Here is a 55,956-nt window from a genome sequence, read left to right as displayed (position 1 = left end):
TCGCGGCGGCGATCACCACAGCGCTCGCCTCTACCGCCGCCTGCACGCCGGCCCGGTCGAGCTGACCGAGGTAGACCACGTCGGGTCGCTCGGCGGCGGCTGCCTCCACGAGCGGGCGCAGCTCGCCGTCGCCGGCCACCCGCAGCGTGCCCAGCGAACCCACCGGGTGCCGGCGCCAGGCGTCCAGCAGCAGGTCGACGCCCTTCTCCGGAGAGAGTCGGGCCATGTAGAGGAACCCGTCGCCCAGCGGCGCCGGCCGACCCGGGTCGGGGACGGAGTTCGGCTTCACCACGATGCGTTCGTCCGGAATGCCGTAGTCGCGGAGGTGATCGGCGATGGCCGAGGTGAGCGCGATGTACCGGTCCACCGAGCGCCAGGTGCCCCGGTGCACGGCCAGGGTGGTCGCCATCAGCGCGCTCTGCACCGCCGAGTCGCGGTAGCAGCGGTGCTTGATCGCGGGCACGCCCAACGCCCGACCCTTGCAGTCCTGGCAGATCACGCCGTCGCGGAAGTAGATCCCCGACGAGCAGACCTGCCGGTAGTTGTGCACCGTCTGCACCACCGGCACGCCGTGCCGGTGCGCGGTCCGCACCACCCAGGGCGAGATCAGGGGGTACGGGTTGTGCAGGTGCAGAACGTCCGGTCGGTGCTCGGTGAGCAGGCGGCTCAGGTCGTGCTGGGCGCGGGGCGCCCAGATCGGCGAGATCGGCAGCAGGGCCTTCGCCGACTTCGACATCGACGGGATCTCGTCCGAACTGCGGATGAAGGGCAGCACCTCGACGCCAGCGGCGGTGAGCTGGGCGATCTCCGAGTCGACGATCGTGTTCTCACCGGAGGGCTGGGCTTCCCGGTACCGGTTGTGTGCCACCACGATTCTCACGGAGCTTGCCTCTCGTTCGCGATTGCGGGACTCGCAAGCTCATTCCTCACGCTCACGGGAAAGAAGGCTACCGTTGTGTCGTGCCCGAACTACCGGAGGTTGAGGCGCTCGCGGGTTACCTGCGTCAGCGCGCGGTGGGGCGGCGCGTCGATCGGTTGGAGATCGCCGCGATCAGCGCCCTGAAGACGTACGAGCCGGCACCCACCGAGGTCGCCGGCCGGGCGGTGGTCGACGCCAGTCGGCACGGAAAGTTCCTCGATGTCCTGTTCGAGGGCGGCCTGCACCTGGTGGTGCATTTGGCGCGAGCGGGCTGGCTGCACTACCGGGAGGCGTTCCCCGCCACCACGCCGCTCCGTCCGGGCAAAGGCCCGATCGCGGTGCGGGTACGCCTGGACGACGGTTCCGGCTTCGACCTCACCGAGGCCGGCACCCAGAAGAAGCTGGCCGCGTATCTGGTCACCGACCTCGCGACGGTCCCCGGGGTGGCCAAGCTGGGCCCGGACGCGCTCGCCGCGGATCTGCCCCTCTTCGCCGAGCGGCTGCGGAGCAGGCGGGGGCAGGTCAAGGGGGTGCTGACCGACCAGTCGGTGCTGTCCGGGGTGGGTAACGCGTACTCCGACGAGATTTTGCACGCCGCGAAGCTGTCCCCGTTCGCGATCACCGATCGGCTCACCGACGCCCAACTCGCCACCCTGCACGCCGCCACCCGACAGGTTCTCGGCGACGCTGTCGAGCGGTCCCTCGGTCAGCGGGCCGCGGAGCTGAAGGGCGAGAAGCGCTCCGGGCTGAAGGTGCACGCCCGCACCGGTCTGCCCTGCCCGGTCTGCGGGGACACCGTGCGCGAGGTGTCGTTCGCCGACTCCAGCCTCCAGTACTGCCCGACCTGCCAGACCGGCGGCAAGCCGCTGGCTGACCGTCGGTTGTCTCGTCTCGTACGGTGAGTAATTGCACTTCAGGCCTACGGAGTGGAATCTTCCTCGTTGAGCGGAAGCTCCGGTCCGCCCTTCTCGCCACACGCGCATCCATCGGTATAGTGGCCCGGTCCCCGGCTTCTGAAATGGTGCGGAGCCGGCCAGATCCCGCCAGCACCGGCGGTCGCCAATCTCCTTCGGGGCGACGACCGGTCGGAGCCCGCGTGGGAGACTGGGACGGTGGGCGACCCGGGCCCTCACGCCGAGTGAGCGGCCCGTGTCATGCGGGAGGACATGGGTGAGGTGACGGCAAGCCTCCAGCGCCCGGTAACCAACGAAGGCCGGAGCAGACTCGTGCGGCACGTCGACAGCTTCGAGATCCAGCCGCCGACGCCGCCGTCCCACAACGGCGTCCCTCGGTCGGCGTGGACGAGGGCGCGACGCCGTGTCTCCCGCTGGCACCGCCCCTACATCGCGATCCTGCTGCTGCTCGACTTCGGCGCGGCGGCGTTCGCCAGCTGGATCGCGATCCAGCTCTTCGACCAGGCCGCCTCCGGGTTCTCCGGGACCCAGCAGGACCCGACGTGGTTCCACACCGTCTCCTACCTGCTGCTCCCACTCGGCTGGGTGGTCATCCTCTGGAGCAACCGGGCCTACGACCGGCGCTATCTGGGGCTCGGCCCGGACGAGTTCAAACGGGTGATCCGGGCATCGGTGACGGTGGCCGCGAGCGTCTCCTTCCTCGCCTTCTCCACGGTCACCCAGCTCTCCCGGTTCACCGTGGGCACGGCGCTGGTCGGCGCGACGCTGCTGATCCTGTGGGGCCGTTTCGTCGCCCGGTGGGCGCTGCACTACATCCGGCGGCGGGCCGGCCAGGCCGCCCACCGGATGGTGCTGGTCGGCACCCTGCCCGAGTGCCTGGAGGTCTACGCGGCGGTCACCCGCAGCCCGGCCGCCGGGCTGATGCCCGTCGCCATCCACATCACCGACGGGTACGCGGCGGCCAGAGGCATGCCGACCCCGGTTCCGGTGTACGCCGGACGCGACGTCCTGGCCCTGGTCCGTGAGGTCGGTGGGGACACCATCGCCGTCTGCGGGTCGGCCAGCGCCGAGCCGGGCGAGTTGCGCCGGCTGGCCTGGCAGTTGGAGGGCTCCGGTGTCGACCTGGTGGTCGCCCCGCAGCTCACCGACATCGCCGGCCCCCGGGTGCACATCCGGCCGATCGAGGGTCTGCCGCTGCTGCACGTCGAGGAGCCGACCCTCTCCGGGCCGGCGCTGCTGGCCAAGAACCTGATGGACCGGGTCGCCGCCGGCCTCGGCCTGCTGCTGCTGATCCCGCTCTTCCTGGCCATCGCCGTGGCGATCCGGATCTCCGACCCCGGGCCGGTCTTCTTCCGCCAGCCCCGGGTGGGGCACGAGGGGCGCACGTTCCGGGTGTGGAAGTTCCGGACCATGTACGTCAACGCCGAGGACCGGCTGGCGAGCCTGGTCGATCGGAACGAGACCGACGGCATGCTGTTCAAGATGAAGGAGGACCCTCGGGTCTTCCCGGTCGGCCGCTTCCTGCGGGCCACGTCGCTGGACGAGCTGCCGCAGCTGATCAACGTGCTGTGGGGCGAGATGTCGCTGGTCGGGCCCCGCCCGCTACCGGCCGACGACGGTGACTTCCTGGGTGACGTGCGGCGCCGACTGCTGGTCCGCCCCGGCATGACCGGGCTGTGGCAGGTCTCCGGCCGCTCCGACCTGTCCTGGGACGAGTCGGTCCGACTGGACCTCTACTACGTCGACAACTGGTCGCTCGCGTACGACCTGAGCATCCTGTGGCGCACCGTCGGGGTGGTGCTCGCCCGCAAGGGCGCGTACTAGAGGGTTGGCGCGCAGGCTCGCAGGGGCGAGGATCGCTGCGTGGCTGCCAACCTCTCCGCCGTGGTCGGCGTCGTCTCACTCGTCACCGCGCTGACCGCGGCCCTGCTGGCGGTGCTGCGGCTGCGAGCCCGCCGTGGCATCGCCACCGCCACCCAGCGGGCCACCTACGAGGTGCTGCACACCGCCGGCCTGGCCGCCGAGCCGCTGCGGGCGGGGTTGAGCGAGGCGGACGCGGCGAAGGCCGTACGGCATCTGCGGGCGTTGGTGGGCGCGGTCGGGCTGGCGCTCGCCGACGCCGACCGGCTGCTCGCCCTCGACGGGCGCGGCACGCACCACGGGGAGCAACTGCTCGCGGCGGCCCAGCGGACTGTGGGCAGCGGGCGCTCGACGGTGCTGGGTGAGCAGGAACTGCACTGCGACCGGGTCGACTGCCCGGTCCGCGGGGCGGTGGTCGCACCGTTGCTGGGAGCCGACGGCCGGGTGGTGGGCGCGCTGGTGGCGGTCGCGGACAGCCCGCCACCTCCGGGGTTGGTGCAGGCCACCCTGGAGACGGCGCACTGGGCCGGCAACCAACTCGCCCTGGCCGAGCTGGACTCGTCGCGGGAGCGGCTGGCCCGCGCCGAGATCCGTGCGTTGCGGGCGCAGATCAGCCCGCACTTCATCTACAACGCGCTGACCGCCATCGGCTCGTTCGTCCGCACCGACCCGGAGCGGGCCCGGGAGCTGATCCTGGAGTTCGCGGAGTTCACCAGGTACTCGTTCCGGGCGCACGGGGAGTTCACCACGCTGGCCGAGGAGCTGCGGTCGATCGACCGCTACCTGACCATCGAGCGGGCCCGGTTCGGCGACCGGTTGCAGGTGCGGTTGCAGATCGCCCCGGAGGTGCTGCCGGTGACGTTGCCGTTCCTCTGCCTCCAGCCGCTGGTGGAGAACGCGGTTCGCCACGGGTTGTCCCGCAAGCCGGGCACGGGCATGGTGAGCATCGAGGCCCGGGACGCGGGAGCCGAATGCCACATCACGGTGGAGGACGACGGAGTGGGAATGGATCCGACCACGCTGACCGCCGGCATCGCCGAGCTGGCCCACGGCACCGGCGACCCCGGTGAGGACACGGGCCAGCACGTCGGCCTCTCCAACGTTGACGAGCGGTTGCGCTCGGTCTTCGGGGACCGGTTCGGCCTGGTCGTGGAGACCGGGTTGGGCTCGGGTACGAAGGTGAGCATGCGGGTGCCGAAGTTCCACCCGGGCGTACGGGCAGGGTCGTGAGCGAGCGGACCGGGACGGGGGCGGTTAACGCGACCGGTTTCCTGCGCGTCCTCGCCGTGGACGACGAGCCGCCCGCGCTCGACGAGCTGGCGTACCACCTGCGGGCCGACCCCCGGGTGGCCCGCCTGCACACGGCCGGGGATGCCACCGAGGCGCTGCGGTTGCTGCGTGACGGTGACGTGGACGTGGTCTTCCTGGACATCCGGATGCCGGGCCTGGACGGGATGGAGCTGGCGCGGGTGCTGCGCCGGTTCGCCCGGCCACCGGCGATCGTGTTCGTCACTGCGTACGACGACGGCGCGGTGGACGCCTTCGATCTGGGCGCCACCGACTACGTGCGGAAACCGGTACGCGCCGATCGGCTGGCCGAGTCACTGCGCCGGGTGATCGGCTCACGGGTGGTGCCGTCGCACCCGGCGGCGCTGGCCCGCGCGGAGGAGGACCCGACCATCCCCATCGAGCTGGCCGGCACCACCCGGATGCTGCCCCGCTCGGCGGTGCGCTGGGTGGAGGCGCAGGGTGACTACGCCCGGTTGCACACCGCTGAGGGGTCGCACCTGGTGCGGGTGTCGCTGGCCACGCTCGCGGAACGCTGGGCCGATGCCGGCTTCGTGCGGGTGCACCGGTCGTACCTGGTGCAGTTGAAGTTGATCGCGGAGTTGCGGTTGGTCAACTCCGGCTACGTGGTGGTGATCGACTCGACCGAGCTGCCGGTGAGCCGGCGGCACACCCGGGAGCTGAAGGACAAGCTGGTCAGGGCCGCGAAGCAGGATTGGAGTCGCTGAGCCGGGAATGACAGGAGCCCTACCGTACGTTGTACGCTAGTCCGTACGACTTCCGGGAGGCCTGCCGTGACCGAGACCCCGTTCGACGCCGCATCCGAGTTCGACAGCCAACTCGACCGACTGGTGCAGCTCGGTTACCCCGCCCTCGCCGGGCTGACCGAGAGCGCCTTCCGCGACCTGGTCGCGCCACTGCGGGCCACTGCGGTCGAGAGGGCCGCCGCGCTGCCCGCCCCTACCGACGCCCGGGTGCCGTTCCTGCTGGTCATCACCCGGGACCTGATCGGTGTGCCGGAACGGGTGGGGCTCACCACAGTGGCCGGCAAGCGCAAGCCCGGCGTCATCGACCGGAACTACGCCGAGGACGACCTGTCCCGCTTCGACCCGATCAAGGAGTTGGAGGTGCCGGCCGGTCCGGCGTACCTGCTCTTCGACGTCGACCGGGGCGAGGAGTTCCGCAATCTGGCCCCGGCCACGGCCATGGAGGGGATCACCGCTCAGGGCCGGTTGCCGCTGAGCATCGACGAGGGGCTCGCCTTCATCACACTGCACCCGGCCTCGTTGGCGAGCAACCGGTGCTTCTCGCTGGTCGGCTCCCGCTGCGGCGACAAGCGGGTGCCGGCGCTGTGGATCAGCCAGGGCGCACCCAAGCTCGGCTGGTGCTGGTACGGCAACCCGCACACCTGGCTCGGCTCCGCCTCGGCGCGACCGGAGCGCGTCGGCCTGGACTGACCACCGTGAGCGGTAGGCGCGTCCAGGACGTGCCGTCGGCGGTCAACTGCGCGTGGTCCGCACCGCCAGTCGTCATGTCGTCCCGGCCGTAGAGCCAGGCGTACCCGGGCGCGGCACCGACGCCCCCGTCGCGTCGGTCGTACTCACGGATCTTCTTGAAGTGTCGCCCGCCATCCAGGCCGATCATGGCTGTGGACCTGTTGCCGGAGGGCTCCATGTTCCCCGCCTCGACGAGCAGCAGGGTCCCGTCCGAACCGACGACGAGGAACCGGGTCTCCAACGAGTTGGGCAGGTCGGTGCCCTTGTCCGCCCAGGTTCGGCCACCGTCCGTGGTACGTAGCAACTGCGACGTGCCCTCGACCTCCATCGGCCCGGCACCGGGCGGTGGTGGCGGCGCGATCAACAGGTACGCCTCCTGAACCGCCTCCTGGGCCGCGTTCAGGTCTCCGGTCATCGCATAGAGCTGGACCACCAGGCGCCGAAAACAACTGCCGTACAGCTCGGAGATCACATCACTGTCGGACACCGTCACCCCCTCTCTCATCTATCCCACTCCTGGGCGGGAGAAAGGGTTCCGGGTGGAGGTCGTCCACACCGAGCCTGCGGGATCACCGCACGCCAACCGGCATGGCCTCCCGAGTTATCCACAGGCGTGAGCCGTTCTCCACAGGTTGTTCACAACGCAACCCACTGATCTCCACGGCCGCTCCCTACAGTCAGGACCCATGAACGAACGCCGGGTACTGGTGGTCGAGGACGAACGGACCATCGCCGAGTCCATCGCCGCCCGACTGAGGGCCGAGGGATTCACGGTGGAGATCGCGGCGGACGGGCCCAGCGCGGTCGCGCAGTTCCACGCCGGACAGCCGGATCTCGTCGTCCTCGACGTGATGCTGCCGGGCTTCGACGGACTGGAAGTGTGCCGCCGGATCCAGGCCGACCGGCCGGTGCCGGTGCTGATGCTCACCGCCCGGGACGACGAGACTGACCTGCTCGTGGGGCTGGCGGTCGGCGCGGACGACTACCTCACCAAGCCGTTCTCCATGCGGGAACTCACCGCCCGGGTGCATGTCCTGCTGCGTCGGATGGAGCGGGCCGCCGCCACTCCCGCGCCGCCGGCCATCCGCCTCGGCGACATCGAGATCAACCAGGCCGAACGACGGGTCCGCCGGGCCGGGGCGGACGTGCACCTCACCCCTACCGAATTCGACCTGCTGGTCCACCTCGCGGGACGACCCCGCACGGTGCTCCCCCGGGAACGGCTGCTCGCCGACGTCTGGGGATGGGTCGACGGGAGCGGCACCCGCACCGTGGACAGCCACATCAAGGCTCTGCGCCGCAAGCTCGGCGCCGACCTGATCCGGACCGTCCACGGCGTCGGGTACGCCCTGGAGATGCCCGCGTGATCGGCCGCGCGTTCAACTGGCTGGAACGGGTGCTACCGCGTCCACTGGATCCCGTCCGTTCGATCAAGATGAAGCTCGGCGTCCTGCTGGTCGCGTCCTGGGCTGTCGCCATCGGTTACTTCTGGTACGGCATCGGTTGGCTCCCGCCCGGCACGGCGGTCACCAGCATCTGCATCGCGCTGGTGACCTCGCAGGTGCTCGCCCACGGGATGACGTCGCCGCTGCGCGAGATGACGGCGGCCGCCGGGGCGATGGCCCGCGGCGACTACACGCGTCGGGTGCGCGCCACCTCCCGCGACGAGGTCGGGGAGCTGGCCCAGGCGTTCAACAAGATGGCCGAGGACCTGCACGCCTCCGACCAGCGACGACGCGAGCTGATCGCGAACGTCTCGCACGAGCTGCGTACGCCGATCACCGCGTTGCAGGGCGTGCTGGAGAACATGGTGGACGGGGTCGCCGACCCCGAACCGGCCGCGCTGCGTTCGGCGTTGGCCCAGACCGAACGGCTCGGGCACCTCGTCGCGGACCTGCTCGACCTGTCCCGACTCGACGCCGGGGTGGTGCCGCTGCGGCGAGTACGCATCGACGTGTGGGACTTCCTCGACGAGGCGGTGGATCATGCCACCGCCAGCGCCTCCGGTGCCGGTCTGGACGTGCGCTTCGAGCTCCGGGACCTGCCGACACCGCTGACGGTCCACGCGGACCCGTGGCGGCTGCACCAGGTCTTCGCGAACCTCCTCGACAACGCGGCCCGACACAGCCCACCCGGCGGCACGGTACGGGTGTGCGCCGAGGAACACGGCGACCAGCTCCGCTTCGAGGTGAGCGACGAGGGCCAGGGCATTCCACCGGCGGAGCGTTCCCGGGTGTTCGAGCGGTTCACCCGCGGCGACCGGTCGGCCGGCGGCGGGACCGGGCTCGGCCTGGCCATCGCCCGCTGGGTCGTCGAACTGCACGGCGGTCGGATCGGTGTCCTCGATCCCGCCGGACCGGACCGGGGCGGCCGGCCCGGCTGCCGCATCCAGGTCACCATCCCGTGTGACGGGCCATACCGAGAAGAGGCAGCATGACCAGCCCCGGCAGCACCCCTCTCCAGGCCACCGGGCCGACCGGGCCGGCGCAGGTCGCCCCGACCGTCAGGCCCGGTCCGGCCGCACCGCCGATGCACGGTCGCCCCCAGGCAGCTCCGGCCACGCCGTTCCCGCCCCGGCCACCATCGGCGATCGCGCGGCGCTGGCCGGGACCATCAGGCGACGCGGGTCCGATGGTGCTGGTGGCGTCGGCGGCGGCGGCGGTCGTCGGGGCCTCGGTACTCACGATGGTTCGTCCGGGCCTCGGCTGGCTGGTCGCCGCGTTGGCCGGCACGGCCGCCCTCGGCACCGCCGCCGTCGTCAGGTCCGGGACGTCCTCCCCGGTCGCAACCCCCACCGAGCCAACCGAGCCAGGCACCGCAGCCGGCACCGAACCCGCCCGTCCCGGTGCCACGGGGGCACCGGGGCGGGTGGCACAGGCCGCCTGGGCTGCCGCGACGGTCGCGGTGATCGCCGTCGGCACGTTCCGGGCCGCCGGTTGGCTCTTCGCGCTCTGCCTGATCGCAGCGGTGGGGACCGGGACGCTGGCGGTGACCGGCGGCCGAAGCCCACTGGGAATGCTGGTCGCCGCGACCCTGCCACCCGCTGCGACGGTACGGGCGCTCCCCTGGGCGGTACGCGGAGTGCGCGCCAACCCCTCGGCGGTTCCGGGGATCGGGTTCGGACGCATCGTGACCAGCCTGGCGGTGTCCGCCGTCCTGCTGACGCTGTTCGGGTTGCTCTTCTCCTCCGCCGACGCGGTCTTCGCCAACCTGGTCGGCGGTCTGCTGCCGGACATCGCGCCGGCCGGTGTGATCGGCTGGTTGCTACGGCTGATCCTGATCGGCGGTGGTCTGCTCGGCGGGGCGTACCTGGTCACCCGCCCACCCGACCTGGAGGGTCTGCGACCGGTGTCGTCACGGCCGGCCCACCGGCTGGAGTGGACCCTCCCGCTGGTGTTGCTCGACGCACTCTTCGCCGCGTTCGTGCTGGTCCAGCTGACGGTGTTGTTCGGCGGGGCGGGACACGTGCTGCGGACGGCCGGGCTCACCTACGCCGAGTACGCCCGCGGTGGGTTCTGGCAACTGCTCGCCGTCACCGCACTCACCCTGCTGGTGATCGCTATCGCCGCCCGCCGAGCGCCGAAGGCCACCCGGGGGGACCGGCTGCTGGTCCGCGTACTGCTCGGCACGCTCACCGCGCTCAGCCTGGTGATCGTCGCCTCGGCGCTCTACCGGATGCAGGTCTACGCCGACGCGTACGGTGCCACCCGGCTGCGGCTCGTCGTGTCGACAGTCGAAATCTGGCTCGGGCTGCTCTTCGTCCTGGTCGGGGTTGCCGTGGCGCGGTTGCGGGCCGAATGGCTCCCCCGGCTGGTGGTCGGCACCGCCGTGCTGACGCTGCTCGGGTTGGCCCTGCTCAACCCGGATCGCCTGATCGCCGAGCGGAACGTCGACCGGTACCTGGAGACCGGCCGGTTGGACGTCAGCTACCTGTCCGGGCTGTCGGCGGACGCCGTACCGGCCCTGGACCGGCTGCCCGAGCCGATGCGGTCCTGCGCGCTGGGGCAGATCGCCGTCGAGCTGCCCCGGGACGGCTTCTGGGCGACGAACCTCGGCAGGGAACGCGCCCGGCGGGTTCTCGACACGAAGCCGGTGAGCGCCAGCGTGACCGACTGCCTCGGGTTGCAACGCTGGTGAGCACGAACGCTTGACAATCGCGTACGGCGGGTGAGACTGCCGGGGTGGCCAAGCAACTCCCCGACGTGGGGTCGAGCGGTGCGGTGCCGCCACCCCGGCGGTCCCGGATCGTGCTGGCCGAGATCACCAGGCAGGACACCCGCGCCGAGCGGACCCGCGCCGAGCTGGCCCAGCAGACCCAGGTCGGCGAGGCGCTGGTCCGCGGCCTGGTCCGGGCCCAACTCGCGCTGGCGCTGCGGCTGTCCCTGGTGGTGGCCATCGGGTTGGGCGGGCTGCCCTGGCTGTTCGCGATCGCGCCCTCGCTCGGCCGGACCACTGTCGCCGGCGTCAACCTGCCGTGGCTGCTGCTCGGGGTGGCCTCCTTTCCGTTCCTGATCGCCGTGGGCTGGGCGTACGTGCGGCTGGCCGAGCGCAACGAGCAGGACTTCACCGACCTGGTGCAACGGCCGGAGCGCTGAGTGGGCAACGACTTCGTGGTCCCGGCCATCGTCGCGGTCACCCTGGTCACCGTCGGGATCGGCTTCTACGGGCTGCGGTTGGCCCGGACCACGTCCGACTTCCTGGTGGCGTCCAGGGCGATCAGTCCGACCTGGAACGCCGCCGCCATCGGTGGGGAGTACCTGTCGGCGGCCAGCTTCCTCGGCATCGCGGGGCTGGTCCTCAAGTACGGCGTGGACGTGCTCTGGTACCCGGTCGGGTTCGCCGCCGGGTACCTGGCCCTGCTGCTCTTCGTGGCCGCGCCGTTGCGCCGCTCCGGGGCGTTCACCCTGCCCGACTTCTGCGAGCTGCGGCTGGGCTCGCGTCGACTCCGCATCCTGGCCACCGCCTTCGTGATCTTCATCGGTTGGCTGTACCTGGTGCCGCAGCTCCAGGGCGCCGGGCTGACCCTGGCCACGGTGGCCGGCTCCCCGTACCCTCTCGGAGCCCTGCTGGTGGCGGCCGTGGTCACCGCGAACGTGGCGCTGGGCGGCATGCGCGCGATCACCTTCGTGCAGGCGTTCCAGTACTGGCTCAAGCTGACCGCTCTCGCCGTACCGGTGATCTTTCTGGCTCTGCAGTGGCAGGCCGACGGCCGCCCGGCGGTGACCCCGCCCGACGGGCCGACGTTCCGGGCCGCGACCACCGTCGTGGTCGAGCACCGCGCGGCCCTCACCCTGCCCAACGGTGACATCCGGGAGGTACGCCCCGGCGACGAGTTGACCTTCGCCGCCGGTGATCCGGTGCCGAACGTCTCCGGGGTGGCCACCGATGCCAACGACTGGCTGCTGCCCAGCGCCGCCGGTGACGACGACCGGGGCCTGTTCGCCACGTACTCGCTCATCCTGGCCACCTTCCTGGGCACCATGGGCCTGCCGCACGTGCTGGTGCGCTTCTACACCAATCCGGACGGCGCGGCGGCCCGTCGGACCACCCTGGTCGTGCTGGCGTTGGTCGGCGCGTTCTACCTGCTGCCCACTCTCTACGGGGTCCTCGGCCGGATCTACACCCCACAGTTGCTGCTCAGCGGCCAGACCGACGCGGTGGTGGTGCTGCTACCCGAAGCCGCCCTGGGTGACGGCCTGGCCGGGCGGCTGCTCGCCGCGCTGGTCGCCGCAGGCGCGTTCGCGGCGTTCCTCTCCACCTCGTCCGGTCTGCTGACCAGCGTCGCCGGGGTGATCTCGACCGACGTGCTCGGTCGGGGATCGGTACGCGGGTTCCGGCTGGCCACCGTCATCGCCGGTGGTGTGCCAACGGTGCTGTCGCTGCACGTTTCCGGGCTGGACGTCTCGCAGGTCGTCGGGCTGGCCTTCGCGGTCGCCGCGTCGAGTTTCTGCCCGCTGCTGGTGCTCGGCATCTGGTGGCGCGGGCTGACCGACGTGGGTGCCACCTCCGGCGTGGTGGCCGGCGGCGGCGCGGCGATCGGCGCGGTGCTGGTCACCGTGCTCGGCCCACCGCTGTCCGGCTGGCCGGCCACGCTCATCGCACAACCGGCCGCCTGGACGGTGCCACTGGCCTTCACCGTGATGGTCGCCGTGTCGATGGCGACCCGCCGCCGGGCACCGGCCGACGTAGCCGCCACCATGCTCCGCCTACACACCCCGGAAGCCCTCCGCCTGTAGGCGCGAGCTCGGCCTCGGTCTTGCGCCAAAGCCGGCGCCGATCTTGCAGTTTCGGTGGTGGATACGAGTGTTTATGCACCTTGTGGCGGTGCAGAAAGTGCAAGATCGCGTCGCGGTCCGCCTCGGGGATGATCGCGGGTCCGCCTGTCGCTGGACGGCGGAGCTGGCGGGCGGCGGATAGCGTCTGCTCCATGACTGTTGAGCACCCCGCGCTCGCACTGCGTGGCCTGGCCAAGCGGTTCGACGGCACGATCGCGGTGGCCGGCGTCGACCTGGACGTCCCCGCCGGCTCCTTCTACGGCCTGCTCGGCCCGAACGGCGCCGGCAAGACGACCACGCTGTCGATGGCTGTCGGGCTGTTGCGACCGGACGCCGGCTCGGCCTGGGTGCTCGGGCACGACGTCTGGCAGGACCCGGTCACCGCCAAGCGGCTGCTCGGCGTGATGCCCGACGGGGTCCGGTTGTTCGACCGGCTGACCGGGGCGGAGCTGCTGGCGTACAACGGGTTGTTGCGGGGGATGGACCCGGCGGTGGTCGACCAGCGGGCCGCCGAGCTGCTGGACGTGCTGGCGCTCGGCGACGCCGGTCGCACACTGGTGGTGGACTACTCGGCGGGCATGAAGAAGAAGATCGGGCTGGCCTGCGCACTGCTGCACGGTCCTCGGGTGCTGGTGTTGGACGAGCCGTTCGAGGCTGTCGACCCGGTGTCCGCGGCGCTGATCCGGGACATCCTCACCCGGTACGCGGCCGGTGGCGGCACCGTGGTGTTCTCCAGTCACGTCATGGAGGTCGTCGAGCGGTTGTGCTCGCACGTGGCGATCCTCGCCCAGGGCGTCATCAAACGGGTCGGGACCATCGACGAGGTCCGCGGCGGTCGCTCGTTGGAGCAGATCTTCGTCGAGGTGGTCGGCGGGCGCACCGCGACCGGCGAGGAGCTGTCGTGGCTCTCCCAGTGAGCGCGGACGCCACCCCCGCCGCGCCGCTACGGTCGGTCTCCGCTCGACACTTCGTGCGGCTCAAGCTGCGGGTGATGGGCAACAACTTCCGGGGCCAGGGCTGGCGGATCGCCCTGTTCGTCGGCGGCGCGTTGCTCGGGCTCTGGTTCGCGGCCAGCGGGTTCTTCCTCTTCGCCGCGCCGGGCCTGGCCAGCAACGGCCGGTACGCGGTGCTCGTCGCGGCGGCCGGCGGCGGGCTGCTGGTGCTCGGTTGGCTGCTCCTGCCACTTGTCTTCTTCGGCGTGGACGAGACACTCGATCCGGCCCGGTTCGCGCTGCTGCCACTGCCCCGGCGGACGTTGGTGACCGGCCTGTTCGCGGCGGCTCTGGTCAGCGTGCCGGTGCTTGCGGTGCTCCTCGCGACGTCCGGGCTGGTGCTGACCGCCTGGTCGTTGGGTGGCTGGTCGGCGGGGTTGGTCGCCGCCGTGGGTGTGCTCGCCGGGCTGCTGCTCTGTGTTGCGGCGAGTCGCGCGGTGACCAGCGCCTTCGCGACCATGCTGCGGTCCCGACGGGTCCGGGACCTGGCAGCCGTGCTGTTGGCGGTGACGGCAGCGCTGCTCGGCCCCCTCCAGGTCATCGGCCTCGCCGCGCTACGGGAGGCGGACTGGAGCCGGTTGAGCGGTGTGGCGACCGTGATCGGTTGGACGCCGTTGGGCGCTCCGTGGACGCTCGGCATCGACGTGGCCCAGGGGCGGGTCTGGGCGGCACCGATCAAGTTGCTGATCACTGTGGTGGCGCTCGGCGGTCTGCTGGCCTGGTGGTCCCGGTCGCTCGAGTCGGCGATGGTGGGCGCGGCGAGCGGCGGTAAGGCACCGGTTCGACGCGGGGTCGCGGGTGGCGCGGTCGCCCAACTGTTCCCCCGGGCCGCCGGCTGGGCCCGCCGGGACCGGTTCGGTGCCCTGGTCGCCCGGGAGGCCCGTTACTGGTGGCGGGACGCGCGCCGCCGCGCCAACCTGATCTCGATCGCGGTGGTCGGCATCTTCGTACCCGTCTTCGTCAACGTCACCGGCGGCGACTTCGCTGCCATGGACAGCGGGGGGTTGACGGCGGCTGCCAACGACAGCTCACCGGTCGTGGTCACCATTTCCATGGTTCTCGTGGGTGTGCTCGCCGCCGCCACCCTGGCCAACCAGTTCGGTTTCGACGGCAGCGCGTACGCCGCGAACGTGGTGGCCGGCGTGCCCGGCCGGGTCGAGCTGCGGGCGAGGATGACGGCCTTCTCGCTGTACGTGCTGCCGATGCTGGCGTTCGTGTCGGTGGTGCTGTCGGTGCTGCTCAGTCGACCCGGGTGGATCGGGCTCACCTTCGGCAGCCTGGTCGCCACCTACGGCGTCGGGCTGGCGGTGAACAGCCTGGTCTCGGTGCTCGGGGCGTACTCACTGCCGGAGACCAGCAACCCGTTCGCGATGAACAGCGGCGCGGGCCTCACGAAAGGGCTGCTCACCCTGCTGAGCATGCTCGCCTCGGCGGTCGCCGCGGTGCCGATGGTGGTGGCCGCCGCGCTGCTCGGTGACGCGTGGCTCTGGCTGGCCCTGCCGGTCGGCGGCGCGTACGGGCTGGGCGCGGCGCTGCTGGGCGCGTACCTGGCCGGCGACGTACTGGACCGCCGCCAGCCGGAACTGCTGGCCACTGTCACCCCGCGCCGTTAACCGACGCCGCGGCCAGCCGCCTGGCCAGCGTCGGCGAGAAACCCACGCCAGGCGGCCGGAGCGAAGGTGAGGACCAGGCCGGAGCGATCCTTGCTGTCCCGGACCAGCACGACACCGGGCAGGTTGTCCGCGACCTCAACGCAGGCACCGCCCGTGTCGCCGGACCTGGTCGACGTCCGCCAGCGGGGCGTAGACCCGCGTGGGCTGACGGGCCGACGGTGGCCCTGCCGCGACCCGGCCGGGCCGGTTGGCGGACCCCGGCGCAGACGTGGCGGGCGAACGGCGGGCGCTGGTGAACCCCGCAGCCCAGCGGCCGGATCGGGCCTCGGACCAGGCAGGCGACCGGACGGCGCACCGCACCAGGGACCGGTGTCTCACCGCGAGAGTGATGTCTGTGAGGCATCAATATGACTCACAGACATCACGGTCGTTCGGGCTTTGCCCTCCGCCGAGCGGGCCGCGCCGCGGCCGGGCGACCCCACCGCCCCGGACGGCCGGAGAGCCGAGGTGAGCCGGCCGCACCTGCCGATGCGGCCGCTCTGGCGGTGCCGTGGCTGTGGCGCGCTCTGGCCGTGCCAACCGGCCGACCTGCACGAGCGCTTCCTTGGTTGGGCGAGGGCCCGGGGCGGCACAATGTTTCACGTGAATCATGAGCCGGGTGCCGAGATCCACCACACCGATCCGTTCGCGGTGCCGACCGGGCAACGGTCGCCGGTACGCCGGCTGCGTGGTCGCCTCGCCGCACCGGTGACCCTCTGGACGGCGCCCGGTCCGGCCGGGCTGACCGTCTCGTCCACCCTGGTGGCCGAGGGGGAGCCCGACCGGCTGCTCGGGCTGATCGACCCGGAGTCCGACCTCTGGGCGTCCGCCGAGGAGTCGGGTCGGTTCGCTGTCACGCCGCTCGGCCCGCCACACCGGCAGCTCGCCGACCGGTTCGCCGGTCTCTTCCCCGCCCCGGGCGGGCTCTTCGCCACCGGCGCGTGGAACGAGACACCGTACGGACCGGTTCCGGCGGACGCCGGCGGCTGGGCCGGGTGCCGACTGGACACCGCCCGGGAGTACGGCTGGGGCCTGCTGGTCGAGGCCACCATCGAGGCGGTCGACCTGACCGGGGAGGCCACCCCGCTGCTGCACTACCGGGGTCGCTACCACGAGCTGCCGATCTGAACGACTCCCAACGAGGCGACCGATCACCGCAGTGACCTGAGTCACTTGGCGCAGCCAGCCAACCGCTCGGCGCACTCGCCGACCGGCGTCGATCTCAGCCTTCCCTGCCGGGGAGTGCGCTCTCTACGGTGCGCGAAACTCCTCTGACGCCTGTGAAGGTGGTGATCCACAGATGTCCACGGACACACCCGCTCCGGCCGCTTCCCAGTCGGACAAGTACCTGGCCGTACAACGGTCGGACGAGTTCGCCGGGCTGCGGCGTGCGCTGCGCGGCTTCGTCTTCCCGATGACCGTCGCGTTCTTCCTGTGGTATGCGCTCTACGTCATTCTCTCCGCGTACGCCCGGGACTTCATGGGCACGAAGCTGTTCGGCAGCAACATCAACGTCGCACTGGTCTTCGGCCTGCTCCAGTTCGTCTCCACGTTCCTGATCGCCTGGCTCTACTCCCGGTACGCGGACCGGAAGATCGACCCCATCGCGGACCGGATCCGCGCCGAGATCGGGGAGGTGACCCGTGAAGACGGTTCACGCGGTTGAGTCGTTCCTCGCGGCTGAGGCGGGCAATCACACCGCCCGCAACCTCACCATCACGCTCTTCCTGGTCTTCGTGGCGGTGACCCTGGGCATCACCATCTGGGCCAGCCGGCAGACCAAGACGGCCACCGACTTCTACGCGGGCGGCCGGTCCTTCTCCGGTTTCCAGAACGGCATGGCGATCGGCGGCGACTACATGTCGGCCGCTTCGTTCCTCGGCATCGCCGGCATCATCGCGTTGTACGGCTACGACGGCTTCCTCTACTCGATCGGCTTCCTGGTCGCCTGGCTGGTGGCCCTGCTGCTGGTCGCGGAGCTGCTGCGCAACTCGGGCCGGTACACGATGGCGGACGTGCTGGCCTTCCGGATGCGTCAGCGTCCGGTGCGTACGGCGGCGGCGGTCTCCACCATCACAGTGTCGATCTTCTACCTGCTCGCTCAGATGGTTGGCGCCGGCGCGCTGGTCGCGCTGCTGCTCGGCATCCGGCCCGGGACGACCTTCCTCGGCATGGACGCGGCCACCGCCAAGGTGGCCACCATCATCATGGTCGGCACCCTGATGATCATCTACGTGACCGTGGGTGGCATGAAGGGCACCACCTACGTGCAGATCGTCAAGGCGTTCCTGCTCATGGGCGGCGCGCTGTTGATGACCATCCTGGTGCTGGCGAAGTTCAACTTCAACCTGTCGGAGCTGCTCGGCCAGGCGGCCGCCGCATCCGGTAAGGGCAGCGCGTTCCTCGAACCCGGGCTCCGGTACGGCGTCGAGGTCGCCGGCAACTCGACGCAGACGTTCTACAACAAGGTCGACCTGCTGTCCCTGGGCATCGCCCTGGTGCTCGGCACCGCCGGTCTGCCGCACATCCTGATCCGCTTCTACACGGTGCCGACCGCGAAGGCGGCCCGTAAGAGCGTGCTCTGGGCGATCGGCATCATCGGCACCTTCTACCTGCTCACCCTGGCCCTCGGCTTCGGTGCGGCGGCGCTGGTCGGCAGCCAGGCGATCACGGCACAGGACAAGGCCGGCAACACCGCCGCGCCGCAGTTGGCCGAAGCGCTCGGCATCGACTTCTTCGGCGGCGAACTGGGCGGGGCGGCTCTGCTGGCGATCATCGCGGCGGTCGCCTTCGCCACCATCCTCGCGGTGGTCGCCGGGTTGACGCTGGCCTCCTCGTCCAGCCTGGCGCACGACTTCTACGCGAACGTGCTGAAGAAGGGTGAGGCCTCGGAGCGGCAGGAGGTTCGGGTCGCCCGGATCTCCGCGCTGGGGATCGGCGCGGTGTCGATCGCCCTGTCGATCTACGCGCAGAACCTCAACGTGGCGTTCCTGGTGGCGCTGGCCTTCGCGGTCGCCGCCTCGGGCAACCTGCCGGCGATCCTCTACAGCCTCTTCTGGCGGCGGTTCAACACCTCCGGCGCGGTGTGGGCGATCTACGGCGGGCTGATCTCGGCCGTGCTGCTGGTGTTCTTCTCGCCGGTAGTCTCCGGTGCGGCGACCTCGATGTTCCCGGACCACGACTGGCAGTGGTTCCCGCTGTCCAACCCGGGCATCCTCTCCATCCCGTTCGGTTTCCTCTGCGGGTGGATCGGCACTGTCATCTCCAAGGAGCACGACGAGGACAAGTACGCGGAGCTGGAGGTGCGCGCCCTCACCGGCTCCGGCGCCCACTGATCGCGGCACCTGTCGAGGGGTCCCCTGTTGACGTGCGACGTCAACAGGGGACCCCTTCGGCGAATTCGGCGGTCGGTAGGCTGAGCCGCATGAAGGTTGCTGAGCGCTTTGGTTCCGATCACCGCGTCCTCGTCACCGGAGGAGCTGGCTTCGTCCCGTCACACCTGGTGGACGCCCTGATCGCCCGAGGCTGCACGGTGGTGGCGCTGGACAACTTCGTGACCGGCTCCAAGGAGAACGTCGCCCACCTGCTGGACCGGCCGACCTTCACCCTCGTCGAGGCGGACATCTCCGACGGTCTACCGACCCACCACCCGGCGCTGGCCGAGCGGTTCGACGCGATCCTGCACATGGCCTCTCCGGCCAGCCCCACCGACTTCGCCCAACTGCCGGTGGAGATCCTCCGGGTCGGCTCGGTCGGCACCCTGCACCTGCTGGAGCGCGCGGTCGCCGACGGCGCCCGGTTCCTGATGGCCTCCACCTCCGAGGCGTACGGGGACCCGAAGGAGCACCCGCAGCGGGAGACCTACTGGGGCAACGTCAACCCGATCGGGGTCCGCAGCGTCTACGACGAGGCCAAGCGCTTCTCCGAGGCCGCGACGATGGCGTACCACCGCTACCGCGGGCTCGACGCGGCGATCGTCCGGATCTTCAACACGTACGGCCCTCGGATGCGCCCGGACGACGGCCGCGCCATCCCCACCTTCATCTCCCAGGCGCTGCGCGGCGAGCCGATCACCGTGCACGGCACCGGCAACCAGACCCGGTCGATCTGCTTCGTCGAGGATCTGGTGCGCGGCATCCTGCTGCTGCTCGACTCGACCGAGACGGGCCCGGTCAACTGCGGCACCGAGCACGAGCTGACCATGCGGCAACTCGCCGAGTTGATTGTGTCGCTCTCCGACAGCACCTCGAAGGTGACCTATGTCACCCGCAGCTCGGATGACCCGGAGATGCGCCGACCCGATCTGACGCTCGCTCGCGAACTGCTTGGATACGAGCCGTCGGTCGCGCCCGAAGATGGCCTGCGACGCACGATCGAGTACTTCCGGTCGCGGCTAGGGTAACCGGATTTCCGCGTACCGCCTGCCGCTGAGTGTCGCCTGAAGGCGGCAGTGGCTCCCGCTACGTACCCTGATTCACATGTCCGCGACCTCGTCTGCCGGCGTCCCGCATCCGTACCTGCACCGCAGCGCCGGGCGCGCATCGGTGCCCGGCCCCGATCGGGGCGCCTCCGGGCGTGCCCGTCCGACCGAGGCGCGCTTCTACCCGTCACACGACGAGGAACAGCCCCGCTCCGGCGGCCCGGCGGGGCCGACCGGGCCTGGCGGCCCGGGTGGCACCGGCGGGTCGGGACGGCGCGGCCCACGACCGCGCTGGGGCCGGATCGCCCTGGTGGCCGGGGCCGCGGTGCTGGTACTGGCGCTGCTCGGCAGCGTCGGCGCCTGGTTGTACGCCCGCAACCTCAACAGTGACCTGGCCCGCACCGACCCGTTCGCGGAGATCACCGGTGGTCGGCCCGCCAAGACCGTCGATGGCGCGCTGAACATCCTGCTGGTCGGCAGCGACTCACGGGACCCGGACGCGCCGGTCGACAGCAAGAGTCAGTGGCGCGCCGACACGATCATCGTCATGCACATTCCGGCCGACCACCAGGAGGCCTACCTGGTCTCCATCCCCCGGGACCTGTACGTGCCGATCCCGGAGAGCGCCGGCGCGGACTGCGGCTCCGGTTCGCGCGCGAAGATCAACGCAGCGTTCGCGTTCGGTGGGCTGCCGCTGGCGGTACGCACCGTGGAGTGCTTCACCGACGTTCGGATCGACCACGTGATGGCGATCGACTTCGGCGGCTTCAAGGAGGTCACCGACGCTCTCGGCGGGGTGGACCTGAAGGTGGAGCGCACCATCACCTCGATCCACAAGCCGTACCGGACCTTCACCAAGGGCACCAACCACATGGACGGCGCGGAGGCCCTGGACTGGATCCGGCAGCGCAAGCAGTTCCCGGACGGTGACTTCGCCCGGATGCGGCACCAGCAGGAGTTCCTCCGGGCCCTGATGGACAAGGCGGCCAGCACCGGAACGCTGGCGAACCCGAAGAAGCTGAACGATTTCCTCAAATCGGTGACCGCGGCCGTAACCGTCGACCAGACTTTCTCGGTTACAGACATGGCGCTGCAGTTCCGTAACCTGCGCGGCCAGAACCTCACCTTTGTGACCAGCCCGAACTCGGGCAGCGACACGATCAACGGCGAGTCGGTGGTGGTGTCGGACCGGGAGAAGGCGCTCGCGATGTACCAGGCCATGTCCGCCGACACGATGGCCGACTGGGTCAAGGCGAACCCGCCGAAGAGCAACGCCGGTGGCTGAGCGCGGCCCGGCTGGCACCAGCCGTTCGGGTTATCGAGCGGCGACGATCGACTGAGTCTGCAAAATTCGACGTCCGGATTGACCCGGGATGAACTCGCCAAGTCGATTTGATGTACGTACAGTGGTGCCGCCCCCTCCTGATCACGAGCTGGAGCACGCATGCCGGTTCAGGCCAGTCGTCGCCCTTCCTCCTCCGGGTCCGCCGCCCCCAGCGGTCGGGTCGCTGCGGCCATACCCGCGCAGGCACGCCCCTCGGGAGGCGGGCCGGGCTCGCGTCCGCCGGGTAGCGGCGGTGGCGGCGGTGGCGGCGACCGCCCGGGTGGCGGTGGGTCGAAGAAGCGGACCAAGCGCAAGGACCCGCTCTGGGCCAGGCTGACCGTTGTCTTCGGTGCCGTGCTGATGCTGAGCAGCGGGGTGGCCATCGTCGGCAGCAAGGCGTTGATCGGGCAGGCGACCGGCGGCATCGCGAAGGGCAACCTGCTGGGTGATGCCGGCAAGTCCGACGCCGAGGGCGGCGCGAGCCTGGACGGCCCGATCGACATGCTGCTGCTCGGCGTGGACGCGCGGGAGCGCTGGGCCGCCGACGACGTCCGCTCGGACAGCATCATCGTCCTGCACATTCCGGCCACGCACGACCAGGCGTACCTGATCTCGATCCCCCGGGACACCGAGGCGCAGATCCCGCCGTTCAAGAAGAGCGGCTACGGCGGCGGTTCGGGCAAGATCAACGCCGCGTTCCAGGCCGGTGCCGCAAACGGTGGCGGCTGGGAGGGTGGCGCCCAGCTGATGGCCCAGACGATCAAGCGGCTCACCGGGATCAGCTTCGACGGCGCGGCGATCATCAACTTCGGTGGCTTCAAGAACGTCATCGACACCCTGGGCACGGTGCGGATCTGTGTCAGCCAGGAGGTCAAGTCGCTGCACATGTCGTACGTCGACGGCAAGCCGATGTGGAACGCGGACGCCAAGAAGACCGGCAAGCAGCGGACCCCGGTGGTGCACAAGAAGGGCTGCCAGGAGATGGAGGGTTGGGCCGCGCTCGACTACTCCCGCCAGCGCAAGACCCTCAAGAACGGCGACTACGACCGGCAGGCCAACCAGCAGCAGCTGATCAAGGCGATGGCGAAGAAGGCCACCGAGGGCGGGATGTTGTCCAACCCGGCCAAGATGAACAACCTGATCAAGGCTGCGGGCAAGGCGTTCGTGCTGGACACCGGCGGCGTGCCGATCGAGGACTTCATCTTCACCATGCGCGGGGTCACCGGCAACGAGCTGACCATGCTCAAGACCAACAACGGCACCTTCAACGCCAACAACAACAACACCGAGGGTCTGAACGAAGAGACCCTGGCGATGTTCCAGGCGGTCAAGCAAGACAAACTCGCCGAGTTCGTCTTCACCCACCCCGAGGTGATCTCCACCCGGAAGTGAGGCCGGGAGTCGCGGAAAGCCAGCGACGACCTCCTCACCGCCCGTAGCCTGACGTGAACGGGTTTCACGTATCGGCTGCGGGGAGGCGGTCACGTCCAGGTGGGGACGGAACGCAGCGGGCCGGGCCGAAGCAGCCCCGTCCGCCCGGTCGCCCCGCGCCCGTGGGCCGTGGATCCTGCTCGGCATCGGCCTGGCCCTCGTCCTGCTGGCGGGGCTCGCCGTGGCCGGGCTCAAGACGCTCAGCCACCGCTACGACCGCACGGTGACCAAGGAGCAACTGCTCGACGCCGACGCCCGCACCGAGCGCACCGACCTGGACGGGCCGCTCAACTACCTCCTGGTCGGCTCCGACCGGCGCCCGGGCGAGAGCGGCCCCGACCAGCGCTCGGACACCATCCTCATCGTGCACGTCCCCGCCGGCCAGCGGGAGGCGTACCTGGTCTCCATCCCGCGTGACCTGCTGGTCGCCATCCCGCCCGCGAACGGCTTCGGCGGTGGCCAAGACAAGATCAATGCCGCGTACGAGCACGGCGGCGGCGGCCAGGCCGGCGCCCAACTGCTCTCCGCCACCCTGCACCGGCTCACCGGCATCCGGTTCGACGGTGCCGCGCTGATCGACTTCTCCGGCTTCCGGAAGGTCATCGACCTGCTCGGCGGGGTGGAGATGTGCGTGGACACCGAGGTCCGCTCGATCCACACCAACCGGGTCTTCCCCACCGGCTGCCAGCAGATGGACGGCGCGCAGGCGCTCGACTACGTCCGACAGCGCTACGACCTGCCCGGCGGTGACTACGACCGGCAGCACCACCAGCAGCAGCTGCTCAGGGCGATGTTGGACAGCGCCGGAAGGGCGGACCTGCGGAGCAACCCCGTCAAACTGGACCAGGTGCTCCGGGCGGTCGGTGGCTCGTTGACCGTCGACACCAACGGCGTACCCCTGGAGGACCTGCTCCTCGCGCTGCGCGCGCTGCCGCCCGACGGGATGCGCGGCGTCCAGGTGCCCTCTTCGCCGCAGACCATCGACGAGGTCTCGTACGTGGTGCTGGACAACGGCGGCAACGGGCTGTTCGAGGCGCTGCGCGACACCCGGGTGCCGGCCTGGGCGCAGGCCAACCCCCGCTGGGTGACCCGGTTGTGACGGTGCCGACGGCCCGGTCGGTGTCGAACCGGGCCACGAGGATCTAGTGTTGCTTCCTGTGTTCGGACCCCAGGTTCCCACAGTGCCCGTGACCGAGATCGCCGACGAGACCTACCTGCTGGATGTGCGGGAGGACGACGAGTGGGCGGCCGGCCACGCCCCCACCGCTCACCACCTGCCGATGATGCAGCTGCCGGCCCGGCTGGCCGAGGTGCCCACCGACCGGGAGGTGGCGGTCGTCTGCCGTTCCGGCGGGCGTTCCGCCCAGGTCGTCGCCTACCTGATCAACAACGGTTGGGAGCAGGTGCGCAACGCCGACGGCGGGATGCGCCAGTGGGCTGCGGTCGGCCGACCGGTGGTCGACGCGAACGGGCAGCCCGGCCAGGTCATCTGAGGCCGGCGCAATGGGCGGGCCACTGGTCTTCGCGCATCGCGGCGCCTCGTTCGACCTACCCGAGCACACCCTCGCCGCGTACCTGCGCGCCCTCGACGAGGGCGCCGACGGCCTGGAGTGCGATGTCCGGCTGACCCGGGACGGGCACCTGGTCTGTGTGCACGACCGACGGCTGGACCGCACCAGCAACGGTCGCGGTCTGGTCAGCGCGCGTACGCTCGCCGAACTGGACGCCCTGGACTTCGGCTCGTGGCACCCGGGCGGCGCCCCGGACGGCGACCTGCCGCCTGACGAGTCACACACCCGGCTGCTGACCCTGGCCCGGCTCCTGGACGCGGTGCTCGCCGCCGGGCGGCCGGTCCGACTGCTGGTGGAGACAAAGCACCCGTCCCGCTACGGCTCGAACGTGGAACGGCGGCTGGTCAGCCTGCTGCGCCGGTACGGGCTGGCCGACCCCTCGCCGGATGACCCGGTGCAGGTCACCGTCATGTCGTTCTCCCCGCTGGCGGTCCGTCGGGTGCGCGAGCTGGCCCCGACGCTGCCCACCGTGCTGTTGCTGGAGGTGCTGCCGCGCTGGCTGCGGTTGGGTCGGCTGCCGTTCGGCACCCGGATCGCCGGGCCGGGCATCGGCCTGGTCCGGGCCCGCCCGCAGTTGCTGCCCGCGCTACGGGCGGCCGGCAACCAGGTGTACGTCTGGACGATCAACGAGCCGACCGACCTGGAGCTGGTGCTGGCCGCCGGGGTGGACGGGATCATCACCGACCGGCCCGCTTACGCCCTCGCCCGGCTGGACCGCTGACCCATCGACCGGGCGGGGGTGCCCAAAACCGGGTCGGCGGGGCAGACTCGGCACATGCCGGAGCGTATCGATTTCCCCGCTCTCCTCGCCGGCCACACCGTCGTGATCGAGATGATCAACTCTGGGGACGCGGGCCTGCCGGTCCTCACCCAACTGCTCCGGGTGGCCCAGCCTGCGCTCGGCGCGACCGGGATGGCGTTCGTCGAGTTCGGTCCCACCGGCGGTCGCGTCATCGCCGCGACCGGCGCGGCGGAATGGGCCCTGGGCCGACCACTGGCGGTCGACGACCCGGACACCGTCTGCCTGCTCACCGGACCACGGGTACGCCAGGCGCGGGTGAGTGACCTCAACGGCAAGCTGGCCGGCGAACTGGCCGGCAGCGGTCTGCGCCGGATGGTCGTCTCCCGGGCCGAGATCGGCGGTCACACCGTCGGCAGCCTGCACGCGCTCTACCCGGGCGACGACGAGCCGGGCGCCGAGCAGCAGGGGGTGATCGCCTATCTCGCCTCCTGCGTCGGGCACATGTACGGCGACCAGAGTGGCCTGCCGGTGCACGGCGACGGCCCGGTGGTGGCGGCCCTCGCCGACGGGCTGGCCGTCGTCGACCGGGACGGGCACGTCCGGCTCTGGAACCCGGCCGCCGCCCAGGTCACCGGCCGGACGGTCGAGCAGTCGCTGAGCCGCCCGTTGCCGTTCCCGCTGCCACCCTCCGGGCAGGTTCGGGACCACCGGATGCCGGACGGCCGCTGGCTGCGGATCACCTCCGGCGACCTACCCGGCCCGGGAACGTTACGGGTGGTCACCTTCCGCGACATCACCGACCAGCAGCGCCGCGACCACGACCGGGAACTGTTCGTCGCGGTGACCAGCCACGAGCTGCGCACCCCGGTCACCGTCATCAAGGGGTACGCGGACACCCTCACCGACCACTGGGAGTCGCTGACCGACGTCGACCGACGGCAGGCGGCCCGGGTGATCGGGCAACGCGCCAACGAGCTGGCCCGGCTGGTCGACCGTCTGCTCAGCTCGGCGGCCGAGGTGGGGCCGGGCGACGACCCTCCCACCCCGTTCGACCTCGGTGAGGCGCTGCGCTCCGCCGTCGTCGACCTGCCGGCTGAGCTGCGCCGCCGGCTGGTGCTCCGCCTTCCGAGCGATCTGCCCAAGGCGCTCGGTCACCGACCCAGCCTGGCCACGGTGCTGACCGAGTTGACGACGAACGCCGGTAAGTACTCGGCACCTGACTCTCCCATCGAGATCACCGCGTCGGGCGACGGTCATCTGGTGGCGTTCCGGGTCAGCGACCAGGGCATCGGCATCCGACCCGAGCACGTGGAGCGGGCGTTCGACAGGTTCTGGCAGGGCGAGTCCGGCGACCGGCGCGGCTATCCCGGAGCCGGGCTCGGGCTCTATCTCGTCCGCCGGATCGTTGAACAACAGAATGGATGGGTATCCCTACGTCCGAGGACCGGCGGCGGTACGGTCGCAGAGGTGCGGCTACCACGCGGTTGACCAGGGGTGGCGCGACGTGGAGGCGACGGTGGCAGCGGCAACGAGGGATCGGGCCTGGTGCGTGGTGGTTCCCCACCACCCGGGCGGGGCACGGCTGGCCCGTCACCGGCTCGCCGCCGAGCTGACGGATGTCGTACCCCCGACGATCCTCGCGGACCTGATCGCGGTGCTCGCGGAGCTGGTGGGCAACGCGGTGCGGCACGCCAGACCGCTGCCCGGCGACGTGATCAGGGTTGCCTGGCACCTGCGGCCCTCGGCCGAGGGCACACTGATCCAGCTTCGGGTCACCGACGGCGGCAGCGCGGGCACCGGGCCACGGCTCCGGACGGCCAGCCCGGATGCGGCGGACGGGCGCGGCCTGCACATCGTGGCCGGCCTGGCGACCCGTTGGGGCGTCGAGCAGGACGGCATGGGCCAGCGCGTCTGGGCGGAGTTCGACAGGGTGCCGACACCCCGACCCGACCTGGTGCCGGCGGGCTGAGGACGACTCGGGCGGGTCCCGGTCACGGCGAGCCGCTCGAAGCTCTAGGCTGTGACGCCGTGAGTAAGCGTCGAAAGAGCCAGCGCGCCGCCGCCGAACCCACCCCTCGTCGCGACAAGGTGCGGGACGTCTTCGTGCCGCGTCCGTTCGACGGGCTGGTCGACGAGTCCGAGTGGATCGCGCTGCGCGAGTTGGTGCCCGCCGCGTCCGCCCCGCTGCGGCTGGCGCCCGCCCTGGTCGAGGAATTCGGCGACCGCACGGCGACGCTCGCCACGGTGCTGCCCATGGCCGCCCCGGCGATAACCAAGCCGGACGGCCGGGTGCTGATCGGCCTCCAGCGCCACCAGCAGTCTGGTGACGTGTCGCGGGATCTGGCCGACGCGTTGCTCAGCGCGCTGCGTGCCGAGCCGGGTGGCCAGGTGGCGGTGGCGCCGCTGCCCGGCCCCGGGCCCCGGCTGCAGGACATCCTCGTGGACGGTCCGCTGGACATCACCATGCACGACGGTTTCGACTTCTGGCTCGACCCCGGGGCCGCCGACGATCCGACCGTCCAGGCGTCGCTGGAGCGGGCGAACGCGGCCATCTACCCAACGGTCCGGCTGACCGCGGCGAAGGCCGCGTACTGGTGTCAGGTCCCGGAGAAGGCCCACGTGCGCTGGGTGCTGCCGGACGACGAGGACGCCGCCCTGGACGCGCTGGCCCGACTCGGCGCGGCCGGCACGTTGACGCTCGGCGAGCAGACCAAGTTCGCCGGCATGTTCCGCGCGCACGGTCGACTCGTGCCGGTCTGGGACCTGCCGGAGGAGACCCCGGCCGCCGAGTGGGAGGAGCCGGTGGCGCAGTTCGCCAAGCGGTACGCCGAGGCGCTCACCGTCACCGACCCGCTCGACGCCGCCGGCCGCCGGGCCCGTCAGGGGCTGCTCGGCCGCCAGCTCACCCTGCGCTGAGCGGGTCCCGGCTGATCGGGCAGGACATGCAGCGCGGTCCGCCCCGACCGGAGCCCAACTCGGAGCCGGCGATCGGGATCACCTCGATGCCGGCCCGCTCCAGTTGGGCGTTTGTCGCCGTGTTGCGCTCGTAGCCGACGCAGAGCCGGGGGGCCAGCGCGAGGGTGTTGTTGCCGTCGTCCCACTGCTCGCGTTCCGCGGTGACCGGATCCAGGCCGGTGTCGATGACCCGTAGCAGGTCGAGGTCCATCGCGTCGGCGGCGGCCCGCAGGAACGGCGCCGGCCCGTCCACCCGCGGGTCCTCGCCGTCCCCGCCGGCGATCACCGTGTACGCGGACAGCGTGCTGGCGATGTTGGGGTACATCAGGACGGCGTCCACGTCGACCATCGTGCACACGGTGTCCAGGTGCATGGTGGCGCGTTTCTGGGCGATCGGCACCACCAGGATGGTGTGGGCCAGGCCGGCGGCGAAGACCTGCCGACCGAGGCGTTCCGCACCGGCCGGGGTCGTCCGCTCGCCCACCCCGACCGCGAGTACGCCGGGCGCGAGCAGCAGCACGTCCCCGCCCTCCAGGTGCTCGAGGCTGGGGCGGTAGACGAAATCGGTGCCGGCGAACCGGGGGTGGTGGCGGTAGATGGCGTCGGTCAGGGTGGTCTCCCGGCGGCGGGCCGGCATGGCCAGGCTGGTGACACCGACCCGGTCGCCGATCCACAGCGACGAGTCGCGGGTGAAGAGCAGGTTGGGCAACGGGTCGATGACGAAGTCGTGTCGGTCCATCAGCGTGTAGACCAGCCCACCGGGCCGCTCGGAGCTGATCCGCAACTCCTCATGGGCCAGCCCGGCGGTGAGCACTTCGGCCAGCGCGGCCGGGTCCAGGTAGGAGAGGTAATCGGCGACGCGGGCGCGCAGCGTGTCGCCGAGCCGCCGGGAGCGCAGCACCTGCTCGGTGAGTTCGGCCCGGGCGTCCGCGACGGCCAGCGTCTCGGCCAGCAGGGTGGCCAGGTAGAGCACCTCGACGCCGCGTTCGCGCAGGGCGGCGGCGAACGCGTCGTGCTCCTCCTGGGCGCGCTCCACCCAGGGGATCGCGTCGAAGAGGAGCGAGTCGTTGTTGCGCGGGGTGAGCCGGGCCAGTTCGGGGCCGGGCCGGTGCAGCAGTACGGTGCCGAGCCGGCCGACTTCACTGTCGACGTAGTGGGTCACTCCCGCAGCGTAGGGCAGGGTTTCGCGGCATCCGAGAAAAGAACTGTGGATGAATATGGCATTCATCCACAGTCACTCCGGCGCTCCGGCTTGCAGAACACCGGTAGTGGCAACGTAGGGTAGTGAGGACATAACTTCGAGGGACCTTTTGCCGGAGGTCGCGATGACTGTCTTTCCCGCACGACGAGCCGTACCGTCCGCTCGGGCACTGCCGCCCGTCGCGGTGCCACACCCCCGCGTCGAGGCGCCGGGGGTTCTCGAACCGGTCCGTCCGACACCGCTCGAATGGGCCCGCCGCCGTCGGGCCGAGCGGGGCGCACGCCGCCTGGAGGCGGCCGGGGCGCGGGCGCTGGGCCAACTCGACCACCTCGGTCCTTCCTGGCACGTGATCGAGTGGCCGCGCACCGACGTTACAGACGTCCTCGACCACGGTCAGGACGATCGAGCCGGGTTCCTCGCCATCGGGCCGAGTGGCCTCTTCGCCGTGACCATCGCCGACCATGGCCGGGCCCGGGTGCTCGTCGCCGGAGACGTGGTGCAGATCAACGGCAAGCGACCTCCGTACGTGGCCGAGTCCCGCCGGGACGCCAAGCGGGCCAGCAAGGCCCTCTCCGAGGCGGTGGGGCTTCCCGTTCCGGTGACACCGGTGCTGACCTTCGTCGGTTCGGGCGTGATCAGCGTCTACGGCCTTCCGAAGGACTGTCTGATGGCCACCCACCGGGAACTGGACCGGCTGCTCGTGGCCGGCGGCAGCCGGATCAGCCCCGCCACCGCCGAAAAGCTTTCCCGGGTCGCGCAGCACCCGGGCACCTGGCTGAACGGCACGTACCGTCCAACCGCCGACTACCGGTGGTACGACGAGGGCCGAACGGCCGCTGACAAGCCGGCCCACCGCCGGTAACGTCACCGGCGACGCCACGCGGCTCCGGTCCCCCCGTTCACCTCACCGGTCTCCGCGCCGTCACCGGTCGCCTCGGTTCACGCTGCGCGCCCCGGTGACCCGGTGCGCTCGGTGATTCCGTCGGCGACCCGCTAGCGTGGACAGTCGATCGGTGCACATAGGAGGCGCGGTGGCCCACGTCGAACTTTCGCTCTCGGAAGCGTTCGTGCCGGCGGTGCGGGCCTCGACAGAGCCGGAGTCCGACAACGTCGGCCAATGGTCGTCGACAGTCTCCCGGGCCGGCGAGCCGTGCCTGCTGATCGACGCCGACACCCGGGTGGTGGCGATCTCCGCGGCCGGTTGCGAGCTGCTCTGCCTCGGTGAGCCGGCCGGGCTGATCGGTCGACCGTTGCTCGATGGCGGGCTGCGCCTGCTCGACTTCACCGCCAACCGGGGCGAGCTGACCGAAGCCGAGATCGACAAGATTCCGCCCCTGCTGGCGCTCTCCTCCGGCCGACTCGCCCGAGGGCTACTCAGGGTGCAGGCCGCCTCGGCGAACAGCTCCGACGCGACAGTCGACGCGATCTCCACCCCGGTGCTCACCGACGGCACCGTCGCCGGCTCACTCACCTTCTTCTCCGAGGTCTGACCTGCGGCGCAGTGTGTCCTTCGCCGCACGCGGCGTTGCCTGGGCGGGTTTGCAAGAAGGCCGTAGGGTGCCCTCATGCTCGATATCGCTCTGCTGCCGGGGGAATACGCTGTGTGCCGGCTGGCCGCTGGCGCCACGGTGCCGTACGCGCTGTCGAGCGGGCTACGCGGCGCGGACGTGGTGACCGTGAGCTGGACCTCCGACGGGATCTCCGTGATCTGCCCGACCGAGCGGGCGCCGGCACAGGCCGTGGTGGAGACGACCTGGCGCTGCCTACGGGTCACCGCCCCGGTGACGCTGGCCGGCACCGGCAGTCTGGCCGCGCTGGTCGACCCGCTCGCCGAGGCCCGCGTCAGTGCCGTCACGTTCTCCACGTTCGACACCGACTATCTGCTGGTGCCGACCGTCCGGTTGACCGAGGGCACGGCCGCGCTCCAGCGCGCCGGGCATCGCGTCACCGGCTGACCTTCACCCGACCGGCCGCTCACCCTACGATGGGCTCGGCCACCCCGGCCGCGACGAATTCTCCGATGTCCCGAGGATCGGCCCGTGCCGTTCACCCCGCCCCCGCCCGCGCCCGCGTCCCCCGCACCGCGGTCGACGATCCACCCAGCACCGGCGGCTCCTGACCGGGCAGCCGATCGCGTCCCGGCGCGGAGCCTCGCCCGAGTCCTGCCGATGGCGCTCGCCGTCGCGGCGCTGGCTGGCTGTGGCGCCCCACCCGGGCTGGGGGAGCCGACCAGCGTTCCCACCCACACCGCAGCCCCGACACCGTCCGGCCCGAGCACCGCACCGGCCACCCCGCCGAACACCCCGCCGGCCACCGCGCCGTCTCTCGGCGCTGTCACGCCCACCCCGGACGCCGGGTTGGTGGCGACGGCCTGCCGCAACGGGCCGACCGGCCAGCGGGTGCTGCAACTGTTGCGGGGCAGGGCCGGGGTGCTGCCGGCGAACGTCCGGGTCCAGGTCCGCACCGGGCCGCTCTGCGCCGGCGACTGGCAGTTCACAGTGCTGACGGTGACCGGGCACGAGGAACTCCAGGTGATCACCCGGGGCGAGCCCGGTTCCCCGGTGCTGGTCACCGCCGGCACGGACGTCTGCACCATCGAGGTGCGCGCCACCAGTCCGGCCGGGATTCGGACCCTCGCCTGTGACGCCGGCCCGGCCAACGGGCCGGGTGCGTAGGCTGATCGGCATGCCGGGAACACCGCCGACACGTTTCGTCTTCCTCGGGCCGGAGGGCACCTTCGCCGAGCAGGCGCTGCGCTCGATACCCGCCGCCGAGCGCGGCGCCCGTACGCCCGCTCGCAGCGTCGGAGAGGCGCTGGACAGCGTCCGCGCCGGCGACGCCGACGCCGCCCTGGTGCCACTGGAGAACTCGATCGGCGGGGCGGTGGGCGTCACGCTGGACGAGATGGCCGAGGGCGAGCCGCTGGTGATCACCCGGGAGGTGATCCTGCCGGTGGAGTTCGTGCTCGCCGCGCGGCCCGACACCCCGCTGACCTCGATCCGCACCGTGGCGGCCCATCCACAGGCGTCCACCCAGTGCCGGGGCTGGTTGCGCAACCACCTGCCCGACGCCGTGGTGGTCGACGTGCTCTCCAACGGCGCGGCGGCCGCCGGTGCCGGCACTGGCGAGTACGACGCGGCGATCTGCGCACCGATCGGAGCCGCCAGGCACCGACTCACCACACTCGCCGACAAGATCGCCGACCACCCCGACGCGGTGACCCGGTTCGCGCTGGTGTCCCGCCCCGGGCCGCCACCCCCGCCGACCGGTGACGACCTCACCTCGCTCGCGGTCTTCATCGCTCACGACCGGGTCGGCGCGCTGCTGTCCGTGCTGATGGAGTTGGCCGTCCGTGGGGTCAACCTGACCCGGATCGAATCCCGGCCGACCGGCGAGGCGTTGGGCCGCTACGTCTTCTTCCTGGACTGCACCGGCCACGTCGCCGACGTACGCCTGGGCGAGGCGTTGCAGGGGCTCCGCAGGGTCTGTGCCGACGTCCGCTTCCTGGGCTCCTACCCCCGGCACCGGTGGGCCGAGGCGGGCGAACGCCCGGTGCCCGCGCCGGCGGGCCTCTCCGACGTCGACTACGCCGACGCGGCGGCCTGGTTGGCCCGCCTGCGTACCGGCGAGTTGACCTGACCGGCGCGGAGCGCCCCCGAGGGAACAGGAGCGCCCGCGCCGCCGCGGTCAGCTCGACGGATCAGGTGCGCGTCGCGCGACTGTCGATCAGCTCAGCAGGCCGCCGAGCAGACCGCCCTCCTGCTGCTGCTGGCCACTGCCCATGACCGGTGGCTCCTCGGACGGCTGCACCACCACGAAGCCCTGGCCGGCGAAGCTCATGGTGAACGACTCACCGGTGCGGCGCCCGAGCAGAGTGCCGAGGCCGAGCTGCTCGGCCCGGTGGTAGCCGGTCTGGAGGTTTGCCGACCAGCAGACCGCGGCCTGGGGGTCGACGTACGTCGGAGCGTCCACGTTCAGCACGACCGGGGTGCCCTTGGTGGTGATGGCGATCCGCCCGTAGCCGCTGAACACACAGTTGAAGAGGCCGGACGAGGACGCCATCCCGGCGCCGCCGACCATCCTGATGTCGTACTGGAGGGTGGAGTCGAAGGCGAGCACGCTGCTGCCGTTGATGGAGAGGGCATCGCCCGGCTCCAGGTCGATGATGTGCACGTCCTTGGCCAGCTCGGCGAGGAAGACGTCACCCTGCCCGGTGACCTTCATCAGCGGGACGCCCTCGCCGGTGAGCTTCTGCTTGAGGAACTTGCCGAGCCCACCTGAACCCAACGCCTGGAACTGCACATTCCCCTGGTAGGCGACCATCGACCCTACCCGGGCCATCGCCTCGCCGTTGAGCTCGATCTTCAACATCTTGGAGTTCTGCAACCGCATGCCGGGCTGCGCGGACTCCTTCTCCAGATTCTCCGCGGAGAACAGCTCGCTGCGCATGAAAGGGCCTCCTGAATTGGGTCGCGTTCGCTGCACCGACGGTAGGCGACCTCGGCAAGCGCCGGCCGTCGGACGGGCGGCGCGGCGCGTTCGTGTGGCGCGGCTGGGCAGGCGGACGTCGAGCGGCGGGGCTCAGCCCCAGCCGAGCGCGTGCAACCGCGCGTCGTCGATGCCGAAGTGGTGGGCGATCTCGTGCACCACCGTCACCGCCACCTCGTCGATGACGTCGTCGTCGTTGTCGCAGATCCGCAGGATCGGACGGCGGTAGATGAAGATCCGGTCGGGCAGCACACCGGAATAGTCCCAACCGCGGTCGGTGAGCGCGTGCCCCTCGTAGAGGCCGAGCAGGTCGACCTCTCCCGGTGGTGGGTCGTCCTCGACCAGGATCACCACGTTGTTCATCAGGCCGAGTAGTTCTTCGGGCACCTCGTCGAGGGCTTCGCCGACCAACTCCTCGAAGCGCTCACGGCTCATCTCCACCGGCACCTCGCCCATTGTGCCCGACGCGGTGGCGCGCGGCCCGGTCCTGCTGGACGACGGTGACTGTCATCCGCACATGCACGGAAGAAGCGACCACCCGCAACCGGGCGGAGGCTCCTTCCGTGGACGTACGGTGTGGGCCGGCTGGCTCAGGCAGCCAGGCGGGCGTTGAGGGTGATCTCGGCGCCCGGCGAGAGCAGGCGGGAGATCGGGCAGTTGGCCTTGGCGGCCTCGGCGAGCTTCTGGAACTCCGCCTCGTCGATCCCCGGGACCTGGCCGACCGTCTCCAGGTCGATCCGGGTAACGGACATGCCGGCGTCGGTCTTGTCCAGGTGCACCTTGGCGGTGGTCTCGACCGAGGTGGCCGTCGAGCCCGCGTCGGCAAGCGCCTTGGAGAACGCCATCGAGAAGCAGCCGGCGTGCGCGGCGGCGATCAGCTCCTCGGGGTTGGTGCCCTCACCCTCCTCGAAGCGCGACTTGAAGGAGTAGTTGCCGGACAGGCCGCCCTTACCGGTGCGGACGGTGCCCGCGCCCTCGGTGAGATTGCCCTGCCATTGTGCTGAAGCGGTACGGATAGGCATGGGGCAAACGCTAGCGGAAAGGCGACCGTCGGGCGACAGACCGGCGCGCGCGACAGCCCTGCGATCCCGGTCACCACCAGCTTGCTGTGCCATGATGCGACCCAGGTCCGTGACCGGCGGAAGGGTGGCCGATGTCCGAGGAGCTTCCGATCCCGCGGCAGGGCGACCGCTCCGAGGCCCCTGCGGTGATCGAGTGGGGTGCCGACGAGCCGGCCCGGCGACGCCGCTTCGCCTGGTCCCTGGCCGACCTCGCGCAGGATCCCCGGCTGCCCCTGCTGCTCGCCGGTCTGGGCGCGGTGGCCGCGATCGCCTCGCTCGTCGGTGAGTGGCTGGTGATGAGCCTGCCGAACGGTGGGCCCGTGGGCAACACGACGATCGAGGTGCCCGCCGGGGTGTCCGAGGTCGGGGGCTTCGGGGTCGGCTACCTGGTCGGGCTTCTCGCCCTCGTCTGCGCCGTGGCGCTGACGTTGCGCGGCACGGCGGCCGTACGGCCGAACGCCCGGCTCGCCGGCCTCACCCTGGCCGGTGCCCTGCTGGTGCTGCTGGTGGCCGCCACGGCCGGCCTCGACAACCCCGGTCAGCGAAACTTCTTCTACTCGCTTGAGGACGGCTTTCGGATCGAGTACGGCCGTGGGCTGGTGATGGCGTTCGTCGCCTGTGTGCTGTTCGCTGCCGCCCTGCGGCTGACCCCCGCCGCGCCCTCCTGCGGGTTCGGCGGCCCACCGGACGATGACCGGCCCGGCGACGCGCCAGCACCGCGCCCCTGGCGCCGCCGCCGGGACCCCGACCCGATCGAGGACGGCCTTCCGTCTCCGGCCGACCTGACGGTCACCCCAGCCGCCCCCTTCGCCCGCCCCGACCCCAAGCCCTAAACCCCCACCCCGCGTCGACCCACCCCGCGTCGATCTTGCACTTACTGTCCCGACATAGGGCGCATAGCACGCAGAACGACAACCGAAAGTGCAAGATCGCGGCGGCGGCGGGGCGGGGACATCATGTGGGGGCCGGGGGTTGGCGTCCGATTCGCCTGGAAGTCATGGATGCGACCCGTTCCGCGAGGTACGGTTGCTGACCCGCCGTCACTCCGAGACTCGGGTTCCCTGACCCTGGCGGTGCGACGGCGGCGGGCGAAGGAGGAACCATGACACGCCCGGGACTGCCCAAGTTGATCGCGACCGACCTCGACGGGACGCTGGTCCGCAGCGATGACACCGTCTCCGCGTACACCCATGGGGTGCTCGACCGGGTGCGCGCCGCCGGAATTCCGGTGGTCGGCGCGACCGGACGCGGCCCTCGGTTGACCGAGTTGACCCGCAACGACATCCGCGCCGCCGACTTCCTGGTGATGGCCGGCGGTGGACGGGTGGTCGACCAGAGCGACCCGAGCGGCCCGGTGGTGCTCCGCGACGAGCGGCTGCCCGCCGAGGTGCTGGCCCGGCTCCTCGCCGATCTGGAGGCGGAGGTCGGCCCGCTGACCGTGATGGTCGAGGCGTCCGACGAGCACGACGCCCCGCTGTGGGGCGACTACCACGAGAGCTGGCCGTACCAGGACCGCTTTGAGGCGCGCACCCGCGACGAGTGCCTCGCCTGCGACGTGATCAAGGCGTTTGCCCGGACCGCCGACCACCACGTGGACGAGCTGCTGGCGGTGGCCCGCCGGATCGTCCCGCCGCAGGTCGCCACACTCACCCAGGCCGGGCTCGGCTTCATCGAGATCTGCCCGCCCGGCGTGGACAAGGCGACCGGGTTGGCAGTGGTGGCGCAGACCTTCGGGGTCGACCCGGCCGATGTGCTGGTCTTCGGCGACATGCCCAACGACCTGCCGATGTTCGAGTGGGCCGGCTGGTCGCGGGTGGCCGTTGCCAACGCGCACCCCGAGTTGCGTGCCGTCGCCGACGAGGTGACCTTGCGCAACGACGACGACGGGGTGGCGGTGTATCTGGACCGGCTACTGTCCCGGTAATGGGAGACACACCCCGCCTCATCGCCACCGACATCGACGGCACGCTGATCCGCGACGACCACACCGTCAGCCCACGCACCGCCGACCTGCTCGCGCGGATCTCCGCGCAGGGCACGCCGGTCGTCCTGGTCACCGGCCGTCCGGTCCGCTGGCTCAAAATGGTGTACGACCAGCTCGCCCGACCGCTGCCCGCGGTCTGCGCCAACGGCGCCGTGGTCTACGACCCGTTCTCCGACGAGGTGGTGCGGGCTGACCCGCTCGCCCCGCACCACCTGGCCGAGGTGGCCCGGAGGCTACGGGCCGAGGTGCCCGGGATCAGCTTCGCCGTGGAGATCCTGGACAGCCGGGAGATGCGGCACGAGGCGCACTACCCGCTGCGCTGGGACGCCGACGCCAGCGGGATCCGGCCGGTCGAGACGCCGGAGGAATTGCTCTCCGTCCCGGCCGTGAAGCTCCTCGCCCGAGCCGGCGAGCAGGACCCGGATGCCTTCGCCGAGCTGATCGCCACGGCGATAGCGGGGTTGGCCGAGGCCACGCACTCGTCGTCCTCCGGGCTGGTGGAGATCTCGGCGGCCGGCGTGACCAAGGCGGCGGGGCTGGCCTGGTACTGCGACCAGCTCGGGGTGGCCGCGGCGGACGTGCTGGCCTTCGGCGACATGCCGAACGACGTGCCGATGCTGACCTGGGCCGGGCGTGGTGTGGCGGTGGCCAACGCGCACCGCGCCGTCCTGGCGGTCGCCGACGACGTGACGACGGCGAACACCGAGGACGGCGTGGCGGCGTACCTGGAGAAGATCTTCGGGGTGGACTGAGGTCAGAGGTACTGACCGGTGTTGTGGCCCTCGCCGCCGCCCGGCTGGCCGATGCCCGGCATCCCGGGGACGACCCCACCGGGGCCGCTGGGCAGCGCCTGCCGGCCGCCGCGCATCTGCTCCAACTGCACCCGGGCGGCCATCTGCTGGGCCACCAGGGCCGCCTGGATGCCGTGGAACAGGCCCTCCAGCCAGCCGACGAGCTGGGCGTGCGCGATCCGCAGCTCGCCCTCGCTGGGGGCCTTGTCCTCGGCGAAGGGCAGCGAGATGCGCTCCAGCTCGTCGCGAAGCTCGGGGGCGAGGCCCTCCTTGAGCTCGACGATCGACCGCTCGTGGATCTCCCGCATCCGGCTGCGGCTGGCGTCGTCGAGAGGTGCGGCCTTCACCTCCTCCAGCAACTGCTTGATCATGCTGCCGATCCGCATCACCTTGGCCGGCTGTTCGACCAGGCGGGTCGGGTCCTCGCCCTGGCCCTCGTCGGTCTGCATCGTGCCGATCGGCCGGCCGTCCGGACCAACCACCACCACTGTGCCGGAGTGGCCGGAGTCGTCGGGGCCGGGCTCGTCGTTCTGTCCAGCGGAGCGCGCTTCGGTCATGGGGTCCATCTTTACCCAGCGGGCGCGACCCATGCCGCCCGGGACCGACTACCGGGGCCGAACCACCCGGGCGGGGCGCGCTACCGTCGCGCCATGCCTGTCGACCCGCGCGCCGTGTTGACCCGGCCCGCCCCGGAGCCCGACCGGACGGTGGCGTACGGGGACCACCCGGATCAGGTGGCCGATCTGCGCCTTCCGGCGGGTACCGGGCCGGCCCGGCCGCTGGTCGTCGTCCTGCACGGCGGCTTCTGGCGGGCCGAGTACGACCGACAGCACACCGGCCCGCTGGCCGCAGCCCTCGCCGCCGACGGTTACCCGGTGGCGCAGCTGGAATACCGCCGCACCGGGCAGCCCGGAGGCGGCTGGCCGGGCACCCTCACCGACGTGCTGACCGGGGTGGCCGAGCTGCCGGCGCTGGCGGCCGAGGCGCTGCCCGGCCGGGTGAGCCTGGCCCCACCGATCCTGGTCGGGCACTCCGCCGGCGGCCACCTGGCGCTGTACGTGGCGGGCACCGCACCGGCGACGGTGGGCGGAGTGCTCGCCCTGGCACCGGTGGCCGACCTGGGCGAGGCGTACCGGCGGGATCTGGACTCGGGGGCGGTCGCCGCGCTGCTCGGCGGCGGCCCGGCGGACGTCCCGGACCGGTACGCGGCGGCGGATCCACGGATGTTGGTACGGATACAAACACGCACAGTAGTCGTTCATGGCTCTGACGATCATCAGGTTCCAGTGGAGATGAGCCGGGATTTCGTAGCGGAATCACGTGCCGCGGGTTCCGATATCTCCCTTGTTGAACTGCCCGGATGCGAGCATTTCGGGCTGATCGACCCGGAGGCCGTCGCCTGGCCTCAGGTCCTTGCCGTGTTGCGGTCCTTGCACGATGATCACTAGCCATTGACGCAGCGTCGCGGACCAGGTAGAACGCCGTTGGGGCGGTGTTCGGCCCTGCAACGCTTCCCTGGAAGGAACTCGGTGTCGCAGATGAATCGCAGGCGGGCGCTCCAACTGTTGGCCGCGCTCGGAACCACCGGGTTCGTCGCCGCGTGCGGCTCAGACGGTGACGCCGAGCCGACCGCCGACCGGGGCCCGATCAAGATCGGTTTGATCACGCCGCAGGCCGGTGGTTTCAAGAGCATCGGCGATGACATCACCAATGGCTTCCAGCTCTTCCTCGACCTGCACGACCAGCGGCTGGGCGGCCACACGGTGGAGCTGCTGACCGCCGACGAGGGCGACACCGCCAAGACGGGCAAGGCTGCCGTCGAGGGCCTGCTCAAGCAGGGCGTGCTGGCACTCACCGGCGTGGTCAACTCGGCGGTGATGGTCGGCATCCGGGACACCGTGGAACAGGCCCGGGTCCCGCTGATCGGCTCCAACGCCTCACCGAGCAGCCTGCAGAGCGTCTTCTACATCTGGCGGACCTCGTACGTGCTCGACGAGGCCGGCAAGGCGCTGGGCACCTACCTGCGCGACCAACTGCCGGCGAACGGCCGCGTCGCGATCATCATGCCGGAGAACGTCGGCAGCCCGGACGTCGTGCGCGGATTCCGGGAGTACTTCGGCACGAACGACCCCCGGATCCGCGACGCGGTGACCTACACCAGCGCCACCTCCAACCCCGGCAAGACGACGTACGCCTCGGACATCAGCAGGGCGCTGGCCAAGAAGCCCACAGCGGTCTTCTGCTTCTTCGCCGGAGCGGCGGCGGTGGAGTTCATCAAGCAGCTGCGCGAGAAGTTCGCCGGGCCGATCTACGCACCCGGCTTCCTCACCGAGGGCACCGTGCTGGAGAACCTGAAGGACAACGCGCTGGGCATCCAGACCGCGCTGAACTACTCGGCCGACCTGAACAACACGTCGAACCGGGTCTTCGCCTCCGCGTACCGCAAGAAGTACCAGGTCACCCCCACCACGTACGCGATGGCGTCGTACGACGCGGCGCAGGTGCTCGACCAGGCCATCCAGCTGACCGGTGGGAAGCCCACGCCGCAGCAGGTCAACCTGGCCCTGGGCAAGATCGGCCAGATCGACAGCCCGCGCGGCATCTGGCAGTTCAACCAGCCGCGTACCCCGCAGCAGAAGTGGTACCTGCGCGAGGTGCAGCGCGACGGTCAGGTCATGTCGAACGTGCTGATCAACGAGCTGGCCACGCTGGGCTGAACGCCCACCCGGAGCACGGTTCGGGGCCGGTCTCCCAGTGGGAGGCCGGCCCCGGAACGTTCGCGGGTCAGTGCCGCAGCTCGGCGATGCAGCACTTCACACTGCCGCCGCCCTTCTTCAGCTCGGCCAGCTCGACCGGGACCGGGGTGTACCCGGCCGCCTTGAGCTTGCCGGCCAGGCGGGTGGCCTCGCTGTTGAGCACCACGTTCGCGCCGTCGCTGACCAGGTTGAGACCGAAGGCCATCGCGTCCTCGTCGTCGGCGATCACCGCGTCCGGGAAGAGCTGGGTGAGCACCCGCTGACTGGCCGCGGAGAACGCGCCAGGGAAGTAGACGACATTCGCGTCGTCGATGGCCGCGAGCGCCACATCCAGGTGGTAGAAGCGGGGGTCGATCAGGCGCAGCGACACCACCGGACGGCCCAGCGCCTCCTGCGCCTCCGCGTGCGCCGGGATCTCGGTACGGAAGCCGTGCCCGGCCAGGATGAGCCCGCCGTGCGCCTCCGGCACGTACGCGAAGTCGCCCTCACCCTCGTTGGTCTCGCTGGGTGCGATGAACCGCCAGCCCTGCGCGTCGTAGAAGGCGTGGTGGGCGGCGGCCTCGGCGGCCCGCTGCTCGTGCTTGAACCGGGCGCCGTAGACGCTGCCGTCCACGACGAAGCCACCGTTGGCGGCGTAGACCATGTCGGGCAGGCCCTGCTCGGCGGTGAGCAGGTGCACCTCGTGGCCGAGGCCGACCAGCGTCTCGCGCAGCCGGTCCCACTGCTTGACGGCCAGGTCCCGGTCGACCGGGGTGGTCACGTCCATCCACGGGTTGATCGCGTACTCGACCGCGAAGTATTCCGGCGAGCACATGAGATATGTCCGCTTTCGCGGGAAACGCTGCTGGTTCACGGTCACCAAGAGTAGGTACCGTGGAACTTTGAAAACAGCCACAAGTGTTGCTTCCCAGAGGCGGAACGTTGCAGATAGACGCGGTAGACCAGCGGATCATTGCGTTACTCGTCGCGGACGCCCGTACGTCCTACGCCGACATCGGTGCCCGGGTGTCACTCTCCGCCCCGGCGGTCAAACGTCGCGTCGACCGACTGCGCGCCACCGGCGTGATCAGGGGATTCACGGCCGTCGTTGATCCGGCCGCCGTCGGCTGGACCACGGAGGCCTTCGTCGAGCTGTTCTGCGCCGGCCGGACCACCCCGGCGCAGATCGGCGTGGCCGCCCGCCGGCACCCCGAGGTCGTCGGCGCGTACACCGTCTCCGGGGAGGCGGACGCGCTCGTGCACCTGCGCGCCGCCGACATCGCCCACCTGGAGGCGGCGCTGGAGCGGCTGCGTGCCGAGTCCTTCGTGACCTCCACCCGCAGCACCATCGTGCTCTCCCGGCTGGTCGAATCGCCCGGCGTCGGCCCGTCCGCCGGCACCTCTTGACCTCAACCCGGGTTGAGGAGATGGACTGGCCCCGAGTGGGCGAGGCAGCCCACCGGGGCCGAGGGGGCTGTCATGCGGGCGATCTGGTTACGTGAGTTCGGCGGGCCCGAGGTGCTTATGCCCGGCCCCGCGCCGGACCCGGTCCCCGGTCCCGGCCAGGTGCTGATCGACGTCGCACACGCGAACATCACCATCGTCGAGACCCAACTGCGCGCCGGTCACCCCGGCCCGTTCCGCCTCACCCCACCGCTGATCCCCGGCAACGGCGTCGGCGGGGTGATCACCGCCGTCGGGCCGGACGTCGACCCGGCGCTGACCGGGCAGCGGGTGGTCAGCGCCACCGGAGGTTCCGGCGGGTACGCCGAACGCGCGGCGGTGGACGCGTCGGCGACGATCTCGGTGCCGGCCGGGTTGGCTCTGGACGAGGCGGTGGCACTGCTGGCCGACGGGCGGACCGCCACCATGCTGATCGAGGCGGTCGGCGTTCGCCCCGGTGACCGGGTGCTGGTGGATGCCGCTGCCGGCGGCGTCGGCAGCCTGTTGGTGCAGCTCGCGGTCCGCGCCGGGGCACGGGTGATCGGCGCGGCTGGTGGGCGACGCAAGGTGGACCTGCTACCCGGCCTGGGCGCCGAGCTGGCCGTCGACTACCTGCTGCCCGAGTGGGCCGAGCAGGTCCGCGGCACAGTGGGCGGGGTCGACGTGGTGCTCGACGGGGTCGGTGGTTCGGTGGCCCGGGCCGCCTTCGACCTGCTCCCGCCGGGCGGCCGAATGGTCAGCTTCGGGCTGGCGAGCGGGGAGTGGTCCCCGGTGTCGACGGAGGCCGCCACGGCACGGCAGGTCACCATGATCCGCCCGGACGTGCCACCGGCCCGGCTGCGGGCGTACACCGAACAGGCCCTGGCGGACGCGGCGGCCGGCCACCTGCGACCGCTCATCGGCCAACGCTTCCCACTGGAACGCGCCGCCGACGCGCACGCCGCCATCGAGGCGCGCGCGACGGTCGGCAAGACCCTGTTGGACGTGGCCTGATCGAGGTCAGAGGTACATGCCGGTGCGGTGCTCCGACTCGTCGCGTCGGACCGGCTTGTCACCCTCACCGAAGAACCGCTTGCCGCCGAACTCGCCGTGCAGACGGTCGTCCAACTCGTCGGCGAGACCGGTCATCACCTGCACCGCCAGCATCAGATGGGTCGCCTGGAAGTTGCGGCCGAACACCGGAATGGACGCCCACACCGTGTCGTCGGCGCAGTAGAGGCGGCCGATCGGCATCCGGTTCGTCAGTTCGGAGAGCTTGACGTAGAGCCGCTCGGTCGGCTCCACCTCGGTGAGCACCGGGGAGAAGACGTCCACCAGGGGCGGGTTGTCCCGCACCCGCACGAAGACCATCGCCGAACCGGCGCGGATGGTGATGTCGCCGTCCGAGTCGATCTGCAACCGGTCGGTGTCCGACTTCAACATGGTGGAGACCACGGTTCGGACCCGATCGGCCAGGTCGAGCACGTCGTCCTGCTCGACCTGCGCGGCGGCCGCCTCGGCCAACGCCTCCTCCAGGTCCGCCTCGACGTCGGCGTCCGGACCGAACTCGCTGCGGGCGGTGCCCAGCGGTTCCACTGCCAACGGCTCGCCCTCGGCGTCGTGCACCAGATAGACGAGGAAGGCCGGGTGCGGAGCACCGTAGACGTCCCGCAGGGTGCGGGAGAGCAGGGTGGCGACCTGGGTCGACTCGGCCGTCGTGGCGTTCAGCCCGAAGGAACCGCCAGAGCCGGCGACCACCCCGGGCGGGGACCAACCGAGCGCGACCATGTCCGCCACCGCACCCCGGTCCAGTCGGTAACCCGCCGGCAGAGCGGCGTTGCCGACCGCTCGGGCGGACAGCACCCGGTCCGCGTCCACGTCGACGCTGATCGAATAGACAGCGTCCCCGGTGCCGGAGGCGGTGGGGTCCAGGGTCACGTCGAGGTGTGCGCCGACGGGAAGTTCCCGCAGCCGTACGGCGAGCGCGCGGGCGAACTCCCGCCACGCCTCGGTCACCTTCGCTCGCAGGTCGGTGGTGCTGGGCTCGTCGAGCAGGATCGATTCCACCGGCTCAGTCGAAGCGCCGGGCAGCTCACCGTGCGGCGCCGAGGGGTGGTCAGCCGTCATGATCGCCTCCGTCCGTCACGATCACCCTACCCACGCCGCCCGTCGGTCGAATCAGCCCGGACCGGGATCGGACAGCGGCGGTCAGGGGGCCGTCGGGTCCGTGGGGTCGGCGCCCAGCTCGACCGGCCAGGCGCCCGCCAGCGCACTGAGCCGGGCCGCGGCGTCCGCCGGGTCCGCGCCCCGGCCAACCGCCAACCCGAAGAGGTACGCGGTGACCGGCGCACCCGGACGCAGCACCTGGTGGGCGACGTCCCGGGCCAGATCCAGCACCGCCGGCACCGGCACCACGGTCGGGTCCAGATCCAACTCGGCGCACACCGCCGTGACCCAGTCGTCCATCACCGTCATCGCGCCCACTCCTCCGCCCGGCGTACGTCCTCGTCAGTGTCGCAGTCGAACCACGGCGGCGGGCCCTCGCCGGACCAGGCCACCTCCGACACGACGAGCCCCGCCAGCAACGCCCGGACCGGGGCGCCGGACAAACTCCCGCCCCGCTCGACCGCCAACCGGTCCACCGCTGCCCGCAGCGCGGCCACCCGCCAGACGCCGCAGAGCGACTGCCGCCGCCCGTCCCCGTCCACGAAGCACGCCCCGTCGGGTCGCTCACCGCCTCCGAGGCCGTCGCGAGCCCGCGGTTCGGCGAGGTCGCCACGGACCAGCGGTGCCGCGAGGCCGTCGCGGGCCGGCGGTTCGGCGAGGTCGCCGTGGACCAACGGTGCCGCGAGGCCGTCGCGGGCGCGCGGTTCGGCGAGGTCGCCGTGGACCAGCGGTGCGGCGAGGCCGTCGCGGGCCGGCGGTGCCGGATCGGTGCGGCCGCCCGCCGAGCCGGTGTCAGGGGGCTCCCGATCGAGGTGGTTTAACAGGTCCCCGATCGCGGCACGGGTGAGCAGTGGCAGGTCGGCGGCGAGCAGCGCGACAAGGCTGGTGTCGGGATCGAGCAGCGCCAGTCCGGCCGCCGCCGCGGCGACGGGGCCCCCGCCGGCCGGGTCCTCCCGGACGACCCGGACGCCCGCCGGCACGGCGTCGGCCGCACCGACAAGCACCCGCGTCGTCGCGTCGGCGACTGCGGCCAGCACCCGGTCGCGCATCGGCCGGCCGCCGACCGGAAGCGCGGGCTTGTCGAGCCCGCCCATCCGTCGGGCAGCCCCACCCGCGAGCACCACGGCGGCGTACGTCCCCACCCGGCCACCGTATCCGTGCCACCGCCAGCTCCCGCCAACCCCTCGCCCCGGTGCCCCTCGCCCGGCCAGCCCCTCGCCCCGGTGCCCCTCGCCCCGGTGATCATGGAGTTATCGCTCGACACGCCGACGACACGCACGGGCAACTTCATGATCAACGCGTCTGGGGGCGTTGGGGGCGCGCGCCGGGGGTGGGGTTGGGGTGGGTGGGGGTACGGGGTGGGACGGGGGTGGAGGATGGCGGGATGGGACGGGCAACTGATCGACGGGGCGTACTCCGGATCGACCTGGACGCGGCGACCGACGGACGCGGGTCGATCCGCCGACCGGACACGCTCGCCGTGGAGGAGCCGCTGGAGATCCGGGTCGGCGCGGCCGGCCCCGGCCGACGCCGCCCGCTCGCCGTCACCATGCGTACTCCCGGCGACGACCTGGATCTGGCCATCGGGTTCCTGCTGACGGAGGGGCTGATCCGGTCGACCGACGACGTGTTGACCGCGCAACTCTGTGCCGGCGCGGAGACGCCGAACACGTACAACGTGGTGGACGTGGTGCTCGCCCCCGGCGTACCGGAACCGACCACCGACCCGTCCCGGAACTTCTACACGACCAGCTCCTGCGGTGTCTGCGGCAAGGCCAGCATCGACGCGGTACGCACCCGGTCGCTCTTCCCGGTCGCGGCGGACCCGCTCAGCGTCCCGGCCACGTTGCTCGCCGAGCTGCCCGACCGGTTGCGCGCCGCCCAGCGTGGCTTCGATCGGACCGGCGGGCTGCACGCGGCGGGGTTGTTCACCCCCGACGGTGAGCTGGTGGTGCTCCGGGAGGACGTGGGCCGGCACAACGCCGTGGACAAGGTGATCGGCTGGGCGGTTCGAGAACGCCGGCTGCCGCTCGCCGGGCACCTGCTGCTGGTCTCCGGACGGGCCAGCTTCGAGCTGACCCAGAAGGCGTGGATGGCGGGGTTGCCGCTGCTGGCAGCGGTGTCCGCCCCGAGCACCCTCGCCGCGGAGCTGGCCGACGAGGCGGGGATGACACTTGTCGGCTTCCTGCGCGGGCGGACGATGAACGTCTACACCGGGCCGCACCGGATCACCGTGGAGCAGCCAGCCTAACCTGAGCGGCCCGTCAGCGTTCGATCCGGACGATCAGGTCGAACAGGGCCAGCCGCGCGGCGGCGTCACGGGCGATCAGGAAACCGGCGATGCCGAGGATCCAGCCCAACGCGCTGCCCGCCTTCGTGACGATCCAGGTGTTCAGGCGGGCCAGCACCGGCTCGACCAGTCGCGGGCGGGCCACTCTGGCACCCAGCAGCAGCACCGCCGGCAGCACCATGACCAGGCAGTACCCGGCGAGCAGCGCCACCACGCTCGCCGCTCCCACCTCCGAGGTGGCCAACAGACCCACCGCACCGAGGTACGGGAGCATGGTCGCCACCTCGGCCAGCGCCGCGAGCAGCGCGAGCCCGACCAACCAGCGGGCCGAGGAATCTCCGGCGGTGGCCCGGTCCCGCCAGCGCAGGACGCCACCGGTACGGGGACGCCGCTTGCCGTCGTAGCGGAAGCTGAGCGCCAGCATTCCCACGCCCAGCACGAGTTGTGCCCAGAGGACGCCCCGGTTGTCCAGGGCGCCGCCCAGCGCGTCGCCCAGGCTGCTGCCTCCCCAGACCAGAAGCAGCCCGACCGCGAGGTAGAACACCGCGATGGTGGCGAGGTAGCCCAGGATCCGCCGGACGTTGACCGGCCCGGGGGCGAGCAGCAACCAGACCGGGATGAAGAGGGTGCCGATGCTGGTGCTGTCGATCAACGCCAGCCCGGCCAGCGACAGCAGCAACTCGGGGGTCATGTCGTACCAACGCGGAGAACGGCCACGAGATCATTCTCAGGCGGTGGCGAGCCTGCCGCGTCGGCCGTGAACAGGAGTAACGCGTACATCCTTCGACGGAGGCGTCGCCGGAAGACCCGTCACGCCAGGTCGAGGATGCTCCAGTTGGTCGGCAGCACCTTCGCCGCCACCTTGGGTCGCACTGTCGCGTAGTGCGCCTCGTGGGTGAGTGCCGCGCGGGCGGCATGGCCGAACGAGATGTCGCCGTCCACGGCGCGGGCGAGCCTGCCGGTGTCCTGCACGTCCTCGACGTCGAGCGGTAGCAGACGGATCATCGGGGCAGTCATCATCAGGGCCAGTAGCGCGGCATCGATCTCGTCGGCCAGGCTCGCGAAGGCGACAGCCAGGCACGTCGCTGGGACGGCGACCTGCCGACCCTCGTCGGCGACTTCCAGCATCAACTCCCCCACCGAGACGTTGCCCTCGATGTAGGCAGTCAGCGCCGACGCGTCGAACACGGCGGCGATCTGATCGCTCACCCGGCTCGGCCCAACATCCGGCGTCCCTCAGCCAGGGCGTCCGCCGGAATGGGTGTCGCCAGGCGCTCCCGCCATCGCGCCCTACCCGCCTCGGTCACCTCGATGCCGGCGCGCCGAAGCACCTCGTCGAGGTGTACGCGGGCCATCTGCACCCGTACCGCCGCGGTGATGGCGGCCGAGACGTTGGGCTGCTGGTCGAGCCAGTCCGCGACGTCGTCGGGGAGGCTCACGGAGCGCTTCACTGTCACGTCCGCCAGCCTAGCAATTCTGGTAGCACCTGCGGTATTACCGCGCGGGTGATCGCGTCCTTCAGCGGCGGCCACGACGGCTCCGCCTGCGCGGGCGGATGACGCCGGGCATCCCGACCGACGGCCAGCCGTCCAGCTCGGCCGGGGGTACGCCCCGTCGGAGCAGGTCGTCCAGCAGCAGCGCGAGCGAGTAGTCGGGGTGCAGGCTCAGCGTGCGTTCGAGCGCGACCGCCGCCAACGCGCCCTGCCCGGCACGCCAGGCGGCGAACGCCAGCAGAGCACCCGGCGCGGCAGCCACCTCCGGCTCGGCGCGGCGCAGCACGTCGGTCCAGAGGGCGATGTCCCGGTCCCGGCCGTCGGTGCGTTCCCACGCGTGATCGCGGACCGGCAGGTGGGTCATCAGCAGGCTCAACCAGGCCACCTCGTCGTCGTCGAGCCGTTCACCACGCCGCTGCCGACGCTGGGCCTCGCGGACCGCCGCCACCCCGGCGGCGCGCAGCGCCCGCGCCCCGAGCAGGTCACTCTCGGGTGCCTGCTCGACCAGCTCGGCCAGTCTCAGCTCGGCGCGGGCGGTGGCCGCGCGGGCCGCCTCCCGGGCCGCCCCGTCCACCGGTGCCACCTGCGCCACCAGGGCGGCCCGGTCGGGGAGTGCGACCTGACCGGCGAAGACCGCCGAGGCGGTCACCCGGCTGGCGGTCGGGTCGTAGCGGCGACCCTCGGGCGGGCAGCACTCGGGCTCGGTGCAGAGATAGGACCACCAGCGGCCGTCGGTCACCCGCAGCGCGTCGAGCACGTGCAGCCCGAAGTCGTTGAGCGCGTCGCGCACCGCGTCCACTGCCGGGGTGACCTCCTCCGGTTGCCCGTAACCCACGACGGTGGCGGCCTCCGCGCCCTGCCGGCGGAGCACACCGGCCAGGTGCCCGGCCAATCCGCCCAGCTCGGTCGGGTCGGGCAGGTCCGCGCGGGCGGCGAAGACGATCTGTCGGCCGACCAGCGCCACGGCGACGACGCTGTCGGTGGGGTGGAAGCCGAGCAGGTACGGCACAGCGGCGATCAGGTCGGCGGGTGAGCGGACGGCGAGCTGAGGGCGGTCGGTCGAGGTCATGTCGGAAGCCTGCGGCGGGCGTGCCGGGCCCTGCCACCCCTGTGGACGACACGCGGCTTATCCACAGTTACTTAACGTGTTTTACCTGCTCACGCGCCACCTACGGGTGCGGAAAGTGCGCCGATGTCGTCGGGCGACACCTGGCTGTCGTAAGGAGCGGTTACCGTGCGCTGATGGACCTGGCGTACCTGCGCGCGCATCCGGCACACCTCCCGACCTTCCGGACCCATCAGCGGCTCCGGGAGACGCCGGTCGCCGGTGGAAACATCTGCGCAGCCGCCCGGCTCACCCTCGACGACGGCCACTCCGTCTTCGCCAAGTCCTGGCCGGAAGGCGCCGACCGACCGGCGCCGGAGGGCTTCTTCGTCGCCGAGGCCGCCGGCCTGCGCTGGCTGCGGGAGGCGGGCACGGTCGGCGTACCCGAGGTGATCGTGGTGTTGCCGGAGCTGCTGGCGCTCGACTGGGTGGAGCCCGGCGAACCGACGCCGGAGGCAGCGGAGCGCTTCGGCCGGGAGCTGGCCGGGCTGCACCGGGCGGGCGCAACCGCCTTCGGTGCCACCTGGCCCGGCTTCATCGGCTCGCTCCCACAGGACAACACCCTCACCGGCGGGCGCTGGTCGACCTGGTTCGCCGAGCGACGCCTCGCCCCCTACCTGCGACGCTCTGTCGACGCTGGCGCGCTGACCAGCGCCGATGCCGCTCTGGTCGAGCAGGTGATCGGTCGCCTCGACGGGCTCGGCGGCGACGAGCCGCCCGCGCGCATCCACGGCGACCTGTGGCCGGGCAACGTGCTGTGGGGGCTCGACGACCGGGCCTGGCTCGTCGACCCGGCGGCGCACGGTGGGCACCGGGAAACAGATCTCGCCCAGCTCGCCCTCTTCGGCGGCATTCCCCACCTGGATCGGGTGCTGGCCGCCTATCAGGAGAGTTGGCCACTACCGGACGGTTGGCGTGACCGCGTGCCAGTGCATCAACTGCATCTGCTGCTCGTGCACACCGCACTCTTCGGCGTCAGCTTCCGAGATGTGGTCGTCCAGACCGCCCGTGGCGTCCTGAACCGGGCCGAGCGCGCTACGGTCGACAGGTGAACGTCGCCCCGGGGATCGACGGCGTCCTCGTCGACCGGTACGGCCGTGTCGCCCGGGACCTCCGCGTGTCCCTCACCGACAAGTGCAACCTGCGCTGCACCTACTGCATGCCGGCGGAGGGTCTCCCGTGGCTGGCCGGCCCCGAGTTGCTGACCGACGAGGAGATCGTCCGGCTGGTCCGGGTGGCCGTCGAGCTGCTCGGCGTGACCGAGGTGCGGTTCACCGGCGGTGAGCCGCTGATCCGAGCCGGGCTGGTCGACATCGTGACGGCGGTCGCCGCCCTCGAACCCCGCCCCCGGGTCTCGCTGACCACCAACGGCATCGGCCTGGACCGACTGGCCCCGGCGTTGCGGGCGGCCGGCCTGGACCGGGTGAACGTCTCACTGGACACCCTGGACCCGGACCGGTTCACCACGCTCACCCGGCGCCCCCGCCTCGATGCGGTGCTGGCCGGGCTCGCCGGTGCGGCGACCGTCGGGCTCAGCCCCGTGAAGATCAATTCTGTGCTGATGCGGGGTGTCAACGAGGACGAGGCGCCGGCGCTGCTCCGCTTCGCCCTCGAGCACGACTACCAGCTGCGGATCATCGAGCAGATGCCGTTGGACGCCCAGCACGGTTGGGCCCGCGACACCATGGTCACCGCCGAGGAGATCCTGGCGTCACTGCGTACCGTCTTCGATCTGAGCCCCGACCCGACCGAGCGCGGCGCGGCACCGGCGGAGACCTGGCTGGTCGACGGAGGCCCCGCCCGGGTCGGCGTGATCGCCAGCGTCACCCGCCCCTTCTGCGGGGACTGCGACCGCACCCGGTTGACCGCCGACGGCCAGGTCCGCGCCTGCCTCTTCGCCACCGAAGAGTCGGATCTGCGCGCCGCGTTGCGCACCGGTGCCGACGACGACGAGTTGGCCCGGCGCTGGCGTACCGCGATGTGGGGCAAGCGTGCCGGGCACGGCATCGACGATCCCACCTTCCTCCAGCCGACCCGCCCGATGTCAGCGATCGGAGGCTGAGCATGGAGTCGACGACGCTGACCATCCGCTACTTCGCGGGCGCCCGCGCCGCCGCCGGCCGCGCCGAGGAGACCGTGCCGGCTGGGCGGTCACTCGACGACCTCACGGCCGAGCTGACCGAGCAGCACGGCGACCGGCTCGCCGGCGTGCTGCGGGTGGCGAGTTTCCTCGTGAACGGCGTCAGCTGTCATGATCGTCAGACCCCCCTACCGGCCGGGGCCACGATCGATGTCCTGCCCCCGTTCGCGGGCGGCTGAGGGAGGCTTCACACATGATGGCGGTTCTGGGGTTCGTGGCTGTCCTGGCGCTGGTCACCGGCCTCATCCACCTCTACCTGTGGAAGCGGCTCGTTCGGGACACCATCGCGCCGGGCCGCTGGCGGCGGGTCGGCGGGATCGCCGCAGTGGTGCTGGCACTGCTCGTGCCGGTCACGATGGCCGGCACGCAGGCAGGGCTCTACTGGCTCGCCTGGCCCGGCTACCTGTGGCTCGCGCTGATGTTCTACCTGCTGATCGTCCTGGTCGTGCTGGAAGTCCCGATGCTCGTCGCCCGGCTGGTGCTGCGCCGCCGGGTGGTCGCCGCGGAGCCCACCACCGCCGCGCCCGAGCCGGTGCTCGTCGGGGCCGCCGGGCCGACCGACCCGCCGGCCGCCGACGCCGTCGCGGCACCGGACCACGACCCGTCCCGTCGGTTGGTGCTCGCCCGTGGGGCCGCCATCTTCGCCGGTCTCACCGCCACAGGCATCGTGGGGTACGGAGTTCGCACGGCACTCGGTCCACCCCAGCTCGACCGGGTACGCATCCCGCTCGCCAAACTCCCCCGCAGCATGGACGGCCTGCGCATCGCCACCGTCTCCGACATCCACCTCGGTCCGCTGCGCGGCCGGGCGCACACCGAGCGGATCGTCGCCGCGATCAACCGGCTCGACGCGGACCTGGTAGCGGTGGTCGGCGACCTGGTCGACGGAACCGTCGCCGAACTCGGCGCGGCCGCCGAACCCCTGCGTGATTTACGCTCCCGGTACGGCAACTTCTTTGTCACCGGCAACCACGAGTACTACTCCGGGGTGGAGGAGTGGGTCCAGGAGGTCGACCGGCTCGGCCTACGGGTCCTACAGAACCAGCGGCAGGAGATCCAGGCTCGGGGTGGTGTGCTCGACCTGGCCGGCGTGAACGACCTCACCGCAGCCGGCACCGGCCTCGCCGCCGGCCCGGACTTCGCCGCGGCCCTCGGCGACCGCGACCCGAGCCGTCCCGTGGTCCTGCTCGCGCACCAGCCGTTGGCGGCAAAGGAGGCCGCCCGGTACGGCGTCGACCTGCAACTGTCCGGGCACACCCACGGTGGGCAGATGGTGCCGTTCAACCTGGCCGTCAGGCTCGAGCAGCCGGTGGTCAGCGGCCTCGGCGAGGTCGACGGCACGAAGGTCTACGTGACGAACGGCGCCGGTTTCTGGGGGCCACCGGTCCGGGTCGGGGCCGAGCCGCAGATCAGTCTGGTCGAGCTGCGCTCGGCATAGCGGAGGTCACGTCCGCGCGTGGCGGCGGGTGGCCGGCGCGGCGGGCGTGACAGGATGCGGCGTGCCCCCGTTCAGCGCCGTACCCCCCGGTGGCCTACCGCCATTCGTCGCGGACCTGCACATCCACTCGAAGTACTCGCGCGCGTGCAGCCGTGACCTCACCCTGCCGAACCTCGCGTGGTGGGCCCGGCGTAAGGGCATCGGCCTGCTCGGCACCGGCGACTTCACCCACCCCGCCTGGTACGACCACCTGCGGGAGACGCTGCGCCCGGCCGAACCGGGGCTCTACCGGCTCGACGCCGAGGCGGAACGGGACGTCGCCCGGCGGCTGCCTCCCCGACTGGCGAGCGCCGCCGAGGCTGATCCGGTCCGTTTCATGCTGAGCGTGGAAATCTCCACCATCTACAAGCGGGACGACCGGACCCGCAAGGTGCACCACCTGATCTACCTGCCGGATCTGGACGCGGTGGCCCGGTTCAACACCGCCCTGGGCCGGATCGGCAACCTCGGCTCCGACGGCCGGCCGATCCTCGGACTGGACTCCCGCGACCTGCTGGAGATCACCCTGGAGGCCAGCCCGGACGGCTACCTGGTGCCGGCACACATCTGGACTCCCTGGTTCTCCGCGCTGGGCTCGAAGTCGGGCTTCGACGCGATCGCGGACTGCTACGCCGACCTGGCCGAGCACATCTTCGCCGTGGAGACCGGGCTCTCCTCCGACCCCGCCATGAACTGGCGGGTCGGCAGCCTGGACGGCTACCAACTGGTGTCCAACTCGGACGCGCACTCGCCACCGGCGCTCGGCCGGGAGGCGACGGTGCTGACCGCCGAACGGGACTACTTCGCCGTTCGGGAGGCGCTGCGTACCGGTGACGGCCTGGCCGGCACCATCGAGTTCTTCCCGGAGGAGGGCAAGTACCACGCGGACGGGCACCGGCTGTGCGGCGTCAACTGGACTCCGGAACGCACCCGCGCGGCCGACGGGCGCTGCCCCGAGTGCGGCAAGCCCCTCACCGTGGGTGTCCTCAGTCGGATCGAGGAGTTGGCGGACCGGCCGGACGGGCACCGGCCGGCGCACGCCCGGGACGTCACCCACCTGGTGCCGCTGGCCGAGATCCTCGGCGAGATCAACAAGGTGGGTGCCCGGTCGAAGAAGGTCGAGGGGCGGCTCAACGAGCTGCTGGCCACGCTCGGCCCCGAGCTGGAGATCCTGACCACGACGCCGCTGACCGAGATCGCGCAGGCCGGTGGTGAGCTCCTCGCGGAGGGCATCGGGCGGCTGCGGCGCGGCGACGTCCGCCGGGTGCGCGGTTACGACGGCGAGTACGGCGTGATCACGCTCTTCGACCCGGCCGAGCTGGGCGCGCAGGAGACGCTGTTCGACGTACCGGTGCCGGCGCAGCGACGCCCCGCGGAGCCGCCGCCCCGGGTCCCGGCCAAGCGCCCGGCGGCGGCCAAGGCGGAGCCGAAGCGGAAGCCGGTCCCGGCGCCCGCGCCGCCGATCGCGTCACCGCCGTCTCCGCACGAGCCGTTCGAGCCGATGCTCTCCGGCATGGAGGAGGTCGGCACCGGTCTGCTGGACCGACTGGACGCCATGCAGCGGGTGGCCGCCTCCGCACCCGGCGGTCCGCTGCTCATCGTGGCCGGTCCGGGCACCGGCAAGACCAGGACGCTCACCCACCGGATCGCCTACCTCTGCGCGGAGCTGAACGTCTTCCCCGAGCACTGCCTCGCGATCACGTTCACCCGTCGGGCAGCCGAGGAACTGCGGCACCGCCTCGACGGCCTGCTCGGCCCGGTCGCCGAGGACGTCACAGTGGGTACGTTCCACGCACTGGGCCTGACCATCCTGCGGGAGAACGTCGGCGCGGCGGGTCTCCCCGCCGACTTCCGGATCGCCGACGACGCCGAGCGGGCGGCGGCACGCACCGAGGCCGGCGACGACAGCGCCGCTTACGTGTCGCTGCTGCGCAAGCAGGACCTGGTCGACCTGGACGAACTGGTGACCCTGCCGATGGAGCTGCTGCGGGCCGACCGGAAGCTTGTCGAACGGTACCGGGACCGCTGGCGGTGGATCTTCGTCGACGAGTACCAGGACGTCGACGAGGTGCAGTACGAGCTGCTGCGGCTACTCAGCCCCGCCGACGGCAACCTCTGCGCGATCGGCGACCCGGACCAGGCGATCTACTCGTTCCGGGGTGCCGACGTCGGCTACTTCCTGCGCTTCTCCGAGGACTTCACCGACGCCCGACTGGTCCGACTCAACCGCAACTACCGCTCGTCGGCCCCGATCCTGGCCGCCGCCGTGCAGGCCATCGCGCCGTCCTCGCTGGTCCGGGGCCGGCGGCTCGACCCGGCCCGGCTCGACCCGGAAGCCCAGCTGGTCGGGCGGTACCCGGCGGCGTCGGTGACCGAGGAGGCCGACTTCGTCGTGCGTACCGTCGACGATCTGGTCGGCGGGTTGTCGCACCGCTCGCTGGACTCGGGCCGCATCGACGGCCGGTCCACCTCACTGTCGTTCTCCGACATCGCCGTGCTGTACCGCACCGACGCGCAGGCCGCCCCGATCGTGGACGCCCTCACCCGGGCCAACATTCCCGTGCAGAAGCGTTCCCACGACCGGCTGCGGGATCGGCCCGGGGTGGCGGCCATCGCCCGCGAGCTACGACACGCCGACGGCCTGGCCGGCTCACTTGCCGCCCGGGTGCGGCTGGCCGGTCAGGTGGTCGCCGAGCGGTTCGCCGTGCCCACCCTGGACGGCGCCGGCAGCACGGTCCGCCCCGAGGACGTCCGCTCGGCCGTGGACCTGCTGACCCCGCTGGCCCGACGCTGCGGCGACGACCTGGAGGCCTTCCTGTCGCAGTTGGCCACCGGCGCGGAGGTGGACGCGCTCGACCCGCGCGCCGAGGCGGTCACCCTGCTCACCCTGCACGCCGCGAAGGGCCTGGAGTTCCCGGTGGTCTTCCTGGTCGGTGTCGAGGACGGGTTGTTGCCGTTGCGTTGGCCGGGCTCGACCCCGGACGAGGACGCCGTCGCCGAGGAGCGCCGGCTCTTCTTCGTCGGCCTGACCCGGGCCCAGGACCGCCTGTACGTCAGTCACGCCGCCCGCCGCACCCGGCACGGCACCGAGCGCGACTGCGCACCTTCGCCGTTCCTCGGCACCATCGACCCCGGCCTCTTCGAACGCTTCGGCGAAGCCGAACCCCGCCGGCCCAAGGACCGCCAACTCCGCCTGATCTAAGCCCCGGCCGCCACGCCCCCACGCCGCCGATCTTGCACTTTCGGATGCCGATGTGCGTGGGATGCACCTTATGTCGGCGCAGAAACCGCAAGATCGACGAAGCCTGGAGCCGGGGCGGGGCGGGGCGGGGCGGGGTGTTAGTACGGCAGCCGCCGTTTGAGATCTTGTTGGTGGGGCGGGGTGGATGCGAGGCGGCCACCGCGTGATCGTCTGTGCGTTGTGGACACATCATCAGATCTTGTGGTGGACGCGTGCCACAGCGTAGCCGTTGGTCGGTGGGAGCGGGTGCTGGCCGAGGTGCTGGGGTGCTTCGCGGGCCGGTTCCGGCGTGTGCAGCCGCGCCGTGCGGCGGGACAGTTCGTTACCGGGCTGCTGGCCGATCTTGAGGTCAAGACGTGCTGGCAGTTGGCTGAGCAGGCCGGACATGCCCGGCCGGATGCGATGCAGCGATTGTTGGCCCGGGCGGTGTGGGATGCCGGCGCCGTGCGTGACGACCTGCGGCAGCTGATCACCGGCCGGTTCGGCTGCCCGGACGCGGTCCTGGCCGTCGACGAGGCCGGTGA

General features: G+C 71.5%; 58 protein-coding genes and 1 pseudogene (1 of these 59 only partly in view). 43 read left to right on the top strand and 16 right to left on the bottom strand.

Annotated elements, in window-relative coordinates; genetic code table 11:
- Positions 1-880: the 5' portion of a glycosyltransferase gene (locus ACIBEF_RS18360; protein ID WP_396794442.1), read on the bottom strand. 395 nt of this gene lie to the left of the window's left edge; the window shows 880 of its 1,275 coding nt (coding positions 1-880); it begins with the start codon at positions 878-880; its stop codon lies off the left edge, out of view.
- An 80-nt stretch (positions 881-960) separates the two neighbouring features.
- Here ACIBEF_RS18360 and ACIBEF_RS18355 point away from each other — a divergent pair, with 80 nt between their 5' ends.
- The 5 genes from ACIBEF_RS18355 (at position 961) to ACIBEF_RS18335 (ending at position 6,437) form a co-directional block, all read left to right on the top strand.
- Complete coding sequence (locus ACIBEF_RS18355; protein WP_357193660.1) at positions 961-1,821, top strand: DNA-formamidopyrimidine glycosylase family protein; 861 nt, start codon at positions 961-963, stop codon at positions 1,819-1,821.
- A gap of 264 nt (positions 1,822-2,085) precedes the next feature.
- A complete protein-coding gene (locus ACIBEF_RS18350; protein WP_186718385.1) occupies positions 2,086-3,657 on the top strand; it encodes a sugar transferase in 1,572 nt (523 codons plus the stop codon).
- A 39-nt stretch (positions 3,658-3,696) separates the two neighbouring features.
- Positions 3,697-4,923, top strand: coding sequence for a sensor histidine kinase (locus ACIBEF_RS18345; protein WP_396794441.1), 1,227 nt, complete (start codon positions 3,697-3,699; stop codon positions 4,921-4,923).
- Positions 4,920-5,708: a LytR/AlgR family response regulator transcription factor gene (locus tag ACIBEF_RS18340; RefSeq protein WP_396794440.1), complete on the top strand. Its 789-nt coding sequence runs from the start codon at positions 4,920-4,922 to the stop codon at positions 5,706-5,708. The genes ACIBEF_RS18345 and ACIBEF_RS18340 overlap by 4 nt, the downstream gene beginning before the upstream one ends.
- Before the next feature lie 66 nt (positions 5,709-5,774).
- Positions 5,775-6,437 carry a DUF5701 family protein gene (locus ACIBEF_RS18335; RefSeq protein WP_396794439.1) on the top strand — a complete coding sequence of 221 codons (663 nt, stop codon included), beginning with the start codon at positions 5,775-5,777 and terminating at the stop codon, positions 6,435-6,437.
- On the opposite strand, the gene ACIBEF_RS18330 is transcribed toward ACIBEF_RS18335, so the two are convergent.
- On the bottom strand, positions 6,337-6,981 hold the full coding sequence (locus ACIBEF_RS18330; RefSeq protein ID WP_396794438.1) for a hypothetical protein: 645 nt from the start codon (positions 6,979-6,981) through the stop codon (positions 6,337-6,339). The genes ACIBEF_RS18335 and ACIBEF_RS18330 overlap by 101 nt on opposite strands.
- Before the next feature lie 181 nt (positions 6,982-7,162).
- Here ACIBEF_RS18330 and ACIBEF_RS18325 point away from each other — a divergent pair, with 181 nt between their 5' ends.
- The 7 genes from ACIBEF_RS18325 (at position 7,163) to ACIBEF_RS18295 (ending at position 15,356) form a co-directional block, all read left to right on the top strand.
- Entirely contained in the window at positions 7,163-7,843 is a 681-nt protein-coding gene (locus tag ACIBEF_RS18325) for a response regulator transcription factor (RefSeq protein ID WP_124861938.1), read from the top strand.
- The gene (locus ACIBEF_RS18320) at positions 7,840-8,913 is read left to right on the top strand and encodes a sensor histidine kinase (protein WP_396794437.1); all 1,074 of its coding nucleotides are present in this window, start codon (positions 7,840-7,842) and stop codon (positions 8,911-8,913) included. The genes ACIBEF_RS18325 and ACIBEF_RS18320 overlap by 4 nt, the downstream gene beginning before the upstream one ends.
- Positions 8,910-10,613, top strand: coding sequence for a DUF4153 domain-containing protein (locus ACIBEF_RS18315; protein ID WP_396794436.1), 1,704 nt, complete (start codon positions 8,910-8,912; stop codon positions 10,611-10,613). The genes ACIBEF_RS18320 and ACIBEF_RS18315 overlap by 4 nt, the downstream gene beginning before the upstream one ends.
- A gap of 44 nt (positions 10,614-10,657) precedes the next feature.
- On the top strand, positions 10,658-11,071 hold the full coding sequence (locus ACIBEF_RS18310; protein WP_328651696.1) for a hypothetical protein: 414 nt from the start codon (positions 10,658-10,660) through the stop codon (positions 11,069-11,071).
- Positions 11,072-12,712, top strand: coding sequence for a cation acetate symporter (locus tag ACIBEF_RS18305; RefSeq protein WP_396794435.1), 1,641 nt, complete (start codon positions 11,072-11,074; stop codon positions 12,710-12,712).
- A gap of 191 nt (positions 12,713-12,903) precedes the next feature.
- A complete protein-coding gene (locus tag ACIBEF_RS18300) occupies positions 12,904-13,668 on the top strand; it encodes an ABC transporter ATP-binding protein (RefSeq protein ID WP_396794434.1) in 765 nt (254 codons plus the stop codon).
- The gene (locus ACIBEF_RS18295) at positions 13,653-15,356 is read left to right on the top strand and encodes an ABC transporter permease (protein ID WP_396794433.1); all 1,704 of its coding nucleotides are present in this window, start codon (positions 13,653-13,655) and stop codon (positions 15,354-15,356) included. The genes ACIBEF_RS18300 and ACIBEF_RS18295 overlap by 16 nt, the downstream gene beginning before the upstream one ends.
- Here the strand turns inward: ACIBEF_RS18295 and ACIBEF_RS18290 are convergent.
- Positions 15,353-15,544: pseudogene (locus ACIBEF_RS18290) on the bottom strand (DUF397 domain-containing protein); the annotation flags it as partial. The gene ACIBEF_RS18295 and the pseudogene ACIBEF_RS18290 sit on opposite strands and share 4 nt — an antisense overlap.
- Positions 15,545-15,884: 340 nt before the next feature.
- Between ACIBEF_RS18290 and ACIBEF_RS18285 the strand changes: the two are divergent.
- The 12 genes from ACIBEF_RS18285 (at position 15,885) to ACIBEF_RS18230 (ending at position 27,799) form a co-directional block, all read left to right on the top strand.
- Positions 15,885-16,523, top strand: a complete 639-nt coding sequence (locus ACIBEF_RS18285) for a flavin reductase family protein (protein WP_396794501.1) — start codon at positions 15,885-15,887, stop codon at positions 16,521-16,523.
- A gap of 172 nt (positions 16,524-16,695) precedes the next feature.
- Positions 16,696-17,061: a DUF485 domain-containing protein gene (locus ACIBEF_RS18280; RefSeq protein ID WP_088950720.1), complete on the top strand. Its 366-nt coding sequence runs from the start codon at positions 16,696-16,698 to the stop codon at positions 17,059-17,061.
- Entirely contained in the window at positions 17,039-18,730 is a 1,692-nt protein-coding gene (locus tag ACIBEF_RS18275; RefSeq protein WP_396794432.1) for a cation acetate symporter, read from the top strand. Before ACIBEF_RS18280 ends, ACIBEF_RS18275 begins: the two co-directional genes overlap by 23 nt.
- A gap of 89 nt (positions 18,731-18,819) precedes the next feature.
- On the top strand, positions 18,820-19,797 hold the full coding sequence (locus tag ACIBEF_RS18270) for an NAD-dependent epimerase/dehydratase family protein (RefSeq protein ID WP_091396807.1): 978 nt from the start codon (positions 18,820-18,822) through the stop codon (positions 19,795-19,797).
- A gap of 76 nt (positions 19,798-19,873) precedes the next feature.
- Positions 19,874-21,100 carry an LCP family protein gene (locus tag ACIBEF_RS18265; RefSeq protein WP_396794431.1) on the top strand — a complete coding sequence of 409 codons (1,227 nt, stop codon included), beginning with the start codon at positions 19,874-19,876 and terminating at the stop codon, positions 21,098-21,100.
- Positions 21,101-21,259: 159 nt separating this feature from the next.
- The gene (locus tag ACIBEF_RS18260; RefSeq protein WP_396794430.1) at positions 21,260-22,531 is read left to right on the top strand and encodes an LCP family protein; all 1,272 of its coding nucleotides are present in this window, start codon (positions 21,260-21,262) and stop codon (positions 22,529-22,531) included.
- A 220-nt stretch (positions 22,532-22,751) separates the two neighbouring features.
- Positions 22,752-23,669 carry an LCP family protein gene (locus ACIBEF_RS18255; RefSeq protein ID WP_396794429.1) on the top strand — a complete coding sequence of 306 codons (918 nt, stop codon included), beginning with the start codon at positions 22,752-22,754 and terminating at the stop codon, positions 23,667-23,669.
- 58 nt (positions 23,670-23,727) lie between these two features.
- Positions 23,728-24,063: a rhodanese-like domain-containing protein gene (locus ACIBEF_RS18250; RefSeq protein WP_030331693.1), complete on the top strand. Its 336-nt coding sequence runs from the start codon at positions 23,728-23,730 to the stop codon at positions 24,061-24,063.
- 10 nt (positions 24,064-24,073) lie between these two features.
- Positions 24,074-24,862, top strand: a complete 789-nt coding sequence (locus tag ACIBEF_RS18245) for a glycerophosphodiester phosphodiesterase (protein WP_396794428.1) — start codon at positions 24,074-24,076, stop codon at positions 24,860-24,862.
- Between the two features lie 54 nt (positions 24,863-24,916).
- On the top strand, positions 24,917-26,371 hold the full coding sequence (locus ACIBEF_RS18240; protein ID WP_396794427.1) for an ATP-binding protein: 1,455 nt from the start codon (positions 24,917-24,919) through the stop codon (positions 26,369-26,371).
- A gap of 61 nt (positions 26,372-26,432) precedes the next feature.
- Positions 26,433-26,852: an ATP-binding protein gene (locus tag ACIBEF_RS18235; RefSeq protein ID WP_396794500.1), complete on the top strand. Its 420-nt coding sequence runs from the start codon at positions 26,433-26,435 to the stop codon at positions 26,850-26,852.
- Positions 26,853-26,911: 59 nt separating this feature from the next.
- Positions 26,912-27,799, top strand: coding sequence for a DUF5926 family protein (locus ACIBEF_RS18230; protein WP_396794426.1), 888 nt, complete (start codon positions 26,912-26,914; stop codon positions 27,797-27,799).
- Here ACIBEF_RS18230 and ACIBEF_RS18225 read toward each other — a convergent pair.
- Complete coding sequence (locus ACIBEF_RS18225) at positions 27,786-29,000, bottom strand: arginine deiminase (RefSeq protein ID WP_396794425.1); 1,215 nt, start codon at positions 28,998-29,000, stop codon at positions 27,786-27,788. The two genes, ACIBEF_RS18230 and ACIBEF_RS18225, sit on opposite strands and share 14 nt — an antisense overlap.
- 163 nt (positions 29,001-29,163) lie before the next feature.
- On the opposite strand from ACIBEF_RS18225, the gene ACIBEF_RS18220 reads away from it, so the two are divergent.
- From ACIBEF_RS18220 to pheA, 5 genes are all read left to right on the top strand, one after another.
- Positions 29,164-29,901 carry a hypothetical protein gene (locus tag ACIBEF_RS18220; protein WP_355004480.1) on the top strand — a complete coding sequence of 246 codons (738 nt, stop codon included), beginning with the start codon at positions 29,164-29,166 and terminating at the stop codon, positions 29,899-29,901.
- Between the two features lie 169 nt (positions 29,902-30,070).
- Positions 30,071-30,529 carry a hypothetical protein gene (locus ACIBEF_RS18215; RefSeq protein ID WP_396794424.1) on the top strand — a complete coding sequence of 153 codons (459 nt, stop codon included), beginning with the start codon at positions 30,071-30,073 and terminating at the stop codon, positions 30,527-30,529.
- Positions 30,530-30,604: 75 nt separating this feature from the next.
- Positions 30,605-30,994: an ACT domain-containing protein gene (locus tag ACIBEF_RS18210; protein WP_396794423.1), complete on the top strand. Its 390-nt coding sequence runs from the start codon at positions 30,605-30,607 to the stop codon at positions 30,992-30,994.
- Positions 30,995-31,207: 213 nt separating this feature from the next.
- Positions 31,208-31,714, top strand: a complete 507-nt coding sequence (locus tag ACIBEF_RS18205) for a hypothetical protein (RefSeq protein ID WP_396794422.1) — start codon at positions 31,208-31,210, stop codon at positions 31,712-31,714.
- 10 nt (positions 31,715-31,724) lie between these two features.
- On the top strand, positions 31,725-32,678 hold the full coding sequence (pheA, locus tag ACIBEF_RS18200; RefSeq protein ID WP_396794421.1) for a prephenate dehydratase: 954 nt from the start codon (positions 31,725-31,727) through the stop codon (positions 32,676-32,678).
- Between the two features lie 87 nt (positions 32,679-32,765).
- On the opposite strand, the gene ACIBEF_RS18195 is transcribed toward pheA, so the two are convergent.
- The 3 genes from ACIBEF_RS18195 to ACIBEF_RS18185 form a co-directional block, all read right to left on the bottom strand.
- Positions 32,766-33,488 (bottom strand): AIM24 family protein, encoded by a 723-nt coding sequence (locus ACIBEF_RS18195; RefSeq protein WP_354969821.1) that lies wholly within the window; start codon positions 33,486-33,488, stop codon positions 32,766-32,768.
- A 132-nt stretch (positions 33,489-33,620) separates the two neighbouring features.
- Positions 33,621-33,968 carry a metallopeptidase family protein gene (locus ACIBEF_RS18190; RefSeq protein WP_396794499.1) on the bottom strand — a complete coding sequence of 116 codons (348 nt, stop codon included), beginning with the start codon at positions 33,966-33,968 and terminating at the stop codon, positions 33,621-33,623.
- Positions 33,969-34,117: 149 nt separating this feature from the next.
- A complete protein-coding gene (locus tag ACIBEF_RS18185) occupies positions 34,118-34,549 on the bottom strand; it encodes an OsmC family protein (protein WP_366610113.1) in 432 nt (143 codons plus the stop codon).
- Between the two features lie 131 nt (positions 34,550-34,680).
- Between ACIBEF_RS18185 and ACIBEF_RS18180 the strand changes: the two genes are divergently transcribed.
- The 3 genes from ACIBEF_RS18180 (at position 34,681) to ACIBEF_RS18170 (ending at position 37,324) form a co-directional block, all read left to right on the top strand.
- Positions 34,681-35,421 carry a hypothetical protein gene (locus ACIBEF_RS18180; RefSeq protein WP_396794420.1) on the top strand — a complete coding sequence of 247 codons (741 nt, stop codon included), beginning with the start codon at positions 34,681-34,683 and terminating at the stop codon, positions 35,419-35,421.
- A 269-nt stretch (positions 35,422-35,690) separates the two neighbouring features.
- Positions 35,691-36,512 carry an HAD family hydrolase gene (locus ACIBEF_RS18175; RefSeq protein WP_396794419.1) on the top strand — a complete coding sequence of 274 codons (822 nt, stop codon included), beginning with the start codon at positions 35,691-35,693 and terminating at the stop codon, positions 36,510-36,512.
- Positions 36,512-37,324 (top strand): HAD family hydrolase, encoded by an 813-nt coding sequence (locus ACIBEF_RS18170; RefSeq protein ID WP_396794418.1) that lies wholly within the window; start codon positions 36,512-36,514, stop codon positions 37,322-37,324. Before ACIBEF_RS18175 ends, ACIBEF_RS18170 begins: the two co-directional genes overlap by 1 nt.
- Positions 37,325-37,326: 2 nt before the next feature.
- Here the strand turns inward: ACIBEF_RS18170 and ACIBEF_RS18165 are convergent, their stop codons facing one another.
- Positions 37,327-37,929, bottom strand: coding sequence for a bacterial proteasome activator family protein (locus ACIBEF_RS18165; RefSeq protein WP_196920299.1), 603 nt, complete (start codon positions 37,927-37,929; stop codon positions 37,327-37,329).
- An 84-nt stretch (positions 37,930-38,013) separates the two neighbouring features.
- Here ACIBEF_RS18165 and ACIBEF_RS18160 point away from each other — a divergent pair, with 84 nt between their 5' ends.
- Complete coding sequence (locus tag ACIBEF_RS18160; RefSeq protein ID WP_396794417.1) at positions 38,014-38,811, top strand: alpha/beta hydrolase family protein; 798 nt, start codon at positions 38,014-38,016, stop codon at positions 38,809-38,811.
- A gap of 81 nt (positions 38,812-38,892) precedes the next feature.
- Complete coding sequence (locus ACIBEF_RS18155) at positions 38,893-40,080, top strand: ABC transporter substrate-binding protein (protein ID WP_396794416.1); 1,188 nt, start codon at positions 38,893-38,895, stop codon at positions 40,078-40,080.
- Positions 40,081-40,147: 67 nt separating this feature from the next.
- Here ACIBEF_RS18155 and ddaH read toward each other — a convergent pair whose 3' ends face one another.
- Positions 40,148-40,981: a dimethylargininase gene (ddaH, locus tag ACIBEF_RS18150; RefSeq protein ID WP_396794415.1), complete on the bottom strand. Its 834-nt coding sequence runs from the start codon at positions 40,979-40,981 to the stop codon at positions 40,148-40,150.
- A gap of 59 nt (positions 40,982-41,040) precedes the next feature.
- Here ddaH and ACIBEF_RS18145 point away from each other — a divergent pair, with 59 nt between their 5' ends.
- Positions 41,041-41,505 carry an Lrp/AsnC family transcriptional regulator gene (locus tag ACIBEF_RS18145; RefSeq protein ID WP_396794498.1) on the top strand — a complete coding sequence of 155 codons (465 nt, stop codon included), beginning with the start codon at positions 41,041-41,043 and terminating at the stop codon, positions 41,503-41,505.
- Positions 41,506-41,577: 72 nt separating this feature from the next.
- Complete coding sequence (locus ACIBEF_RS18140; RefSeq protein ID WP_396794414.1) at positions 41,578-42,534, top strand: zinc-binding dehydrogenase; 957 nt, start codon at positions 41,578-41,580, stop codon at positions 42,532-42,534.
- A gap of 6 nt (positions 42,535-42,540) precedes the next feature.
- Here the strand turns inward: ACIBEF_RS18140 and ACIBEF_RS18135 are convergent, their stop codons facing one another.
- The 3 genes from ACIBEF_RS18135 to ACIBEF_RS18125 form a co-directional block, all read right to left on the bottom strand.
- Entirely contained in the window at positions 42,541-43,647 is a 1,107-nt protein-coding gene (locus tag ACIBEF_RS18135) for a T3SS (YopN, CesT) and YbjN peptide-binding chaperone 1 (protein ID WP_396794413.1), read from the bottom strand.
- A gap of 81 nt (positions 43,648-43,728) precedes the next feature.
- Complete coding sequence (locus ACIBEF_RS18130) at positions 43,729-43,995, bottom strand: DUF6457 domain-containing protein (protein ID WP_396794412.1); 267 nt, start codon at positions 43,993-43,995, stop codon at positions 43,729-43,731.
- A complete protein-coding gene (locus tag ACIBEF_RS18125; RefSeq protein ID WP_396794411.1) occupies positions 43,992-44,828 on the bottom strand; it encodes a molybdenum cofactor guanylyltransferase in 837 nt (278 codons plus the stop codon). The genes ACIBEF_RS18130 and ACIBEF_RS18125 overlap by 4 nt, the downstream gene beginning before the upstream one ends.
- 242 nt (positions 44,829-45,070) lie before the next feature.
- Between ACIBEF_RS18125 and fdhD the strand changes: the two genes are divergently transcribed.
- Positions 45,071-45,937, top strand: coding sequence for a formate dehydrogenase accessory sulfurtransferase FdhD (gene fdhD, locus ACIBEF_RS18120; protein ID WP_396794410.1), 867 nt, complete (start codon positions 45,071-45,073; stop codon positions 45,935-45,937).
- A 13-nt stretch (positions 45,938-45,950) separates the two neighbouring features.
- On the opposite strand, the gene ACIBEF_RS18115 is transcribed toward fdhD, so the two are convergent.
- From ACIBEF_RS18115 to ACIBEF_RS18100, 4 genes are all read right to left on the bottom strand, one after another.
- Complete coding sequence (locus ACIBEF_RS18115; RefSeq protein ID WP_396794409.1) at positions 45,951-46,667, bottom strand: GAP family protein; 717 nt, start codon at positions 46,665-46,667, stop codon at positions 45,951-45,953.
- A 119-nt stretch (positions 46,668-46,786) separates the two neighbouring features.
- Complete coding sequence (locus tag ACIBEF_RS18110) at positions 46,787-47,185, bottom strand: hypothetical protein (RefSeq protein WP_396794408.1); 399 nt, start codon at positions 47,183-47,185, stop codon at positions 46,787-46,789.
- Positions 47,182-47,433, bottom strand: coding sequence for a hypothetical protein (locus ACIBEF_RS18105; RefSeq protein ID WP_357235635.1), 252 nt, complete (start codon positions 47,431-47,433; stop codon positions 47,182-47,184). Before ACIBEF_RS18105 ends, ACIBEF_RS18110 begins: the two co-directional genes overlap by 4 nt.
- A gap of 61 nt (positions 47,434-47,494) precedes the next feature.
- Positions 47,495-48,538, bottom strand: a complete 1,044-nt coding sequence (locus ACIBEF_RS18100) for a DUF4192 domain-containing protein (RefSeq protein WP_396794407.1) — start codon at positions 48,536-48,538, stop codon at positions 47,495-47,497.
- Positions 48,539-48,711: 173 nt separating this feature from the next.
- On the opposite strand from ACIBEF_RS18100, the gene ACIBEF_RS18095 reads away from it, so the two are divergent.
- From ACIBEF_RS18095 to ACIBEF_RS18070, 6 genes are all read left to right on the top strand, one after another.
- Positions 48,712-49,626, top strand: coding sequence for a fructosamine kinase family protein (locus ACIBEF_RS18095; protein WP_396794406.1), 915 nt, complete (start codon positions 48,712-48,714; stop codon positions 49,624-49,626).
- On the top strand, positions 49,623-50,636 hold the full coding sequence (moaA, locus tag ACIBEF_RS18090; RefSeq protein WP_396794405.1) for a GTP 3',8-cyclase MoaA: 1,014 nt from the start codon (positions 49,623-49,625) through the stop codon (positions 50,634-50,636). Before ACIBEF_RS18095 ends, moaA begins: the two co-directional genes overlap by 4 nt.
- Before the next feature lie 2 nt (positions 50,637-50,638).
- Positions 50,639-50,893 (top strand): MoaD/ThiS family protein, encoded by a 255-nt coding sequence (locus ACIBEF_RS18085; RefSeq protein WP_396794404.1) that lies wholly within the window; start codon positions 50,639-50,641, stop codon positions 50,891-50,893.
- Between the two features lie 14 nt (positions 50,894-50,907).
- Positions 50,908-52,152 (top strand): metallophosphoesterase, encoded by a 1,245-nt coding sequence (locus ACIBEF_RS18080; protein ID WP_396794403.1) that lies wholly within the window; start codon positions 50,908-50,910, stop codon positions 52,150-52,152.
- Between the two features lie 61 nt (positions 52,153-52,213).
- Positions 52,214-55,393: a UvrD-helicase domain-containing protein gene (locus tag ACIBEF_RS18075; protein WP_396794402.1), complete on the top strand. Its 3,180-nt coding sequence runs from the start codon at positions 52,214-52,216 to the stop codon at positions 55,391-55,393.
- 285 nt (positions 55,394-55,678) lie between these two features.
- On the top strand, positions 55,679-55,956 hold a 278-nt coding region (locus tag ACIBEF_RS18070), incomplete at its 3' end, for a transposase (protein WP_396794401.1).

This window comes from Micromonospora sp. NPDC050795 (assembly GCF_044456785.1).
Classification (GTDB): domain Bacteria; phylum Actinomycetota; class Actinomycetes; order Mycobacteriales; family Micromonosporaceae; genus Micromonospora.
This window is presented reverse-complemented; position numbering and strand designations above follow the sequence as displayed.

Bases quoted from the DNA above. Each gene is read 5' to 3' on its own strand.
- ACIBEF_RS18350 (WP_186718385.1), top strand. From the start codon at position 2,086: ATGGGTGAGGTGACGGCAAGCCTCCAGCGCCCGGTAACCAACGAAGGC.
- ACIBEF_RS18330 (WP_396794438.1), bottom strand. From the start codon at position 6,981: ATGAGAGAGGGGGTGACGGTGTCCGACAGTGATGTGATCTCCGAGCTG.
- ACIBEF_RS18325 (WP_124861938.1), top strand. From the start codon at position 7,163: ATGAACGAACGCCGGGTACTGGTGGTCGAGGACGAACGGACCATCGCC.
- ACIBEF_RS18315 (WP_396794436.1), top strand. From the start codon at position 8,910: ATGACCAGCCCCGGCAGCACCCCTCTCCAGGCCACCGGGCCGACCGGG.
- ACIBEF_RS18300 (WP_396794434.1), top strand. From the start codon at position 12,904: ATGACTGTTGAGCACCCCGCGCTCGCACTGCGTGGCCTGGCCAAGCGG.
- ACIBEF_RS18285 (WP_396794501.1), top strand. From the start codon at position 15,885: ATGCGGCCGCTCTGGCGGTGCCGTGGCTGTGGCGCGCTCTGGCCGTGC.
- ACIBEF_RS18280 (WP_088950720.1), top strand. From the start codon at position 16,696: ATGTCCACGGACACACCCGCTCCGGCCGCTTCCCAGTCGGACAAGTAC.
- ACIBEF_RS18270 (WP_091396807.1), top strand. From the start codon at position 18,820: ATGAAGGTTGCTGAGCGCTTTGGTTCCGATCACCGCGTCCTCGTCACC.
- ACIBEF_RS18265 (WP_396794431.1), top strand. From the start codon at position 19,874: ATGTCCGCGACCTCGTCTGCCGGCGTCCCGCATCCGTACCTGCACCGC.
- ACIBEF_RS18260 (WP_396794430.1), top strand. From the start codon at position 21,260: ATGCCGGTTCAGGCCAGTCGTCGCCCTTCCTCCTCCGGGTCCGCCGCC.
- ACIBEF_RS18245 (WP_396794428.1), top strand. From the start codon at position 24,074: ATGGGCGGGCCACTGGTCTTCGCGCATCGCGGCGCCTCGTTCGACCTA.
- ACIBEF_RS18240 (WP_396794427.1), top strand. From the start codon at position 24,917: ATGCCGGAGCGTATCGATTTCCCCGCTCTCCTCGCCGGCCACACCGTC.
- ACIBEF_RS18220 (WP_355004480.1), top strand. From the start codon at position 29,164: ATGACTGTCTTTCCCGCACGACGAGCCGTACCGTCCGCTCGGGCACTG.
- ACIBEF_RS18210 (WP_396794423.1), top strand. From the start codon at position 30,605: ATGCTCGATATCGCTCTGCTGCCGGGGGAATACGCTGTGTGCCGGCTG.
- ACIBEF_RS18205 (WP_396794422.1), top strand. From the start codon at position 31,208: ATGGCGCTCGCCGTCGCGGCGCTGGCTGGCTGTGGCGCCCCACCCGGG.
- pheA (WP_396794421.1), top strand. From the start codon at position 31,725: ATGCCGGGAACACCGCCGACACGTTTCGTCTTCCTCGGGCCGGAGGGC.
- ACIBEF_RS18195 (WP_354969821.1), bottom strand. From the start codon at position 33,488: ATGCGCAGCGAGCTGTTCTCCGCGGAGAATCTGGAGAAGGAGTCCGCG.
- ACIBEF_RS18185 (WP_366610113.1), bottom strand. From the start codon at position 34,549: ATGCCTATCCGTACCGCTTCAGCACAATGGCAGGGCAATCTCACCGAG.
- ACIBEF_RS18180 (WP_396794420.1), top strand. From the start codon at position 34,681: ATGTCCGAGGAGCTTCCGATCCCGCGGCAGGGCGACCGCTCCGAGGCC.
- ACIBEF_RS18175 (WP_396794419.1), top strand. From the start codon at position 35,691: ATGACACGCCCGGGACTGCCCAAGTTGATCGCGACCGACCTCGACGGG.
- ACIBEF_RS18170 (WP_396794418.1), top strand. From the start codon at position 36,512: ATGGGAGACACACCCCGCCTCATCGCCACCGACATCGACGGCACGCTG.
- ACIBEF_RS18165 (WP_196920299.1), bottom strand. From the start codon at position 37,929: ATGGACCCCATGACCGAAGCGCGCTCCGCTGGACAGAACGACGAGCCC.
- ACIBEF_RS18160 (WP_396794417.1), top strand. From the start codon at position 38,014: ATGCCTGTCGACCCGCGCGCCGTGTTGACCCGGCCCGCCCCGGAGCCC.
- ACIBEF_RS18140 (WP_396794414.1), top strand. From the start codon at position 41,578: ATGCGGGCGATCTGGTTACGTGAGTTCGGCGGGCCCGAGGTGCTTATG.
- ACIBEF_RS18135 (WP_396794413.1), bottom strand. From the start codon at position 43,647: ATGACGGCTGACCACCCCTCGGCGCCGCACGGTGAGCTGCCCGGCGCT.
- ACIBEF_RS18130 (WP_396794412.1), bottom strand. From the start codon at position 43,995: ATGACGGTGATGGACGACTGGGTCACGGCGGTGTGCGCCGAGTTGGAT.
- fdhD (WP_396794410.1), top strand. From the start codon at position 45,071: ATGGGACGGGCAACTGATCGACGGGGCGTACTCCGGATCGACCTGGAC.
- ACIBEF_RS18115 (WP_396794409.1), bottom strand. From the start codon at position 46,667: ATGACCCCCGAGTTGCTGCTGTCGCTGGCCGGGCTGGCGTTGATCGAC.
- ACIBEF_RS18100 (WP_396794407.1), bottom strand. From the start codon at position 48,538: ATGACCTCGACCGACCGCCCTCAGCTCGCCGTCCGCTCACCCGCCGAC.
- ACIBEF_RS18095 (WP_396794406.1), top strand. From the start codon at position 48,712: ATGGACCTGGCGTACCTGCGCGCGCATCCGGCACACCTCCCGACCTTC.
- ACIBEF_RS18085 (WP_396794404.1), top strand. From the start codon at position 50,639: ATGGAGTCGACGACGCTGACCATCCGCTACTTCGCGGGCGCCCGCGCC.
- ACIBEF_RS18080 (WP_396794403.1), top strand. From the start codon at position 50,908: ATGATGGCGGTTCTGGGGTTCGTGGCTGTCCTGGCGCTGGTCACCGGC.